This window comes from Sinorhizobium garamanticum (assembly GCF_029892065.1).
GTDB lineage: Bacteria > Pseudomonadota > Alphaproteobacteria > Rhizobiales > Rhizobiaceae > Sinorhizobium > Sinorhizobium garamanticum.
The window spans coordinates 574,236-630,486 of sequence record NZ_CP120374.1 but is presented as its reverse complement, the minus strand read 5'-3'; the positions used below and the strand labels follow the sequence as shown (position 1 = coordinate 630,486).

54 protein-coding genes and 4 pseudogenes (2 of these 58 only partly in view) are annotated in these 56,251 nt (G+C 61.0%); 38 read left to right on the top strand and 20 right to left on the bottom strand.

Annotated elements, in window-relative coordinates:
* The 7 genes and pseudogenes from PZN02_RS22955 to PZN02_RS22925 form a co-directional block, all read right to left on the bottom strand.
* Positions 1 to 228 carry the beginning of a hypothetical protein gene (locus PZN02_RS22955; RefSeq protein WP_280662959.1) on the bottom strand. 447 nt of this gene lie to the left of the window's left edge, so 228 of the gene's 675 nt are visible here — the first part of the coding sequence; the start codon lies at positions 226 to 228; the stop codon falls past the left edge of the window.
* A 244-nt stretch (positions 229 to 472) separates the two neighbouring features.
* Entirely contained in the window at positions 473 to 1,411 is a 939-nt protein-coding gene (locus PZN02_RS22950; RefSeq protein ID WP_280662958.1) for a nucleotidyl transferase AbiEii/AbiGii toxin family protein, read from the bottom strand.
* A complete protein-coding gene (locus tag PZN02_RS22945) occupies positions 1,404 to 1,997 on the bottom strand; it encodes a hypothetical protein (RefSeq protein WP_280662957.1) in 594 nt (197 codons plus the stop codon). Before PZN02_RS22945 ends, PZN02_RS22950 begins: the two co-directional genes overlap by 8 nt.
* 83 nt (positions 1,998 to 2,080) lie before the next feature.
* Positions 2,081 to 2,632 (bottom strand): annotated as a pseudogene (locus tag PZN02_RS22940) (hypothetical protein); the annotation flags it as partial.
* Positions 2,562 to 2,786 (bottom strand): hypothetical protein, encoded by a 225-nt coding sequence (locus tag PZN02_RS22935; protein WP_280663335.1) that lies wholly within the window; start codon positions 2,784 to 2,786, stop codon positions 2,562 to 2,564. The pseudogene PZN02_RS22940 and the gene PZN02_RS22935, both read right to left, overlap by 71 nt.
* A 561-nt stretch (positions 2,787 to 3,347) precedes the next feature.
* Positions 3,348 to 6,362: an AsmA family protein gene (locus PZN02_RS22930; protein WP_280663239.1), complete on the bottom strand. Its 3,015-nt coding sequence runs from the start codon at positions 6,360 to 6,362 to the stop codon at positions 3,348 to 3,350.
* 323 nt (positions 6,363 to 6,685) lie between these two features.
* Complete coding sequence (locus PZN02_RS22925) at positions 6,686 to 6,949, bottom strand: hypothetical protein (RefSeq protein WP_280663238.1); 264 nt, start codon at positions 6,947 to 6,949, stop codon at positions 6,686 to 6,688.
* Positions 6,950 to 7,638: 689 nt separating this feature from the next.
* Between PZN02_RS22925 and PZN02_RS22920 the strand changes: the two genes are divergently transcribed.
* From PZN02_RS22920 to PZN02_RS22900, 5 genes and pseudogenes are all read left to right on the top strand, one after another.
* Positions 7,639 to 8,727, top strand: a complete 1,089-nt coding sequence (locus PZN02_RS22920) for a LacI family DNA-binding transcriptional regulator (RefSeq protein ID WP_425336343.1) — start codon at positions 7,639 to 7,641, stop codon at positions 8,725 to 8,727.
* A gap of 14 nt (positions 8,728 to 8,741) precedes the next feature.
* The gene (locus tag PZN02_RS22915; protein WP_280663237.1) at positions 8,742 to 10,343 is read left to right on the top strand and encodes an FAD-dependent oxidoreductase; all 1,602 of its coding nucleotides are present in this window, start codon (positions 8,742 to 8,744) and stop codon (positions 10,341 to 10,343) included.
* 28 nt (positions 10,344 to 10,371) lie between these two features.
* Positions 10,372 to 11,655 carry an ABC transporter substrate-binding protein gene (locus PZN02_RS22910; RefSeq protein ID WP_280662955.1) on the top strand — a complete coding sequence of 428 codons (1,284 nt, stop codon included), beginning with the start codon at positions 10,372 to 10,374 and terminating at the stop codon, positions 11,653 to 11,655.
* Between the two features lie 12 nt (positions 11,656 to 11,667).
* On the top strand, positions 11,668 to 12,600 hold the full coding sequence (locus PZN02_RS22905; protein WP_280662954.1) for a carbohydrate ABC transporter permease: 933 nt from the start codon (positions 11,668 to 11,670) through the stop codon (positions 12,598 to 12,600).
* A pseudogene (locus PZN02_RS22900) lies at positions 12,590 to 13,255 on the top strand (carbohydrate ABC transporter permease); the annotation flags it as partial. The gene PZN02_RS22905 and the pseudogene PZN02_RS22900, both read left to right, overlap by 11 nt.
* 39 nt (positions 13,256 to 13,294) lie before the next feature.
* Here the strand turns inward: PZN02_RS22900 and PZN02_RS22895 are convergent.
* On the bottom strand, positions 13,295 to 14,296 hold the full coding sequence (locus tag PZN02_RS22895; protein WP_013851102.1) for an IS30 family transposase: 1,002 nt from the start codon (positions 14,294 to 14,296) through the stop codon (positions 13,295 to 13,297).
* Positions 14,297 to 14,360: 64 nt separating this feature from the next.
* Between PZN02_RS22895 and PZN02_RS22890 the strand changes: the two are divergent.
* From PZN02_RS22890 to PZN02_RS22875, 3 genes and pseudogenes are all read left to right on the top strand, one after another.
* Positions 14,361 to 14,549, top strand: a pseudogene (locus PZN02_RS22890) (carbohydrate ABC transporter permease); the annotation flags it as partial.
* 19 nt (positions 14,550 to 14,568) lie between these two features.
* Positions 14,569 to 15,612, top strand: coding sequence for an ABC transporter ATP-binding protein (locus PZN02_RS22885; RefSeq protein WP_280662951.1), 1,044 nt, complete (start codon positions 14,569 to 14,571; stop codon positions 15,610 to 15,612).
* A gap of 653 nt (positions 15,613 to 16,265) precedes the next feature.
* Positions 16,266 to 17,384, top strand: coding sequence for a nucleotidyltransferase family protein (locus PZN02_RS22875; RefSeq protein WP_280662950.1), 1,119 nt, complete (start codon positions 16,266 to 16,268; stop codon positions 17,382 to 17,384).
* A gap of 186 nt (positions 17,385 to 17,570) precedes the next feature.
* Here the strand turns inward: PZN02_RS22875 and PZN02_RS22870 are convergent, their stop codons facing one another.
* Positions 17,571 to 18,503 carry a LysR family transcriptional regulator gene (locus PZN02_RS22870; RefSeq protein ID WP_280662949.1) on the bottom strand — a complete coding sequence of 311 codons (933 nt, stop codon included), beginning with the start codon at positions 18,501 to 18,503 and terminating at the stop codon, positions 17,571 to 17,573.
* Positions 18,504 to 18,598: 95 nt separating this feature from the next.
* Here PZN02_RS22870 and PZN02_RS22865 point away from each other — a divergent pair, with 95 nt between their 5' ends.
* The 11 genes from PZN02_RS22865 to PZN02_RS22815 all read left to right on the top strand — a co-directional run bounded on the left by PZN02_RS22865 (position 18,599) and on the right by PZN02_RS22815 (position 28,187).
* Positions 18,599 to 19,750 carry a muconate/chloromuconate family cycloisomerase gene (locus PZN02_RS22865; RefSeq protein ID WP_280662948.1) on the top strand — a complete coding sequence of 384 codons (1,152 nt, stop codon included), beginning with the start codon at positions 18,599 to 18,601 and terminating at the stop codon, positions 19,748 to 19,750.
* A gap of 4 nt (positions 19,751 to 19,754) precedes the next feature.
* On the top strand, positions 19,755 to 20,045 hold the full coding sequence (gene catC, locus PZN02_RS22860; RefSeq protein WP_280662947.1) for a muconolactone Delta-isomerase: 291 nt from the start codon (positions 19,755 to 19,757) through the stop codon (positions 20,043 to 20,045).
* 76 nt (positions 20,046 to 20,121) lie between these two features.
* Complete coding sequence (gene catA / locus PZN02_RS22855; RefSeq protein ID WP_280662946.1) at positions 20,122 to 21,060, top strand: catechol 1,2-dioxygenase; 939 nt, start codon at positions 20,122 to 20,124, stop codon at positions 21,058 to 21,060.
* A 109-nt stretch (positions 21,061 to 21,169) separates the two neighbouring features.
* Positions 21,170 to 22,528, top strand: coding sequence for a Rieske 2Fe-2S domain-containing protein (locus tag PZN02_RS22850; RefSeq protein WP_280662945.1), 1,359 nt, complete (start codon positions 21,170 to 21,172; stop codon positions 22,526 to 22,528).
* The gene (benB, locus tag PZN02_RS22845; protein ID WP_280662944.1) at positions 22,525 to 23,013 is read left to right on the top strand and encodes a benzoate 1,2-dioxygenase small subunit; all 489 of its coding nucleotides are present in this window, start codon (positions 22,525 to 22,527) and stop codon (positions 23,011 to 23,013) included. The genes PZN02_RS22850 and benB overlap by 4 nt, the downstream gene beginning before the upstream one ends.
* Before the next feature lie 42 nt (positions 23,014 to 23,055).
* The gene (gene benC / locus PZN02_RS22840; RefSeq protein ID WP_280662943.1) at positions 23,056 to 24,078 is read left to right on the top strand and encodes a benzoate 1,2-dioxygenase electron transfer component BenC; all 1,023 of its coding nucleotides are present in this window, start codon (positions 23,056 to 23,058) and stop codon (positions 24,076 to 24,078) included.
* Positions 24,075 to 24,860: a benzoate diol dehydrogenase BenD gene (gene benD / locus PZN02_RS22835; RefSeq protein WP_280662942.1), complete on the top strand. Its 786-nt coding sequence runs from the start codon at positions 24,075 to 24,077 to the stop codon at positions 24,858 to 24,860. Before benC ends, benD begins: the two co-directional genes overlap by 4 nt.
* Before the next feature lie 43 nt (positions 24,861 to 24,903).
* Positions 24,904 to 26,235, top strand: coding sequence for an MFS transporter (locus PZN02_RS22830; RefSeq protein ID WP_280662941.1), 1,332 nt, complete (start codon positions 24,904 to 24,906; stop codon positions 26,233 to 26,235).
* A gap of 19 nt (positions 26,236 to 26,254) precedes the next feature.
* Positions 26,255 to 26,398: a hypothetical protein gene (locus PZN02_RS22825; protein WP_280662940.1), complete on the top strand. Its 144-nt coding sequence runs from the start codon at positions 26,255 to 26,257 to the stop codon at positions 26,396 to 26,398.
* 62 nt (positions 26,399 to 26,460) lie between these two features.
* Positions 26,461 to 27,282: a 3-oxoadipate enol-lactonase gene (gene pcaD, locus PZN02_RS22820; RefSeq protein WP_280662939.1), complete on the top strand. Its 822-nt coding sequence runs from the start codon at positions 26,461 to 26,463 to the stop codon at positions 27,280 to 27,282.
* A 608-nt stretch (positions 27,283 to 27,890) separates the two neighbouring features.
* Complete coding sequence (locus tag PZN02_RS22815; RefSeq protein WP_280662938.1) at positions 27,891 to 28,187, top strand: hypothetical protein; 297 nt, start codon at positions 27,891 to 27,893, stop codon at positions 28,185 to 28,187.
* A 105-nt stretch (positions 28,188 to 28,292) separates the two neighbouring features.
* On the opposite strand, the gene PZN02_RS22810 is transcribed toward PZN02_RS22815, so the two are convergent.
* Positions 28,293 to 29,288 (bottom strand): DUF3179 domain-containing protein, encoded by a 996-nt coding sequence (locus tag PZN02_RS22810; RefSeq protein ID WP_280662937.1) that lies wholly within the window; start codon positions 29,286 to 29,288, stop codon positions 28,293 to 28,295.
* 338 nt (positions 29,289 to 29,626) lie between these two features.
* On the opposite strand from PZN02_RS22810, the gene PZN02_RS22805 reads away from it, so the two are divergent.
* Entirely contained in the window at positions 29,627 to 30,217 is a 591-nt protein-coding gene (locus PZN02_RS22805) for a sigma-70 family RNA polymerase sigma factor (protein ID WP_280662936.1), read from the top strand.
* Positions 30,214 to 30,879, top strand: coding sequence for an NrsF family protein (locus PZN02_RS22800; RefSeq protein ID WP_280662935.1), 666 nt, complete (start codon positions 30,214 to 30,216; stop codon positions 30,877 to 30,879). The genes PZN02_RS22805 and PZN02_RS22800 overlap by 4 nt, the downstream gene beginning before the upstream one ends.
* A 172-nt stretch (positions 30,880 to 31,051) precedes the next feature.
* On the opposite strand, the gene PZN02_RS22795 is transcribed toward PZN02_RS22800, so the two are convergent.
* From PZN02_RS22795 to PZN02_RS22780, 4 genes are all read right to left on the bottom strand, one after another.
* On the bottom strand, positions 31,052 to 31,504 hold the full coding sequence (locus PZN02_RS22795; RefSeq protein ID WP_280662934.1) for a pseudoazurin: 453 nt from the start codon (positions 31,502 to 31,504) through the stop codon (positions 31,052 to 31,054).
* A 78-nt stretch (positions 31,505 to 31,582) separates the two neighbouring features.
* A complete protein-coding gene (locus tag PZN02_RS22790) occupies positions 31,583 to 32,056 on the bottom strand; it encodes a hypothetical protein (protein ID WP_280662933.1) in 474 nt (157 codons plus the stop codon).
* Positions 32,057 to 32,189: 133 nt separating this feature from the next.
* Positions 32,190 to 32,876, bottom strand: a complete 687-nt coding sequence (locus PZN02_RS22785) for a response regulator transcription factor (RefSeq protein WP_280662932.1) — start codon at positions 32,874 to 32,876, stop codon at positions 32,190 to 32,192.
* Positions 32,877 to 32,979: 103 nt separating this feature from the next.
* A complete protein-coding gene (locus PZN02_RS22780; protein ID WP_280662931.1) occupies positions 32,980 to 34,389 on the bottom strand; it encodes an adenylate/guanylate cyclase domain-containing protein in 1,410 nt (469 codons plus the stop codon).
* A gap of 475 nt (positions 34,390 to 34,864) precedes the next feature.
* Between PZN02_RS22780 and PZN02_RS22775 the strand changes: the two are divergent.
* Positions 34,865 to 35,122, top strand: a pseudogene (locus PZN02_RS22775) (NAD(+)--rifampin ADP-ribosyltransferase); the annotation flags it as partial.
* A gap of 153 nt (positions 35,123 to 35,275) precedes the next feature.
* Here the strand turns inward: PZN02_RS22775 and PZN02_RS22770 are convergent.
* A complete protein-coding gene (locus PZN02_RS22770; RefSeq protein WP_280662930.1) occupies positions 35,276 to 36,484 on the bottom strand; it encodes an MFS transporter in 1,209 nt (402 codons plus the stop codon).
* 59 nt (positions 36,485 to 36,543) lie between these two features.
* Positions 36,544 to 37,533, bottom strand: coding sequence for an AraC family transcriptional regulator (locus PZN02_RS22765; protein ID WP_280662929.1), 990 nt, complete (start codon positions 37,531 to 37,533; stop codon positions 36,544 to 36,546).
* 374 nt (positions 37,534 to 37,907) lie between these two features.
* Here PZN02_RS22765 and PZN02_RS22760 point away from each other — a divergent pair, with 374 nt between their 5' ends.
* A complete protein-coding gene (locus PZN02_RS22760) occupies positions 37,908 to 38,450 on the top strand; it encodes a chloramphenicol phosphotransferase CPT family protein (protein WP_280662928.1) in 543 nt (180 codons plus the stop codon).
* Positions 38,451 to 38,720: 270 nt separating this feature from the next.
* Positions 38,721 to 39,026, top strand: coding sequence for a VOC family protein (locus PZN02_RS22755; RefSeq protein WP_280662927.1), 306 nt, complete (start codon positions 38,721 to 38,723; stop codon positions 39,024 to 39,026).
* A 72-nt stretch (positions 39,027 to 39,098) separates the two neighbouring features.
* Here the strand turns inward: PZN02_RS22755 and PZN02_RS22750 are convergent, their stop codons facing one another.
* Complete coding sequence (locus PZN02_RS22750; RefSeq protein WP_280662926.1) at positions 39,099 to 39,965, bottom strand: alpha/beta fold hydrolase; 867 nt, start codon at positions 39,963 to 39,965, stop codon at positions 39,099 to 39,101.
* 143 nt (positions 39,966 to 40,108) lie between these two features.
* Between PZN02_RS22750 and PZN02_RS22745 the strand changes: the two genes are divergently transcribed.
* Entirely contained in the window at positions 40,109 to 40,888 is a 780-nt protein-coding gene (locus tag PZN02_RS22745; protein WP_280662925.1) for a class I SAM-dependent methyltransferase, read from the top strand.
* A gap of 347 nt (positions 40,889 to 41,235) precedes the next feature.
* On the opposite strand, the gene PZN02_RS22740 is transcribed toward PZN02_RS22745, so the two are convergent.
* Positions 41,236 to 41,955, bottom strand: coding sequence for a GntR family transcriptional regulator (locus PZN02_RS22740; RefSeq protein ID WP_280662924.1), 720 nt, complete (start codon positions 41,953 to 41,955; stop codon positions 41,236 to 41,238).
* A 204-nt stretch (positions 41,956 to 42,159) separates the two neighbouring features.
* On the opposite strand from PZN02_RS22740, the gene PZN02_RS22735 reads away from it, so the two are divergent.
* The 10 genes from PZN02_RS22735 to PZN02_RS22690 all read left to right on the top strand — a co-directional run bounded on the left by PZN02_RS22735 (position 42,160) and on the right by PZN02_RS22690 (position 51,508).
* Positions 42,160 to 42,993, top strand: coding sequence for a substrate-binding periplasmic protein (locus tag PZN02_RS22735; protein WP_280662923.1), 834 nt, complete (start codon positions 42,160 to 42,162; stop codon positions 42,991 to 42,993).
* A 73-nt stretch (positions 42,994 to 43,066) separates the two neighbouring features.
* The gene (locus tag PZN02_RS22730; RefSeq protein ID WP_280662922.1) at positions 43,067 to 43,846 is read left to right on the top strand and encodes an amino acid ABC transporter ATP-binding protein; all 780 of its coding nucleotides are present in this window, start codon (positions 43,067 to 43,069) and stop codon (positions 43,844 to 43,846) included.
* Between the two features lie 9 nt (positions 43,847 to 43,855).
* Positions 43,856 to 44,518, top strand: a complete 663-nt coding sequence (locus tag PZN02_RS22725; protein ID WP_280662921.1) for an amino acid ABC transporter permease — start codon at positions 43,856 to 43,858, stop codon at positions 44,516 to 44,518.
* A gap of 11 nt (positions 44,519 to 44,529) precedes the next feature.
* A complete protein-coding gene (locus PZN02_RS22720; RefSeq protein WP_280662920.1) occupies positions 44,530 to 45,195 on the top strand; it encodes an amino acid ABC transporter permease in 666 nt (221 codons plus the stop codon).
* Between the two features lie 28 nt (positions 45,196 to 45,223).
* The gene (locus PZN02_RS22715; RefSeq protein ID WP_280662919.1) at positions 45,224 to 46,102 is read left to right on the top strand and encodes a dihydrodipicolinate synthase family protein; all 879 of its coding nucleotides are present in this window, start codon (positions 45,224 to 45,226) and stop codon (positions 46,100 to 46,102) included.
* Between the two features lie 62 nt (positions 46,103 to 46,164).
* Positions 46,165 to 47,400 (top strand): NAD(P)/FAD-dependent oxidoreductase, encoded by a 1,236-nt coding sequence (locus tag PZN02_RS22710; RefSeq protein ID WP_280662918.1) that lies wholly within the window; start codon positions 46,165 to 46,167, stop codon positions 47,398 to 47,400.
* Between the two features lie 38 nt (positions 47,401 to 47,438).
* Entirely contained in the window at positions 47,439 to 48,929 is a 1,491-nt protein-coding gene (locus tag PZN02_RS22705; RefSeq protein ID WP_280662917.1) for an aldehyde dehydrogenase family protein, read from the top strand.
* Positions 48,929 to 49,963: a proline racemase family protein gene (locus PZN02_RS22700; protein WP_280663236.1), complete on the top strand. Its 1,035-nt coding sequence runs from the start codon at positions 48,929 to 48,931 to the stop codon at positions 49,961 to 49,963. The genes PZN02_RS22705 and PZN02_RS22700 overlap by 1 nt, the downstream gene beginning before the upstream one ends.
* Positions 49,964 to 49,975: 12 nt before the next feature.
* Positions 49,976 to 50,737: an SDR family NAD(P)-dependent oxidoreductase gene (locus PZN02_RS22695; RefSeq protein ID WP_280662916.1), complete on the top strand. Its 762-nt coding sequence runs from the start codon at positions 49,976 to 49,978 to the stop codon at positions 50,735 to 50,737.
* Between the two features lie 15 nt (positions 50,738 to 50,752).
* On the top strand, positions 50,753 to 51,508 hold the full coding sequence (locus PZN02_RS22690; RefSeq protein WP_280662915.1) for an SDR family NAD(P)-dependent oxidoreductase: 756 nt from the start codon (positions 50,753 to 50,755) through the stop codon (positions 51,506 to 51,508).
* A 181-nt stretch (positions 51,509 to 51,689) separates the two neighbouring features.
* Here PZN02_RS22690 and PZN02_RS22685 read toward each other — a convergent pair whose 3' ends face one another.
* Complete coding sequence (locus tag PZN02_RS22685) at positions 51,690 to 51,983, bottom strand: hypothetical protein (protein ID WP_280663235.1); 294 nt, start codon at positions 51,981 to 51,983, stop codon at positions 51,690 to 51,692.
* A gap of 401 nt (positions 51,984 to 52,384) precedes the next feature.
* Positions 52,385 to 52,837, bottom strand: coding sequence for an SgcJ/EcaC family oxidoreductase (locus PZN02_RS22680; RefSeq protein WP_280662914.1), 453 nt, complete (start codon positions 52,835 to 52,837; stop codon positions 52,385 to 52,387).
* A 142-nt stretch (positions 52,838 to 52,979) separates the two neighbouring features.
* Between PZN02_RS22680 and PZN02_RS22675 the strand changes: the two genes are divergently transcribed.
* The 3 genes in view from PZN02_RS22675 to PZN02_RS22665 are tightly spaced (each overlapping or abutting the next) and all read left to right on the top strand, a layout consistent with a single transcriptional unit that may run on beyond the window.
* Positions 52,980 to 54,116 (top strand): sensor histidine kinase, encoded by a 1,137-nt coding sequence (locus tag PZN02_RS22675; protein ID WP_280662913.1) that lies wholly within the window; start codon positions 52,980 to 52,982, stop codon positions 54,114 to 54,116.
* Positions 54,113 to 54,766, top strand: coding sequence for a response regulator (locus PZN02_RS22670; RefSeq protein ID WP_280662912.1), 654 nt, complete (start codon positions 54,113 to 54,115; stop codon positions 54,764 to 54,766). The genes PZN02_RS22675 and PZN02_RS22670 overlap by 4 nt, the downstream gene beginning before the upstream one ends.
* Positions 54,763 to 56,251: the 5' portion of a sensor histidine kinase gene (locus PZN02_RS22665; protein WP_280662911.1), read on the top strand. 110 nt of this gene lie beyond the right edge of the window; the window shows 1,489 of its 1,599 coding nt (coding positions 1–1,489); it begins with the start codon at positions 54,763 to 54,765; its stop codon lies beyond the right edge, outside the window. The genes PZN02_RS22670 and PZN02_RS22665 overlap by 4 nt, the downstream gene beginning before the upstream one ends.

Sequence of the window (56,251 nt, the reverse complement as noted above, 5' to 3'; positions counted from 1 at the left end):
CGCGAGATCTTCTTCATGGAAAGCTATATCATCGAACTTTTCAATCGAGATATGGCAATTCGGCTTGACCTTCATTTCGCGGATCGCAAGAAGTAAAGCCAATCTGCATTGATAGAGATAGCCGGCTAGCGAGCCGGATGCATTATACTGATTGGCTACTTGCAAGCGCTGCTCTCCAAGAAGTTGCCCCAGCAACGTAGTGTGATTTCGAAAAGAATTTCCAGGCAAAAAATTGAATTTCCACGATGTTCAACTAAACGTTGGGCGGGCGGTAGCATGTTTTATGTCCTTACCGACAAATCTTCAGAGCGTTACCTACCGCTTTGAACTGAGTTTTTCGTGTCTGTCATGCCAACGCCCCTTGGCTTAGAGGGCGCTACCGTCCACATCGCATGCATACCTATCAATGGTTTGAGAAAATCAGCCAGGGGTCGGGGGCGAGCCGGTTCAAGGCGATTGTGCCCCAATTCCATCAAAGCTGCGGCGCGAATTCTCTTATACGCTCAATGATCTGTTCGAAGGTGGGACGCTCTCGATAATATAGGGACCTCGTGCTGCGATAGGCTGCCTGATATTCAGCGAAGACGGCGTCGTTAGTGATGTTGAAGGCTAGATTGACCGTCAGGTCCCGCTCCTCAGACCGGAACCGCTTTTCCTTGTGCGCGAAGTAGCGGTCGCTGCCGAGAAATTCGAGAACCTCGGTATTTCCGAGAAGCGCGTAGACATCATAATAGTGGCGCAGGAAGTTCGCGGGGAATTCCTCGGTTTCGCGCTGCTTGCGGAATTTCGTGGAAATGGTCTGAAGCTTTTCCACTAGTGTGTAGCCGGGATGGTAGCAGGCGATACCGAGCGCGCGATTGTCAGCAATGTCCACCTTGTCGGCTGCAAAATCGTATGCCCATGAGCTGATGTCGACCGGCCGGTTTGGTGTAACATCGTCGAATCCGATTTCCAGGAGAACGCCTTCCTTCAGGTCCGTTTCATCGGAGGTTGCGGCGGGATAATGCACGCGGATGCCGCCGCTTCGAAACTTCTCGTCATCGAAGATATGATCCCGCTCAATGCTGGTTATTCCGTCGATCGAGATTTCTTCTGCCAGCCTGTCATAGAAATTCCGCCGGCTTTCGATCTGTTTCGGTTTGTCCTGATTGCGGCCGACGGCGACAGTCATTCCTTCAGGCGGATTTATCCTGAGATCGATGTCTTCGGAGAAGCGGTCGATAATTCCGAAGCCTTTGGAAAGCGATGTGCCGCCTTTCAATTCGAAGGAGTAACCTGCCTGCTTCAGGCCGAAGAGGCAATGCATGATCCAATAGTCTTTCTCGACGAGGGCAGGGAGAATGCCGATTTCCTCGCCGACAATGCGAAGCAGGTCTGCAAATTCCGGGTGCCGATGCAGATAATCAGCCATCAGCAGCTTCCAATTCGGCGAAGACGTCTTTGAAGAACTTCTTGGCCCGCACGCCGCCATAGTCTTCAGCGGCCTGTCGCAAGGCATTCTGATCGAGTTCTCTCGCCACCACCCTCGCGCGTTCCAGTACCTGGGTTTCGTCCTCGGCAAGCCGCTTAAGACTGTTGACCAGATCGACCAGTAGGAATTCTTTGGTTGCGACCGCTGGAAACTCAGGCTTCATCCGGAAATCATAGACCCGGTTGCCAAGCTTGAAGCGGCCATGGCGCTTCCTGTTATACACAACGGTTTCGTTATAAAGCTGTGTAGCGCCGACGCCGAGCGCATTATAGGCATTCGGCGTCAGCAGCAGAAACCGCTTGTCCTTGAGAAACGCTTCCACGAGATCGTGGTCACTGGCCGGAGCGCGCCCGAAGCTGGTGGGTTTCGGGCGCACGTAGACGCCGCCGGAGAGCTTTGTCAGCTCGCCGGCATCCAGCAACTTCCTGATGTCCCGATCCACAGAGGCGGTCCATCGCGTCAGGTCTGCCCTGCGATAGACCTTGCCCGGGATCAGATGTTGTTTCAGTTCGTCCAATCTGGCCATGTTTGTCACCTGACCTTCAAGATAGGGCAGAGGAAGGATTGTGCAAGTATTTTCATTTAAAATTCATGCACGCCGGAAACGCACCGGATGGCGTATCGCTGTCTGGTTGCTGCCGCCTGAAAGCGCCGATAATCGGTGGAGCCGGAGATAATCACCCGGCGAACCCATTCCAGAATTTCTTCGCGCTTGCTGAAGGGCAAGTTATTGAAATCGTCCGGCAGATGCCAGGCGAGCCGGCGCCGTTCGGCGGCACTGATATCGCTTCCGACGTCATGCCCCGAAGCCGACCGAGATTGATGGGGCAGTTTCCCCTTGAAATAGCCATCTGGCAGGCGATAGCGGCGCTCGATCCTGGAAAGGATATCAAACTGTCCAGCGACCGTGGCACCTTGGTGCCTTTCGTCCAGCTCAACAGTGTTCGTGCGATCGAAGGTTCCGTTCTCACCGGTCACGGCGCGATGGAGGTGCCAATACGTGTCTCCATGTCGGCGCATATGATAAATCAGAGCAAGCTGGAATTCCGCCGGATCATCCGTCCAATCGAAGAGCGGTTTCGGAAATTCTTCAACCGGCTTTGGTGCCACGCCAGTCTTCGCCTTCGTGGCCTGCGCGGCGTTTGATACAGAGGGGCTGATTTATTCGGTCGTGTGGTTGACACCCGTGATCAGGCGTGAAAATGCTCGGCTCGCCCATGCCGAGGGTCATCGACCGCAGGAAGGAGCCCTCGAAGTTCGGCACCAGCATCGTCGAAAGCACGATGGCCGAGATGGGAAAGCCGAACTTGCGCATAGCCGAGGACGCCGAAGAAGGCCCAGTATTCGGCCCTTTTGGCTCTGGAAATGGCAGTCGGCGCGAGTTGTAATCCGCAAATTTAGTACAACTCTCACACCGCTTTTCCAAGAGCAATCTTCGCAAACGCCTGCATTTGCGGGATTTTTAGGGGAGGCGAGGGTGGGCTGGGGATTTCCCGAGCGGAGCAGCTTGCCGGGGGCAGTCGGTCCCGGTTTCCGCCCTTCGGGCGGCGCTATGCGAAACCTCCTGCGGCTGCCCTGTTAACCAGTCAAGCTGCGCGCGAACTGGCTACGGCGCTGAAGCGCCTGCGCCTGGTACGCTCTTTGTCATGTTGGCGGCATGAATCCGTTGAGGATTCATGCCGTAGCCCTGTGCGTCTAAAGATGCGCACGGCGCTAGGGGTAGGCTGACTGTGGGCGTGTAGAGAGCCGACAACTTTTGGACGACAGTACCACCTTGCGGCTTCGCAGCCGGTGCCGCTTGTCCGCAGGCAAAATGGTCGAGAAAGCTGTATCTCGACGTAGCGTTAGGCTTCTGCGTCTCAAGGCGAGGTTCTCTCTATCTAAGTAACTGATTGAATAGGTTGTTCAGCGTGCCGCCCGATTCGTGGTCGGGCTGTTCTGCACCTTGCTGCGGTTGCTCATTTGCCGCCTCGGGCGGGGCAGGCTCCTGGCCGGCCTGCGCTGTCGGAAGTGCCTGGTCGCCCTCTGCCGCCTCGCCGGCAATAATTTCTTCGATGGAAAGCTCGTTATCTTCTCCTTTCAGCATCTTTTCTGCGGTGCCGCGGACGAGGTCTTTGACCGATGCGCCGGTTGCACCTTTGGAGAGAAGGTCGTCAATCCGCAGCTTGTCGGTTGGCAGTCCGAATTTCTTCAATGTCGCCAAGGCGGCGCCTGGGTCCTTCAACAATCCGGAGAGATCAGGATAGATCCGCGGATTGGCAAAGCTCCCCTCGACGACGACTGGAACCCCGACGCCATCTGTCGATACCTCGGCTCCCTGTCCTTTGAGCGAAGCGACGACCCGGGGATCGAGACGAAATTTCAGGGAGCTCTCCGCCAGGTTAGCCGCGCCTTTTCCGGTCATACGGACCAGCGGGCCGACAAGCTTGATATCTTCGGTTCGCGCAACACCACTCTCAACGGTAAAGGACGCGCCAAGTTCGGTGAACGTGGTTGCGTTCTTCTCGTCCTGTTTGAAACCTGATGACATGAGGCCGACGAGATTGTTGTAGACCTCGGCAATATCGAGGCCGCGAATGGCGCCGTCCGAAAAGCGGACAATCGCGGTCCCGTGAAGTGTGTTTGCGAGCGCCTTGGTCGTCCCGCCCGCGCCCGCAATGTCGAAGTCCGCCTGCAACGCACCCTCAAGATGCCGGAAGCCTGCCATGTCGGTCAGAAGCGGCGCTGCCGAGGCTCCCGAAATGGACGCCTGCAAGGCGATCGAAGGTTCCGACTGGGAGCCATCGGCCTTCAGGCTTGCGGTAACTTGGCCGCCGTAAAACGGGCTTTCTGGAAGGGCAAGGCTTGCGACACCATCGGAGACGATGAGGCTTGTTGCAACCGGTCCGGCGAAGACGCGACCGTATCCGAGTTTTTTTGCGTCCACTTTGATCGTTGCGTCGATCGACTGGAGCGCAGAGAGATCCAGCGGAACGTCGGGGCTTGTCTTGTCTCCTTTCGCTTTTTTCGCTTTCGCTTCAGGAGCAGACGACTGCGCGCCGGCAAGGCGCGCAAAATTCAGTTCCTCAAAGCTGAGGGCGCTGAATATCTTCAGTGGCGTCGTGAACTGGACAGACCCGTTCCCGCTCGCTTGCACGCCGTTGAGCGACAGAATGGCGCGCTCAAACGAAACGCCTGTTGGGCTGGTGCTGACCTCGCCTTTGAATGCAATCGGGCCGACGCTCTCTGCCCCGCCCCGTCCGAGCCAGGCGAGGAACGCATCAAGATCAGCCGTGGAAAAATCGAGCTTTCCAACATACTGACTCGGAAGGACAGCCTTGCCATCGATGGCTAAGGATGCGTCCGGCATGCGCATCTGAAGCTTGAGAGGGATGTCAGTTGTGCCAGGATTTTTCTTCAGAAGCAGATCCCGGACGGGGATTTGCAGTTCGACGGCAAGGGGCTTGTCCCGCCATGCGAGCGTGCCCGACAGGTGCACCGGCTTTGTGAGATCCTCGATCCTGATTGCAAGCTTCTTTGCCTTCACCTCGCGCATGCTTTCATCAGCTATATTCGGCGCGACAAACGTCGCGTCGTGCATGCCAATATTGCCAGTGAGATTGATTGTTTCTCGGAGGGCATCTTCGCTAAGGCCGCGAAAGGCAAAGGCGGTATCTATCGTCAGGGCACCGGACAGTGGGACCGATTGCTCCATCAACGATGCCAGTCTGCCGATGTCGAGGCCGTTGCTGGATATATGACCCTGGAAGGTCGGCTCGCCATCGTGAACATCGGTTTTGATATTGGCGGCGATGCTGCCCGCATCAATACCCAAGTGCTCGAGCCGTGCAGAAAGCTCTCCGTCTTTGAGCTTCGCCACGAGCGAGACGTCGGAGGCCGAGACGTCGCCAAGGGTCAAGGTGCCGACGTGAACGCTGATGTCGCTGTCGAAATCAGCCAGAAATCGCAGGCTTGCGGGGGAGGCGGGGTCTGACGACCCTGCTTTTGATTGCGAAGAACCCGACGTCGCCTCGACAAATGGACTCAAATCCAACCGATCAGCATCGAGGTCAGCGAGAATCCGGGGACGCTTGCCTGGTATGAAGAGCGCGTCCAGGCCAAACGCCTGTTCGCCGGCACGCAGTTTGCCGCCGCGGATCTGATAGCTACCATTGGCATTGAGGGCCACTTGCCCGACTGCCTCGAACTCCGCGAAGCCGGATGCTGGCACCGGATCCGCTTGGAACGAGGCGGTCATGTCGGTTGGCCGGCGTTCAAGCAGTGACCGCAAGGAGGAAATGGTGAGGGTGGTCTCGTAGCGTCGCTCCTCCATTCGGGCGCTCGCCGAAAGAGATAGCTCACCATCTATGCTGGGCGCCGAAAGCGAAAGGTCGACATCGGTCACGGTCTGCTCGGGGCTTGCTGCGTCTTTCCGTATCAACGTGCCGCCGGCGATCGAGATTGAATCGATCGCGCTTCGTTCGAAGAAGGTGGCAAGGGCCGCAAGTGGGTCGCCCTCTTCGGTCCGATCGTTGCCTCCAGGCTGTGTCGTCGATGCACGACCTGAGCCTTCCCCGAGTACGATCATGGGTCGATCCACCTTGATCTCTTTTATGTGCAGGCGATCGGACCAAAGGGAGGACAGCGTCACAGAACCTGCAACCTCCCCGAATTCGGCTGTGACGCCATGCGTTTCCGCGGAGAGGGTGACATCTTCAGCTAGAACCGCGAGATGGGGGAAGGCAGAAAGCCTGACAGGACCATTGAGCGAAATTGAACTGCCCGTCGCAGCAGAAAGCTGCCTGCTGAGTTCGCCGCGAATCCAGTCGCCTGAAACGAGGCTTGGCAAGACGACGATGGAAGTGACAGCGAGCGCACTGAGCGCCAGAAGACATAGAAAGAAGCGCTTCATGTGCCCTCCATCTTTCAAATGCGGCTGATTCGCTATGGTTTTCCAGAAGGTACACTTTTGCAAATGGTGCGCCGAGCTCGAGCTACTCCCGGCTGGGCGCATCCAGTTGCCTTCGTCGGATGCGGGGAAAAGATGTAGATCCGATCGAGCTACGGCACAAAGCTATCGGCCCGAGCTGACGACAGGGAAGGTCTGATTCCGCGCCTCCGGTACGCTCCTGCAAATAAACCCGACAGATGCGGCGGATACGCGTGCTTGCGAGTTTATCCGGCAGACCTTCCTTGCGTGGTGAATGCCAACAACGGCAATGCCGTGGTGAAGCGTCAATGCACCGTGTGAATGGATAGGTCGAGAAAGCTGCGGATTCCGTCCCGCTGGATGGTTGCCAAGAATTCTTCAAACGCTTCGCGGTCAGTAGAGAAGAGATCGTCCCAAACGGTCGAGTATCCTTCTTGGTCGACCACCTCGAGCGTCCAATCCCCATTCGTGCCCGCTGGGCGGTATATGCCGATAGTGACCATGACGTCGTCGTCGACAAATTCGCCGGAGAATTCAGAAAACTCGTACTGCTGTTCGCTTTCAGGCATTGCCATTAATAACATGTTCCGTTGGTGAACACGATTGCTGGCTTGCGAGCGCATCCGACCGCCTTCGCCTCGACGCATGGTTGTTTTTCTGCTTTACTCCACCTGTGACGGGGGAAGCGGTGGGGACCGTCGTAAAATTCCGACGACAGAAACAGCGACCGGCAAGGCGCGCCAGGAGGCCCTTGTCGCCATGGTTGTTCGTCGCGCCCTTGGCCGCGATTGCGGCTGGTGCTGCCTATGGCTGGGCAACTGTTCCGCCGCAAGACACAATCAGCGCCGCTTTCTCAATGTGTGGTGTCACGGCCAGGGAGACCTGTGTCGTTGATGGCGACACCTTTTGGCTCGATGGCGTGGTCATGTTCGTCCTCCATCACTACTGGCGGCCTCATCAGCTTTACCACAACCTGTTTGTGGGATCTTGGTCGACTTCCCGGACCGCGTGCCGTTGCTCTCGTCCAACGATGACCATGACCAGGCCGCCAAGGAACGCGTTGCCGCACGCGATCAGGCCGAGTCCGGGGCCCACAGGTTTCGGCGAAAGTCACAATCCGCCAACTCATTCATGAGTCACCAGTAGCAGGCGGCTTCGAGGATCGGGCTGAAGATGAACAACAAGGCTCCGAGCCTGTTGCGTGGCTTTTCTGCTTGACAGCAGCCGATCTCATCTTGTTAATACGCATTAGCTGCTAATGCGTATTAGCAGCCAGGAGGAGCAGGGAGGAGCTTCCGTGGCAGGCCCTAGGCGCTTGACTCAGAACGATATTGCGAAACTGGCCGGCGTCAGCCAGGCTACCGTTTCGCTTGTTCTGAACGGGGCTCAGACAGCCCTCGCGCGCATTCCGCAGGAAACCCGCGAGCGGGTCCAGCAGGTCATCCGCACGACCGGCTACGTGCCCGACCCGATCGCGCGGCGTATGGCCAAGGGCCTCAACCGTATCCTCGGCGTCTTCACCTACGAACCGGCCTTTCCGAGTGAACAGGCGGACTTTTTCTTGCCCTTCCTGCTCGGTATTGAGGAGGAGGCGCAGGCTCAGAACTACGACCTTCTGCTTTTGACGGGCGCGGGCGTCGGCAAGGACCGCAAGATTTTCGCTGACGGCAACCGGTTGAGGATAGCGGACGGCTGCCTGGTGCTCGGCCGGGAATTCGACCGGGCCGAACTGAAGAAGCTCGTTGCCGGAGACTATCCATTCGTGGCGATCGGCCGACGCGAGGACGCTGGCGGACCCGTTCCCTACGTCGGTGGCGATTACACAACCGCTACCCGCGCGCTGGTGGAGAAGGCGCGGGGGCTCGGGCATTCCAAGCTCGCCTATATCGGTCCTTCAGGCCCGGCCGAGTCCATCGTCGATCGCTGGAATGGATTTTCCGCGGCGGTAGGGGATGGCGCCGACCTGGTTCTCCATATCGATGCCGTCGGCCGGCCGGCCGACGAAATCCTTGCTGCGGTCTTTGCCAAAGGCGCGACGGCGGCCTTTTTCGTCGAACTTGCCGACGCGGTGCGCGTGGAAGTCGCTGCCCGCGAGCGCGGCTTGTCTCTTCCGGGTGACTTTTCGGCCGTCGTGCTCGGCAGCCATGTTCGCGCCGAACGCAGCCATGTGCAGTTCGCCTCCTTCAACATTCCCCGCGAGGAAATGGGCCGGCAGGCGACCGCCATGCTGGTGCGCCGCATCGAGGGCGCCGCACCCATCCAACAAATTCTCCTGACCTGTGAACCGGTCGAGGGCGAGACCCTTGGTCCTGCACACGCCTTTTGGCCCGCAAAGAAACGGACGTGATGAACGTGACAGAGATGCATACAGCTATTCTGGTAGTGGGCGGCGGTCTCGGCGGCGTGGCGGCCGCGCTCGGAGCCTGCCGGGCGGGGCGCAACGTCATCATGACCGAGGAATTTGACTGGATTGGCGGCCAGTCGACCAGCCAGGCTGTGCCTTCCGACGAGCATACCTGGGTCGAGCAGTTCGGCATCACCCGCTCCTATCGGAAACTGCGCAACGGCATCCGCCAGTATTACCGCGACAACTATCCGCTGACCGAGGGTGCCCGCGCTTGGGGTGATCTCAATCCCGGCGCCGGCTGGGTGAGCCGCATCTGCGCTGAGCCGCGCGTCAGCCTCGCGGTCATGGAAGCCATGCTGATGCCGTACCGCGGCGCGGGCAAGCTGAAGGTGCTGCAGCCGTATCGTCCGGTTGCCGCAGACGTGGATGGGGATACGGTGCGCTCCGTCACCGTGCGTCATCGCGATACCGGCCGGGAGATCACCATTTCCGCCGTCTACATACTCGATGCGACCGAACTCGGCGACCTGCTGCCAATAACCGGCACGGAATATGCAAAGGGCTTCGAGGCGCAGTCGGACACGGGCGAGCCGAGCGCGCCGCCGCGAGCGCAGCCGGAGAATGTCCAGGCCATTTCGATCTGCTTCGCGGTTGATCACGTGGATGGCGATCAGACGATCGACAAGCCCGAGAACTACGACTACTGGCGCAAGTACCAACCGCATTTCTGGGGCGGACCGCTGCTTGGCTTCACCGCGCCACATCCGCGCACACTGGAACTCACGACCCGCTCGTTCACGCCGAACCCGGACGACGATCCGCTGCTCGTCGATGCCGACCAGCGCAAGGGTGGCGGAGACGAAAACCTTTGGCTCTTCCGCCGCATCGCGGCCCGCCGCAATTTCCAGCCCGGCTTCTACGAATCCGACATCTGCCTCGTGAACTGGCCGATGATCGACTATATGGACGGCACGATCATCGACGTTTCCGAGGAGGAGAAGGCGAAGCACCTGAAGTCCGCCGCCGATCTTTCCTATTCGGTCTTCTACTGGCTGCAGACGGAAGCGCCGCGCATCGACGGCGGACAGGGCTATCGCGGGCTTCGCCTGCGCGGCGACACCACCGGCACCGAACATGGCCTCGCCATGGCGCCCTATATCCGCGAAAGCCGCCGCATCAAGCCGGTCACGCGCATCGTCGAGCAGGATCTTTCCTATGCGGTACGCGGAGAAAAAGGTGCCGTGAGCTATCGCGACAGTGTCGGCATCGGCATGTATCGCATCGACCTGCATCCCTCGACCGGCGGCGACAACTATATCGACGTGCCGTCCTGCCCGTTCGAGATCCCGCTTGGCGCGCTCCTGCCTGAGCGGATGAAGAACCTCATTCCGGCCGGCAAGAACATCGGCACCACCCACATCACCAACGGCTGCTACCGCCTGCATCCGGTCGAATGGAATATCGGCGAAGTGGCCGGCATGCTCGCGGCCTATTGCCTTGAGAAGGAGCTGCAACCTCACCAGGTCCAGGAAAACGACGAGCGTCTGCGCGACTTCCAGCGAGAGCTCACCCGGGAAGGCATCGAAATCCGCTGGCCGGATATCGCGGCCTACTGATCACCCAATCTTTGGAGGAGGAACGGGAATGAACTATCACAAGTCGTTGAAATCGGCGGTCGCGGCATGGGCGATCGCCGCGCCGCTAGCCTGGAGCGGTTTTGCCAATGCGCAGGACGCGGTCAACCTGCGCATGACGATCTGGAGCGCCAACGAGGCGCATCTGAAGCTCTTCAACGAGATTGCCGCGGGCTTCAAGAAGGACCATCCGGATGTCACGGTGACCTACGAATCGCTACCGTTCGATACCTATACGACGGCCCTGACGACCCAGATCGCCGGCGGCAATGCCCCGGACATGGCCTGGATTTTCGAGACGGCAGCCTATGACTTCGTCAATTCCGGCGCGCTCTATCCGCTGACCGACACGCTGAAGGCCGCGAAGGATTATAATCTGGACGAGCTGAGTGCGACGGCCGCCGAGCGCTGGTCGAAGGACGGCAAGCTCTATGCCTATCCGTTCTCCACCTCGCCATTTGCGATGTTCGTCAACAACGACGTGATCAAGGCAGCCGGCGCCAAGACCCCGGCCGAACTCATCGCCGCTGGCCATTGGACGTGGGACAACGCGATCGCCACAGCTTCCGCCGTCGGCCGCGGGGACAAGGTGGCGGGGAAGGGCGGCCTGATCGTCCGCGATTTCAATTATCAGATGTGGCAGAATCTCGCCTCCATCTGGAATGGCTGGGGCGCCTCTCCCTGGAGCGCGGACGGCAAGACCTGCTCGATGACCGAAAAGCCAATGGTCGACGCGCTGACTTTCATTCACGACGCGATCTTCAAGAAAAAGGCGATCCCGGGCCCCGGCGAAAACGTCGATTTCTTCGCCGGCAATGCGGCGATGACGATCACACAGATCAGCCGCGCCTCACTGCTGCCGAAGGACAAGCCTTTCGCCTGGGATCTCGTGCCGCTGCCGAAGGGTCCGGCCGGTGACTATGCGCTGATCGGCCAGGCTGGTATCGGCGTCATGCAGGCGGGTAAGAACGCCAAAACGGCTGCCGAATTCGTCGCCTACATGACGAACCCGCAAAACTCGATCAAGCTCAGCCAGTTCTTCCCGTCGGCTCGCAAGTCGCTGCTGAATGCCGAAGTGCTGAAGAAGACCAACCCGCTTCTGAGTCAGGAGCAGCTCGACAAAGTCGTCATCTCCGGAATTACGACGGGCAAGGTCATCCCCGGACACACCGGCTTTGCGCAGATCCAGCAGGCCGTCCGTTCCGGCCTCGATGCCGTCTGGCGTCCGGATGCGGATATCCCGGGCACGCTCCAGAAGATCTGCGGCCAGATCGGCCCGCTGTTGAAGCGCTAAGGGAGCATAAAGATGGCTGTCGCGCAGGAGCACGCAATTCCGGAGGGCCGCTCCTCATCGCCGTTCTGGACGGTTGCGCGGCGCGACAGCCTCGCTGGTTTCCTCTTCATCGCCCCGCAGCTGATCGGCGTCGTCGTTTTCGTGCTGATCCCGCTCGGGCTCGTCTTCTGGTATTCGCTGCACGAGTGGGACGTGCTTGCCAATACCTTCACCTATACGGGTGCGCAGAACTACCGGATGCTGATTGAGGATACGAACCTCCTCGAAGTCCTGGGCGCGACGGCGATCTTTTCCGCCGGGCTCGTCGTCTTCAACCTCTCCCTGGCGCTTCTGCTTGCGGTTCTTCTCAACCAGAAGCTCGCGGGCATCGCCATCTTCCGCACGCTGTTCTTCTCGCCGGTCGTCGTCTCGCTGGTCGCCTGGACGATCGTCTGGGGTTTCCTGCTTCAGAAGAATGGCGGCATCAACGGCGTGCTACAGGTCTTCGGCATCGAGGGGCCGAACTGGCTTCGCGAGGAAACGACCGCGATGATCTCCGTCATCGTCGTGCAGGTCTTCAAGAATGTCGGCCTCAATATGATCCTGTTCCTAGCGGCCCTGCAGGGCGTGCCGAACGAGCTCTACGAGGCTGCGCGGATCGACGGCGCGCCGCGCTTTAAGCAGTTCCGCCGCATCACCCTGCCGCTGATCAGCCCGACCATCCTCTTGACCTCGATCATCACCATCGTCGGGTCGCTTCAGGTCTTCGCGCAGATCGCGGTGCTGACCCAGGGCGGGCCAGGGCTTTCGACGACGGTTCTGGTCTATTACCTCTACCAGCAGGCCTTCCAGTTCCATTTCTTCGGCTACGGTTCAACGCTGTCGATCCTGCTCTTCCTGATCGTCGCCGTGCTCACCTTTGCCCAGTGGCAGATGCGCAAGAGGATTGTCTTCTATGAAAACTGAGGTTTCTCCGCGCATGAAGGTGGCTCTCTACGGGCTGATGTGCGTGCTGCTCATCCCTTTCGTCTTCCCGACCTGGTGGATGGTGACGTCCTCGGTAAAGCCGATCAGCGATATCTTCGCCTTTCCGCCGCAACTGGTGCCGCAGAATTACGACTGGACGACTTATCAAAAGGTCTTCGAGCTGCAGCCCTTCGTGCAGCAATACTGGAACTCGGCCTATATCGCCGCGGTGGTGACGATCGGTACGATGGTCGTCTCCTCTATGGCCGGATATGCCTTTGCCCGCATTCGTTTTCCTTTCGCCAACACAATTTTCATGATCGTGCTGCTCGGCCTCTTGATCCCCTCGGAAGTGACAATCGTGCCGCTCTTCCAGATGTTCCTGAAGGCTGGCATGGTGAATACTCATTGGCCGCTGATCCTGGTGCCGATCTTCGGTGCACCGAGTGTCTTCGCCACCTTCGTGATGCGGCAATTCTTCGTAACGTTACCCACGGAGCTGGAAGAGGCGGCACGTGTCGACGGCCTCGGGCGTTTGAAGATCTTTCGCAAGATCGCTTTGCCGCTCGCCAAGCCGGCGCTGGCATCGGTTGCGATCTTCACCTTCCTGCATTCCTGGAACCTGTTCCTCGAACCGATCGTGTTCCTGGAGAATCTAATCCAAGTGCAACAATGACGAGTGGAGGGTAGGGGATTACCCGCAATCGCGCAAATGGGCCATGAAGACCTCGGCGGGCGTGCGGTAACCAAGGCACTTCCTGGGCAGTGAATTGAGATGGTGGGCGAGGGCGACCAGTTGCGGCTGGCTGACGGCGGACAGGTCCGTATCGCTCGGCACAAAGCGACGGATGCGCTTGTTGGTGTTCTCGACCGCGCCTTTCTGCCACGGTGAATTCGGATCGCAAAACCAGCTCCTGGCGCCGAGTCCATCTTCCAAAGCCTTGAAACCGCGAAACTCGGTACCACGGTCGAAGGTGAAGCTCTGCCGGGCAAAGGCGGGTAGCGGTGAGAAGGCATCGATGATCTTGTCGATGAGCGGACGAGAGTGACGGCTGCCATTCTTGATCATCACCGTGTAGCGGCTCTTGCGCTCGACCAGCGAGGTGACATTGGCTTCACCAAGGTCGCGCCGGAAGATCAGGAGATCACCCTCCCAGTGGCCGAACTGAGAGCGATCGGCAATGAAATCAGGGCGTTGGCTGATCCTGCAGTCCAACGGGATCGAGCCGTCACGGGGTTTGCGGGAGCGGCGTGGGCGGCGCTTACGACGGCCTTCCGGCAGATGCTGATAGAGCTCCAGCGCATAATCTTCCTTGCTATAGATGAAGCGATAGATCGTCTCGGTGCAGACGCGGACGGCGCTCACACCATCGGCAAGCAGACGGCCGGCGATCTGCTCCGGCGACCAAAGTGCCTTCAGCTGCTCGATGACCAGTTCGCGTAATTGCGCGTGGCGGCTGAGCTTGCGCAGCCGTCGCCGACGCTCCTTCGAGATGTCGTTGGCGATACCGCTGTAATAGCCGCTGTATTCCGGAAACTCGGCATCATGAAAGGTATTGCGCTTCAGTTCACGATAGATCGTCGATCGATGCCGACCGAGTTGGCGGGCGATCTCAGCAATCGGCACCTTGCGTTCGAGAAGCTGATGCACGCGTCGGCGATCGGGAAGGGTGAGCTGCAAATAGCACTGCGACATCCAAAAATCTCCAGGGCGAAGCCTTTGTTTTTATTGGCATGTCGCACTTGGAAATAGAATGTACCTCCTGTCGAGCGCGGAAAGGTTCACGTTGCCGCAGGCGCTGACCCAATATACCGATGCCTATGGCGGTCCGATGTGGAACATCCAGCTCGCCGCCGCGACCCTGACGGCGCTTCCCGTTCTCATCGTCTTCGTCATCGCGCAGAAGCAATTCGTCGAGGGGCTCGCGCACACCGGCCTCAAGGGCTGAAGAACCGGAAAGCTGATTGATGGCTGAAGTTACCCTTTCCCGTGTCCGCAAGAGTTATGGTGCCGTCGACATCATCCACGGTGTCGACCTCGGCATAAGCGACGGCGAGTTCGTCGTACTGGTCGGTCCGTCCGGCTGCGGCAAATCCACGCTTTTGCGCATGATCGCAGGGCTTGAGACGATCACCGGCGGCGAGATCCGCATCGGCGGGCGCGTGGTCAACGACCTCGACCCCAAGGACCGTGACATTGCCATGGTCTTCCAGAACTATGCGCTCTATCCGCATATGACGGTCGCGATCAACATGGCCTTTTCGCTGGAGCACCGTGGCACCAGCAAGGCGGAGATCGCCGAGCGGGTCAAATGGGCGGCGGCTATCCTCGGCCTGTCCGATCTGCTCGACCGCTATCCGCGCCAGCTTTCCGGCGGCCAGCGGCAGCGCGTCGCCATGGGCCGCGCGATCGTTCGCAATCCTCAGGTTTTCCTGTTCGATGAGCCGCTCTCCAACCTCGATGCTAAGCTGCGCGTCGTCATGCGCGGCGAGATCAAGAGCCTGCACCAGAAGCTGAAGACCACGACCATCTATGTCACCCATGATCAGGTGGAGGCTATGACCATGGCGGACAAGATCGTTGTGCTGAACGGTGGCCGCGTCGAACAGATCGGTGCGCCGCTCGATCTCTATGACCGGCCCGCCAACCAGTTCGTGGCAGGATTCATCGGCTCGCCTGCGATGAATTTCCTGACTGGCACGATCACCTCGGATGGTTTTGCTGCGCCAGGCATCCTGCTGCCGCTGCCGGCGCATGAGCTGAAAGGTCGTAAAGCAGTTTACGGCATCCGGCCGGAACATTTCACCCTTGATGACAATGGGGTACCCGCCGAGATCGTCCTCGTGGAGCCGATGGGCTCTGAAACCCAAGTGACAATGAAGCTCGGTGAAAGCCAGGTCACCGGCGTGTTCCGCGAGCGCGTGTCGCTTCCGCCGGAGGCTACAATCCGTGTTCGCCCTGACCTTGCCAATATTCACCTCTTCGCGGCCGATGGCGGTCAGCGTCTGTGACACCGTACTGCTGCACCGGCCGACAAGTCTCCTGCGGATAGGCACCGATCGACCGGCGCCAATCGCGATCGTCGTACTTCGGCATTGACCGTTGTTCCACGGCAGCAGTTCGATGGCGTTGCAGACGGCACCAACGTCGCCGCGCAGAACGCGTGAAAACCGCTCGACGGCGACGAGACCCGAATCGACAGCATCTTCAGCCCAAATGTCGAGTTTGCTTGGATCACGGTTCCAAAAGATTCCGCGGAAGCGCATGCCAAGACTGCACACCAAACGAACTCAGGCGAGCCCTGCTTCAGGGCATCGACTTTTCTCGCCTGACTGGCATGCGGCTGTTTCAGTTAGATTTGGCATTTAAGGATGAGAATTCGAGAATCCGGGCGCCGCCGCGAAAATGTCGGCGCATGATTGCGCATAGGCCACGGTCGCTCGCCAGATGTTCACGTTCTGTGATCCTATGGTCGCATAACGTATCAACGGAAACCACGGACGGCGACGCGGCTCAGGTTCGGGTCTGCTGCCTGCAGACGGTTACAAGTACGCTCGCGAGGTCTGTGTTATTACCGTCGGCGCAATTATGGTAACAACTTCTTCGGGTGACATTCGTTCGAAGGCGTGTTGTTACCGTTATCGCAAATATGGTAATAACAAACATGCAGCAGATCCCACATACCTACCAGACGCTTTACAGCGAGCTCGCCCAAAGGTCGCTCGATGGCTCATTTGCAAGCGAGTTTAACGTCGACGGCCGCTTTATCGCCGCTGAGGTAAAGGGGCGCAGATATTGGTACTTCGATCTCCCGGACGGGCAGGGTGGCAAGAAACGAACCTATGTCGGCCCTGTCGACGATCCCGAGATCACAAAACGTGTCGAGACCTTCAAGGATCTGAAGGCCGACATCCGCGAACGCCGGAAATTGGTCTCGACGCTCGTGCGCGAGGCGTATCTGCCGCGCCCGGAAAGACAGACCGGCGACATCGTGCAGGCGCTCGCCGAGGCAGGCTTCTTCCGGCTGCGCGGCGTCCTGATCGGCACCGTCGCCTACCAGTGCTATCCAGCCGTATTGGGGGTTCGCCTGCCGGGGACCGCGATGATCACGGCTGATGCGGATTTTGCCCAGTTCCATTCGATCTCCGTTGCTGTCGACGACCAGATACCGTCCGTGCTTGAGACCCTGAGGAAGGTCGATCCCACATTCAGGGAGATTCCGCATCAGGCTGATGGTCGCTTCACAACGCAGTATGCGTCCCGCTCCGGCTATAAGGTCGAATTCCTCACTCCGAACCGTGGTTCCGAGGACTATGGTGGGCGTCCGACGCCCATGCCCGCACTCGGCGGAGCTGCGGCGCAACCGCTTCGATTTCTCGACTTCCTGATTTATCAACCGATTCGTGCCGTTCTGCTGCACGGTCCCGGCGTGCTCGTGAATGTTCCCGCTCCGGAACGATACGCCATTCACAAACTCATCGTCGCCAGCCGTCGTCGAATGGACGACGACGGCACAGCGAAAAGCCGAAAGGACCGGGCGCAGGCTGCCACTGTGATGGAAGCCATGATCGAACAGCGACAGACGGAAGACCTGGCCGATGCCTTTATGGAAGCCTACGACCGCGGCCCGGCCTGGAAAGAAGCGATCCGCAAGAGCATGGACCAGATCGAGGAGGGACTTCGTCAGCGGATCCGATCGGCGCTTAGCGAGGGCATCCGCAAGTTGGAGCGGAACCCTGGCAAGTACGATGTCGAGGAGAGGCCTGCAGTTCCGCCGAGGTGATGGGGCCATTCGGTTCGTGTGAAAATCCGCAGGCAATCCCAGCTACAGGACCGCAGTTCGATTCCGTTCACGGCGGCCATCGAAAAATCATGGCCGGAAGCGGACCCCCGGGGAAGGGTCATGTTTCGCGCGAACAAGGTAAAGTGCCATCTCGAATGGCCGCTCCAGGGCGAATGCGAGGCAATCTCAGGCCCGATCGAGTTGCACGTTGGATAGCTGCAGCCACGGCGGGTTGTCGGCGTACATCTCGCGAATGAGCTGCTTGATCTCATCGACCCTTCCCTTCGCATCGTCGCGTCTGAAACTCATGATGATCGGCGACGTGGCGCTCTCGTCTTTTATGATGCGGTAACACACGTCGTCGGGTCTTTGCCGCTGCGACGCCGCGGGAACGACGCACAAGCTCATCCCGGCCGCCACGATACCCAATGCCGTCTGAATTTCGCGAACCTCCTCCACGCTGCCAGGAGAAATGCCTTGCTCGGTCAACATGTTGAGGACCTCGTCGGCAAAGCTCGGCCGCGGCGCCGACGGATAGACGATCAACGGTTCTCCCTCCAGTTCGGCAAGGGCGATCGGTTCGATGCAGAGCGATTTCGGATGCCCCTTTGGAAAGGCGACCACCAGTCGTTCCTCCCGAAGCGTCAGCCTCTCGACCTCCCTGTCGTTGAAGCGGACCCTGCCGAAGCCGACATCGATCCGCCTCTCCTTGAGAGCGGTGACCTGCTCGGTCGACATCATTTCCCGGATCTCGATGTCGAGATCCGGCCAGCGCTCGCGCATTCGGCGGACGAGGTCCGGGATGCCGCCATAAAGCGTCGAGCCGACGCAGCCGATGACGTAACGCTCCCGTTTCGACAAGCCGATCTTGCGCGCCTGCTCGCGCATGTGCTCGGTGCGGGCAATGATCTGTCCGGCCTGCTCGTAGAAGAAGCGGCCAGCCTCCGTCAAATCGAGAGGACGGTTCGACCGGTCGATAAGCAGAACGCCGAGCTCATCCTCCAATTGCTGGATCTGCCGGCTGAGGGGCGGCTGGGCGATGTGCAGGATTTCCGCAGCACGCGAGAAGTTCCGCTCGCGCGCGACGGCGAGAAAATAGCGCAGCTGCCTCAGCTCCATGATTATACCTTTCAGGTATCAAATCCAACTTTTATAGTTTTGGACTGAATTTAAAGTGGACGCTAATTTCCCCGTAATCAAGGGAGGAAAGCCTGGTGTCTACGGGAATCCGCATCAGCGCGATCGAAACAATTATACTCGATCTGCCCACCATCCGACCACATCGGCTGTCGATGGTGACCATGAACCGGCAAAGCATGACCATCGTCCGCGTCCGTTGCTCCGACGGCTTCGAGGGGCTCGGAGAGGGGACGACGATCGGCGGTCTCGCCTACGGGGCGGAAAGTCCGGAAGGCATGAAACTGACGATCGACGCGTATATCGCGCCGCTGCTGATCGGCCGTGACGCGACGCGCATCCAGGCGGCCATGGACCTCGTCGTCAAAGCGGTCAAGGGAAATCACTTTGCCAAATGCGCAGTCGAGGCGGCCCTGCTCGATTGTCATGCGCGCCGCCTCGGTCTGCCCATGTCGGAACTGCTCGGTGGCCGGCGCCGCGACAGCCTGCCGATCGCTTGGACGCTTGCCTCCGGAGACACGGCCAAGGACATCGACGAGGCGCAAGCCATGCTCGACCGGCGGCGCCACAAGGACTTCAAGCTGAAGATCGGCGTGAAATCGATCGAGGAGGATATCCGCCATGTGGGCGCGATCCGCAATGCGCTGCCGGACATGGTCTCCATCCGGGTCGACGTGAACATGGCGTGGCGGGAGCGGGAGGCGCGCAATGCCATCCAGGCTCTGGCTGACGTTGGCTGCGTGCTGGTCGAACAACCGGTGCAAGGGATCACATCGCTTGCCCGTCTTCGGCGGGCTTCCCCGATCGCCATCATGGCCGACGAGGTTCTGGTTGGACCTGAAAGCGCGCTCGAGGCGGCGACGGCGCGGGCTGCCGACGTGTTCTCGATCAAGATCGAGCAGGCCGGGGGGGTGTTTGCCGCCGGCCGGGTGATCGCGATCGCGGAGGCCGCTGGGGTCAGCATTTATGGCGGCACCATGCTGGAAGGGCCGATCGGTACGATCGCCGCCTCTCAGTTGATGGCGACGGTCAAGGAACTGGAATGGGGCACCGAGTTCTTCGGACCGCTGCTTCTGACGGAGGAGCTTTTGGAGGAGCCGCTGCGCTTCGAGAACTTTGAGCTGCGATTGCCAACGGGTCCAGGGCTCGGCGTGGTCCTCTCCGAGGAAGCCGTCAATCGCTTCCGAAGGGATGGCAAGCTAGCTTCGACCTTGCGCGTAGTGGGGTGAGACCATGCTCTTTCATGTGCGGATGAACGTGAACCTTCCCCATGACCTGCCCGCTGCCGAAGCGGCCGATGTCATCGCCCGGGAGAAGGCCTATTCGCAGGAACTGCAGCGTACCGGTAAGTGGCGGCATATCTGGCGGATTGCCGGTCAGTACGCGAACTACAGCGTGTTTGACGTCAGGGACAATGCGGAACTGCACGAGGTTCTCTCCGGACTTCCGCTGTTCAAATTCATGGACATCGAGGTGACGCCGCTTCTGCGGCATCCCTCCGCGATCCGCGAAGACGATAGCTGATATCGTCGTCACCGGTGCTTCCGGGAGGACGGGAGCCGCCGCAGTTTCAAAAAGCAATCCAAGTGGAGGAATCAACATGAACGTGAAGATTTTCGACAGACCGGATATTCAGGAATTTCTCAAGGTCCTGAGTGGTTTGAACCAGGAGGGTGGCAATCCGCGCGTCAAAGAGATCGTCCATCGAATTGTGTCCGACCTGTTCAAGGCGATCGATGACCTCAACATTACCCCCGACGAATACTGGGCCGGCATCGCCTGGCTCAATGAAATCGGTGCTGCCGGCCAGGCTGGGCTGATCTCGCCTGGTCTCGGCCTTGATCATTTCCTCGATGAGCGTCTCGACGCGATCGATGAGGCCCTCGGCATCGACAACCCGACCCCGCGCACCATCGAAGGCCCGCTTTACGTAGCCGGTGCGCCGGTTTCGCACGGCTTCGCCCGTCTTGACGACGGCGCCGACGAGAACGGCCACACCCTCATCATGCACGGCACCGTCTACGGAGCCGATGGCAAGCCGCTGCCCGGCGCCGCGGTGGAAGTGTGGCACTGTGACACCCGCGGGTTCTATTCGCATTTCGACCCGACCGGGAAGCAAGCGCCGTTCAATATGCGTCGCACGATCATCGCCGACGAAAAGGGCTGTTACAAGTTCCAGAGCATCGTGCCGCACGGTTACGGCGTGCCGCCCGGCAGCCCGACCGAGCAACTGCTTTCCGCGCTTGGTCGTCATGGCCAGCGCCCGGCGCATATCCACTTCTTCATCAGCGCCGACGGCCATCGCAAGCTGACGACCCAGATCAACATCGAGGGCGATCCGCTGGTCAACGACGACTTCGCCTATGCGACGCGCGACGGTCTGGTTCCGGCCCTCGTCGAGCGGACTGACGAGGCCAGCATCAACGCCAATGGCCTGAGCGGACCGTTTGCGGAGATCAGGTTCGATATCCATCTGACGGCCATGGTGAATGGCGTCGACAACCAGGTCAACGAACTGCGCAAGCGCGCGGCCGCCTGACAGGCAAGGCCGGCGGCCCGATCGGGTCGCCAGCCCTGATAACCATCGTCATCAACGACTTAGTTGCAAAGGTTGCGCCTGATAGCGCGCACTTTGCCGGAGATAGGTCATGTCTGCGATCATCGACAAAGCCCGGAACCTCGATCATCTGCTCGCCACCGCCGTGCAGGATGACATGGAAACCGGCAAATTCCGCTGCCGCCGCGACATCTTCACCAACGAAGACCTGTTCGAACTGGAGATGAAGCACATCTTCGAAAGCAACTGGGTGTATCTGGCCCATGAGAGCCAAATCCCGGAGACCAATGACTATTACACGACCTATATAGGCCGCCAGCCGGTGGTCGTGACCCGGCACAAGAGTGGCGAACTGCACGCGGTCATCAATGCCTGCGCCCACCGCGGCGCAATGCTGTGCCGGCGCAAGCACGGAAACAAGGGCAGCTTCACCTGTCCCTTCCACGGCTGGACTTTTTCCAACACCGGCAGGCTGCTCAAGGTCAAGGACGAGAAATCCACCCAGTATCCGCCCCAGTTCGCGCAGAACGGCTCGCATGACCTGAAGCGCGTGCCGCGTTTTGAAAGCTATCGCGGCTTCCTGTTCGGCAGCCTCAAGGAGGACGTGGCGTCGCTCGAGGACTTCCTCGGTGAGACGAAAGTCATCATCGACCAGATCGTCGATCAGGCGCCGAACGGGCTGGAAGTGCTGCGGGGCAATTCGTCCTACATCTACGACGGAAATTGGAAGCTGCAGATGGAGAACGGTTGCGACGGCTATCACGTCAGCTCCGTGCACTGGAACTACGCCGCGACGATGGGCCGGCGCAAGGAGGAGGGTACGAAGGCGGTCGATGCCAACAGTTGGAGCCGCTCCGTCGCAGGCGTCTACGGTTTCGAGAACGGCCATATCCTGCTGTGGACGAACACGATGAACCCGGAGGTCCGTCCGATTTACAACCGCCGGGACGAGATCAAGGCACGCGTCGGCGAAGACAAAGCGGACTTCATCGTCAACCAGACCCGCAATCTCTGCATCTATCCGAACGTGTTCCTGATGGACCAATTCAGCACGCAGATCCGCGTGACGCGCCCGATCAGCGTCGACAAGACGGAAATCAGCATCTTCTGCTTCGCGCCGAAGGGCGAAAGTGCCGCGGATCGCGCGCTGCGCATCCGCCAATACGAGGATTTCTTCAACGTGTCCGGCATGGGCACGGCCGACGACCTGGAAGAATTCCGTGCCTGCCAGGCTGGCTATGCCGGCACCGCCGCACTCTGGAACGACCTGTCGCGCGGAGCACCGCTCTGGATCGACGGTCCTGACGAAAACGCAAAGCGTATGGGCATCGAGCCTCTCTTGTCTGGCGAGCGTAGCGAAGACGAGGGCCTGTTCGTCCGTCAGCACGAATACTGGGCCAAGGTGATGCGGCAAGCGCTGACCGCCGAAAAGAAGGGAGTCGTCGCATGAGCATTTCCTACGAAGCCATCTGCGCCTTTCTTTATCGGGAAGCGCGTCTTCTCGACGACCGCGAGTGGGACGAATGGCTGACCTGCTACGCCCCGGACGTGACGTACTGGATGCCAGCCTGGGACGACGACGATCAGATCACCGAAGATCCGCAGTCGCAGATCTCGTTGATCTACTACCCGAACCGCGACGGCCTGGAGGATCGGGTGTTTCGTATCAAGACCGAGCGTTCCGGCGCCTCCACCCCTGAGCCCCGCACCAGCCACAATGTCACCAATGTCGAAGTGGTTGCGGTCCGGAGCGATGAAGTCGATGTGCGCTACAACTTCCACACGCTGAACCACCGCTACAAGGTCACCGACCAGTTCTTCGGCACCATGTTCATCACGCTCCGCAAGAGCGACGACGGGCTGCTGATCTCGAACAAGAAGATCGTGCTGAAGAACGACTACATCCGCCAGGTCATCGACGTCTATCACATCTGACGGGCGATTTCGGCCGATCCAAGGACTGACGAGGAGGTTTCCATGGCCTGCTACAGGATCGCATTGAACTTCGAGGACGGGGTGACCCGCTTCATCGAATGCAAGGACGGCGAGAACGTTCTCGATGCCGCCTTCCGCAACAAGATCAACCTGCCAATGGACTGTTCCGACGGCGTGTGCGGCACCTGCAAGTGCCGCGCGGAAAGCGGCAGCTACGACCTCGGCGGCGACTTTATCGACGATGCGCTGACAGCGGATGAGGCGGAGAGCGGCCTAGTGCTGACCTGCCAGATGAAGCCGACCTCCGACGGCGTCATCGCCGTGCCTACGACATCGTTGGCCTGCAAGACCGGGCAGCAGAAATTCGCCGCCACGGTGGCCAAGGTGGTGCCCCACAACGACGCGGCGATCGTGCTGGAGCTGGATGTCGAAGCCGCACCCGCCTTCCTGCCCGGCCAGTACGTCAACGTCGACGTGCCGGGCAGCGGCCAGTGCCGTTCCTATTCGTTCAGCTCGGCGCCCGGCGAAGGGCGCATCGGCTTCCTTATCAAGAAGATACCGGGCGGGCTGATGAGCGGCTGGCTGGAGTGTGCCGAGATCGGCACGAAACTCGAGCTGACGGGGCCGCAGGGGAGCTTCTATCTTCGCGACGTTCAGAGGCCGCTTCTGTTTCTCGCCGGCGGCACCGGTCTCGCGCCGTTCCTGTCAATGCTGGAAGTTCTCGCCCGCGCCAATTCGCAGCAGAAGGTTCACCTCATCTACGGCGCCACCCGCGACCTGGACCTGGTCCTCGTCGATGAGCTCGAGGCCTACGCAAAGCGGCTGGCCAATTTCAGCTACAGTACCGTGGTTGCCGAGGAGTCATCGAGCCACCCGCGGAAGGGTTGGGTCACCCAGCACATGCCGGCCGAGGTGCTCAATGACGGCAATGTCGACGTTTATCTGTGCGGTCCGCCGCCGATGGTCGACGCCGTGCGCACCTATTTCAACGACAACGGGGTGAAGCCCCACAGCTTCCACTACGAGAAGTTCACGCCCAATGCGTCGGCGAAGGTGGCTGCATGAGCACGGCGCGTTTCGAAGGCCGCTTCGCGGGCAAGGTGCTGGTCGTCACGGGTGCTGCACAGGGTATCGGCCGGGCCGTGGCGGTCCGCGCGGCGGAGGAGGGCGGTCAAGTGTTGTTCGTCGACCGCGCCGACTTCGTCGCCGAGGTGGTGACTGCGGCCGGCGAGAATGCTGCGGCTTTCAACGCCGATCTCGAAACCCATGAGGGGGCGGCGGCGGCGATGCGGTTTGCGGCCGAACGGTTCGGCGGCATCGACATCCTGATCAACAATGTCGGCGGCGCGATCCGCATGCGTCCCTACGCTGAGTTCGAACCGCAGCAGATTGACGCCGAAATCCGCCGCTCGCTGATGCCGACGCTTTACTGTTGCCACGCCGTGCTGCCGCATCTCTTCGCCCGCGGCGGCGGCGCGATCGTCAATGTGTCCTCGAACGCCACGCGCGGCATCCATCGCGTGCCCTATTCGGCGGCGAAGGGTGGCGTGAACGCGATCACCCAATCGCTGGCGATGGAACTGGCGGAACGCAACATCCGCGTCGTCGCCACGGCGCCCGGCGGCACCGAGGCTCCGCCGCGTCGCGTCCCGCGCAACGCGGCGGGTGATAGCGGGGCCGAAAAGGGCTGGATGGCCGAAGTCGTGAGCCAGGTGAAGCAATCCAGCTTCATGAAGCGGTACGCAACCATCGAGGAACAGGCCGCACCAATCCTGTTCCTGGCCTCGGAAGAGGCGTCATACATCACCGGCAGTGTGCTGCCGGTCGCCGGAGGTGATCTCGGCTGAAAGCTCATTATTACCATGCGTAACAACTCGGGGAGGAGCGACGATGCGCACCATCGATGTCAATGAAACAATAGACAATACCCCTTTCGGGGCCTTCCAGTGGACGGTGGTCGCTCTCTGCGGGCTGCTGCTGATCGTTGACGGCTATGACGTGTTCGTCGCCGGCACAGTGCTGCCGACGCTGATTGCAGAGTGGGGGCTGAGCAAGCCGCAGGCCGGCGCGCTGCAGGCCTGGGCGCTGTTCGGCATGATGTTCGGCGCGCTCATTTTCGGCCCGCTGGCGGACAAGATCGGACGGAAGAAGGGCATCGCGATCAGTTTCATGCTGTTCACCGTTTCCACCCTTCTCACCGGTCTCGCCAGCTCGCCGGATCAGTTCAAAGTCTTCCGTTTCCTCGCCGGTCTCGGCTGCGGCGGGCTGATGCCGAACGCGGTGGCGCTGATGAACGAGTATGCGCCGAAGCGCCTTCGCGGCACCATGGTCGCCCTGATGTTCTCCGGATATTCGGTCGGCGGCATGGTCGCGGCGAGCCTCGGTATCGGTCTCATCCCGCAATACGGCTGGAAGCCGATGTTCTTCATCGCCGCGGTTCCGCTGCTGATGCTGCCGCTGGTCCTGTGGAAGTTGCCGGAATCCTTGGGCTTTCTCATCCGCCAGGGCAAGCAGGAAGAGGCGAAGCGGATTTATGGGAAGATCGCTCCCTCCTCGCGCCTCAGCGACACGGACACGCTGGTTTTTTCGGAAGCGAGGGGTGCTTCGGCGTCGATCATCGAGCTGTTCCGTCATGAGCGGACGCTGCGTACGCTCATGCTTTGGGTTGCTTTCTTCTGCTGCCTGCTGCTCGTCTATCTGTTGTCGTCCTGGCTACCGAAAGTGCTGCAGGAAGCAGGCTATGCCGAAAAGGCCAGCCTCTTGAGCCTGTTCTCGCTGAATTTCGGCGGCATGGTCGGAGCGATCGCCGGCGGCCGGTTGGGCGACCGGTTCGGCCTGCCGAAGGTGGTTGTCGGCTTCTTCATCGCCGCTGCCTTCTCGATTGCGCTGATCGGCTTCAACCTGCCGGCAGGGCTGCTGTTCCTGATGGTCTTCATCGCCGGCGCCACTACCATCGGCACGCAGATCCTGCTCTATGCCAGCGTCGCACAGCTCTACAATCTCTCGGTGCGTTCGACCGGGCTGGGCTGGGCCTCGGGCGTGGGCCGTATCGGCGCCATTGTTGGCCCCACCCTGGGCGGCGTTCTGCTGGCGATGGAATTTCCGCTCCAGCAGAACTTCCTGATCTTCGCCATCCCGGCGGCAGTCTCGGCTCTGGCGATGCTGGTGTTCGCGATAAGCAACGCGCGCCGCTCCGGCGCCGTGCAGCTCGCCACGGCATGAGGGAGGAACGACGACCGGCGTGAAAGGCTATCCTTACGCGGATACCTCTCTCCCGGCTGTTCTCGCCGGCATCGTTTCCACGGTGAGCGCATCTGCCGGACCGCTGGTCGTCGTGTTCCAGGCAGCACAGGGCATGAGCCCGGCACTGCTCAAATCGGGGTGATCGCATGGCCGGCGCCACCGATCACCCTTTCTGCCGACGTTCCCATCGTGAGTACTTGACCTGTGCCCTATCTCGATCTTCCCAGCCATCGCCTCCACTACCGTATCGACGGCGATACGGACGGTAGCCAAAGCAAGCCCTGGCTTATGTGCTGCAATTCGCTCGGTACCGACCTGCACATGTGGGACGCGCAGGTGGCTGGACTGTCGCGGGATTTCCGCCTGCTGCGGTATGATTGTCGCGGTCACGGCCTATCGTCGGCTCCACCGCCGCCATACGGTCTGTCCGACCTCGGCAACGACGTGCTCGCGCTGCTCGACGCTCTGGAGATAGAGCGGGCGCATTTCTGCGGTCTTTCTATCGGCGGCCTCACGGGGCAATGGTTGGGTATCCATGCCGGAGAGCGCGTCGGCAAGATCGTTCTCTGCGCAACATCCGCGAAGATCGGTACCGCGGAAAGCTGGACCGCGCGAATGAACACCGTTCGGGAGAATGGTCTCGCGGCACTGACCGCCGCCACCGTCGAGCGCTGGTTCACCCCGGGGTTCAACGACGTTGAACCCGGCACTGTCGGCAAGGTGCTCGACAGTTTTGTCGCGACCTCGATCGATGGGTATATCGGCTGCTGCGCGGCTTTGGCCGGAGCCGACCTGTGGGAGGATATCGAACGCATCGCCAACCCTCTGCTGGCCCTTTCCGGCGCTGACGACCCGGTGTGCCCGCCAGCCGACCTAGAAGACATTACAAGGCGCGTGCAGCGGGGCCGGCATCTGTCGTTGCCGGGCCGGCATATCGTCAACATCGAGTCGAGGCGGGCATTCAATGTTGCACTTCTGGAATTCTTTGACAGCAAGGCGGCCGATATTAATGAAGCAAACCTTTGATGCGCGAAGGAGCATTTGTCAGACTTGGCGAGCGGTGGACACCGGAACCTTGCTCTGGATTATCGCAAGGAATCGCCTCATCCATTTGGAGCAGGATTTCGTCCTCCGTCACCACCTTCGCAGCGCCCCAGGGCCGATATTCAAACGCTGTGCGGTAGCTGGATCGCAGTATCCAGGAAGCCTCGATATCGGCTTGAGTGTCCGGGCCAAGATCACGCCGGAATTTCGCAAATCCTGATTTTCCGACGAACTTGCCCGTCCCCCGCTCTGCTGCTGTTCGCGGGGCGAACGGGAGGAAGGCTCGTGGTGGCAGGTACCAGGCTGTCGATGCACGCGAGCGAATTTCCTACTTTCGTCGACGCGGTGATCACGGGGTGGCGGCTTCGGAGAAAGACGAGGACGACATCGCGCACTGCCGCGATCGCTTGAAGACGGCTTGCTCCCAAGCCGACGAGCTTGCGGGCACTCACGGCAAATCCACCGCCCTGTCCAGTGTCATCAAGTCTGCGTGAGAGCGCCTTTTGCAAGCAACCAGCGAGCCAGAGACGTCGAATACCGAAGTGAAAGCATTCGCAGGCCGAATGCTGAAGACCATAGGAGTTAATGCCATGACCGTCTCTCGGAAACCGTCACTCGCTGTATTGGTGCTCGCGTCCGCGCTCGCTGGCGTCGCTACCCCGGCCATGGCGGGCAACCCTTATTATCCGGGCCTCGAGCGGCATAATCGTCCGGACACGCGGAGCCAAACGCAACTGGTACCGCGACTGACACCTGCGCCGACTATCGACATCGCGCCGACGGGCAGTATCGAAGGCCAACGCATCTATTCCCCCGGTGTCCTGAGGGAAAGATACAAGGGTGGCGATCACGATTATTATCGCGGCATCATTGCGCCGAAACCTTGAGGTGAACCCTCTGGTTGCTTGGTCGGAAGGGGGAGGGTGAGCATTCCCATTGCCCTTGCGAATGTCCTTGGAGGACGATGATGCCTCGGGCTCGGCGCCGCTCTTCTACTGCGTCACGGGCCCTTTTTCCGTGTGCAATGTGCCGTTTGGCTCGAAAGCGAAAAAGGCGAAGGCGAACGTCACGGTGTGGGGCACGTCCTTGCCGTCGCGCTGCACCACCACATTGCCGACATCGGCCCCACGGCTAATGTTCGCGGTATCGAGTGCGGAGGCCTGTCCCGGCCGCCAACTGATGCGCAGGTCACCGGCCGTGATGACGCCTTTGATGCGCAGCAGCGGCAGGGTCCAGGCCTGTCTGCCGACAGTCACGACCCGCATCATCGGCGGCACCTTGTCCGGAAGGTTGCCGGTGAACAGGAACGGCCGCGCCGCTTGGTCGTAGCCGACGTAAGGGTTGCTCCCATAGGCGCGGAAGCGAGCATTGTTCGGTACCAGCACGCGTCCGGCAGGAGCCCGCGCGCGAAAGCTTTCGAAGGACTCGAGGCGCGAGGGGAGGATCTTCAGCGACCGGCCCGCCAATTGGCCGACGATGGCCTCGCCGCCAAATTGCTGCCACCAACTCTCCGTCTGGCGGTCGTACATGACCAGATCCGAGTGGCGAAGCTTTCCGGTCGTGCCGAAGTCGAGCGTTCTGCTGTCAAGGCGACGATCGAAGACGATGCCGGTGTTGCACAAGGGGCAATAGGTCACCGTCACCGGCACGCCCGCAACCACGTCGTTGACGATCTCGTGCCAGATCATCACGCGCAACGGATAGGCACGCGCATCCTTGCCGAGGATCAGCGACAGGACGGGCTCGTTCGGGGCGAGGCCGTTGACCTTGCGCACGCTCGCGAACCGCGGCTTGTCGATCGAGGGGATACCGTCCTTTGGCGGCCCGCCGGAGACGATTTCCGCAAGATCCACCGTGGCGCGGGCGAAGTCGGTGCGCGGCCATTCGCGCTGCCATTGCCGCGGTGCGTCGGCCTTCGCAGGCGAAACCGACATCACCGAAAAGAGCAATGCCGCGCAGATGGCAAAGAGGCTTCTTGAGATGTTCATCGCCGTATCCTCCTGCAGCGCCGAGCGTCGTTATCAGACGCCCGGCGGTCGCTGTGGCACTTTGAATCGTTGCACTTGCGCGCGGCGCTCGCCTTCCGGACGTCTTCCTCGTCAAGAACGAATTCGCTGCAGCGCGCCGGATAGTTACGCTAAGGCGCGCCTGGAAGGGAGAGCTCCGTGTGCTACGCTTGGGGCCCGGACGGCGGTATCGCCAACCCGCCGTCGCCAAGACTCACCGAACATTGATTTCCGTTGATTTCGTTGCAGGTGGCAGGAAGGTTACCCTAAAGGAGGCACCCAACGGCAACTCGCCAGTGATTGGCGCGGCGAGGACGGCTATGGCGGAGCACATCTCAGTCGGCAAGAGCGCAGCAGAAGGCGACCGTCGCCTTGCCTCTCTCATGCGAGCGGCGCAGGACGGTGACAAGGCGGCCTATGCACGATTGCTGAACGAGATCGCGTGCATGCTGCGCCACGTCGTGCAGCGGCGATCGCCGTTTCTCCAGCCGTCCGATGTGGAGGATATCGTCCAGGAGGTTCTGATTGCCCTGCATGTCGGGCGTGCGACCTATGATCCCGCGCGCCCATTCCTTCCCTGGTTGCTGGGCATCACTCGCAATCGCATGGCCGATGCGGCAAGGCGTCATGCACGGCGATCGGCCCGTGAAGTGGCTGACGAACAGGCGCTCGAAACCTTTCTGGATCGTGATACGAATATTCCCGTGAATGCCTATGGAGACCCGGAGGCGCTGCGGCGCGCAATCCGTGATTTGCCGGAGGGACAGCGACACGCCGTGGAATTGTTGAAACTGCGCGAGATGTCGCTGAAAGAGGCCGCCGCGGTTACCGGCATGACGATTGGTGCCCTCAAGGCGGCAATGCACAGGGCCTTGAGAACGCTGCGCACCGTCTTGAGCAATGAGGCGTGACCTTGGAAACGAATGACCTGATCCGACGACTGGCCATGAGCGCAGATCCGATCCGGCGGCTGCCGCCGCCTTGGCTGCGGACGGTCCAGTGGTTGTCGATCGCAGCTCCCGCGATTGCAGTCACAGTTTTGCTGATGTCGCCGCGAAGCGATCTCGCGGAAAAGTTGGTCGAGGTGCGCTTCCTGGTCGAACAGGCCGCTGCGCTTGCCACGGCCGTCGCCGCGGCGATCGCTGCTTTTTGCCTGGTGATCCCCGGTAACAGCCGAAAACTCGCCCTCCTTCCCGTCCCGCCGCTTGCGGTGTGGTTGGGGAGCCTAGGGCAGGGTTGTCTGGAGACCTGGCAGCGCCTTGGCGAAGATACCTGGCAATTCTATCCAGACTGGATCTGCTTTCCCTCGATCGTGATGGTCGGCGCCGTTCCGGCTGTGACGATGGCCGTCATGCTGCGCCGCGGAACGCCGATGGCGCCGCAGCTGACGGTGGCACTTGGGGCATTGGCCGCCGCAGCGATCGCGAACTTCGGCCTCAGGCTGTTTCATTACCAGGATGCCAGCCTCATGGTCCTGATCTGGCAATTCGGCAGCGTCGCGCTCCTGACGTTCCTGGCCGGCTGGAACGGCAAGTACATTCTCCGCTGGCCGCATGTGCGGACGGCTGGCTGACGGAAGGCACTCACTATTGGCCGACATCGATCCTGGCTGCAGAAAGCACCTCTGGATCGCCCGGATCGAAGGGGGCCGGCAAGACAAGGCCGACTATCCCGGCATCACTACAGGAAAGGGTATTGAACCGCGCGGCAATTCCGGCGCGGTTCAATCCCTGCAAGGGGCATTCTTACGGCTGAGCGGCCTGCGCGAGGAGCTTCTCGAATGCCGCCTTTGGTTTGCCGGTCAATTCGACCGACCTCGCCTCGTCAAGATTCTGTGGCTTTCCGACGACGACCACGGCGACCATTCCCATGAAGTAGTGAGGCAGGCAACGCAGGCCGTAGAGGCCGTCCTGCTCAAGCGCGACCACCATCTCCTGGCCGATCTTGCCCTTGATCGGATTTGCGCCCTCAGGCCACATTCCCGGCATCGTCTCCACGCTGTGTCCTTGATCCGTCGGGATGACACGGACGGTATCGCCCGGCTGTGCGACGACGAACTCGGGGTCGAACACCATGAGACGCCCGTCGCTCCCTTTGTTGAACATCTTGATCACGTGCTCGGCCGCTTGGGCTTGGCCTGTATTGGTGACGAGATGCGCGACGGCAAGACAAAGCATCGTCCAGGTGGCATGTTTCATTGGTCAGACTCCAGCCTTCCAGCGCCTCCACGTTCGGAGGCGCCGGCCAAATGGGTTTGGGTTAAAGAGGTCCGATGCTCAGCAGTCGGGCGCTTCCGTCGGCATGAAGTTCTGATCGACGCCGGGTTTGACGTTGCCCCACGGTGCCTCGAACTCACGGACGGCTGTGTGCACGAACCAGACGCCTTCCTCGCCCTTCTCGCCGCCGTGCGTGTCGTTCTTCATGCTATGGAAATGCGTGAAGCCCTTGCCGTATTCCGACTCGAGCCGGGCCTGGTCGGCCTTGCAGAACTTGCCGGGGAACCCGACCGCGATCCAGTTCAGGTTCTGGGCCTTGGAAAGGTCCATGTCGTCGAAGTGCAAGGCGAGGACCAGACCGCCGGGCAGCATGTAAGCCCGATGGTCGGTCATGCTCGGCATTTCCACAGGCTTTAACAGCCCGGTCAACTGTTGCCAGTATTTCGCATCGTTGTGTGCTGAGGCGCCAGAGGCAACTATTCCCGTTGCGCCAAGCACGACTGCTGTCACGCCTCCTTTAGACCAGAGTGACATTTTCTTCTCCCTAAGTTGGCGATCTCGGGAATCGAGATACATTTCAAGATTCGGTCCGGCACGGAAAAAGGTTACGCCGATGCGCGATGCGGAATCCGAGAGGAGATTGCCGCCCGTTCACCGAGGGCAACCGTCAGAATAACAGCCTGTAGCCGCCATCCTCCGTCACAAGCACCGCGGCGCTGGAAGGGTCGTGCGCGATCTTCTGGCGCAAGCGATAGATATGAGTCTCCAACGTGTGGCTCGCGACGGGCGAGTCGTAGCCCCAGACCGCCTGGAGCAGTGCCCCACGCCTTACAACCCGCCCGTCGGCGCCGTAGAGAGATCGGATGATGGCCGTCTCCGTCGCCGTGAGCCATATCTTGCGACCGCGCTCGTCGAGCAGTAGCTTTTTCCCCGGCTTGAACGTGAAAGGACCCATGCGCAACGTTGCGTCCTCCGCCTGCGCATATTGGCGTAGCTGCGCACGGATACGGGCAAGCAGCACCGGGAAGTGGAACGGCTTGGTGACACAGTCATCCGCGCCGGCTTCGAAGGCCAGTATCGTGTCGGCGTCCGATCCGGAGGCCGTCAGCATGACGATCGGTGCCTTGTACCCGTTTCTGCGCAGGATCTTCACGGCTTCGCGACCGTCCATGTCGGGCAGCTCTATATTCATGACGAGGAGGTCGATGGCATTTGTGCGCATAGCCTGAATGCCCGCCCTGCCGGTTCCTTCGTGCAGCACTCGGAATTCGTCGCTGCAGCACGATAGCTGGTCGACGAGTTCGGAACTCAGTTCGTTGTCGTCGTCGACGATCAGGATGGAACGCTTCATCATGCTTCACCGCGCGAGTCACAAGTTCGTGCAATTGCTACCATCTATTCGTCGAAGCACCGCGGAACGTTACTTCTTTCCGTCGCAGCGAGCACAATCGGTGGCGCTAACCTTGGGATGGCTCCGCAGATGCCCAAGGGGCTGGATTGGGCCCTCGCTCCGTGAGAGCGACCAGGTCGATCGGGTCAGACACGCCCTCGATCGAGCGGGCCGGCAGTGCCTCGACCGCCGCTTGAGGGCGATAGCCCTGGGCGAGCGCGAGCGCGTAGGTCGAACGCGTCAGAAGCACCGGAACGCCTTCGCACTTGGTGTGCTTCTCGAGCTTTGCCGCGAGGTTTACGACTTCGCCGATGACGGTGTATTCGAGCCTCGTCTCATGGCCGATCGTTCCGAAGACGACTTCGCCGGAAGCGCCAGCCATGCCGATTGCGGGAGCGGGAAGCCCGTATTTTTGCCGTTCCGTTTCCCAAGCTCCCGCGGCCGCCGTCAGCTCCTCGACGGCCCGACAGAGATCCGCGGCATAGGTCGCGCTTGGCGCGACAGCGCCGAAGCTCGCCAGTATCCCGTCACCGATATATTTGTCGATGCTGCCATGGTGGCGCTCGATAACCGGCACCAGCCGCGCGTGGTACTCGCTAAGGAGCGCGATGAGTTCCGTTGGCGTCAGATCGTGCGAAATCCGGGTGAAGCCGTGCAGATCGATCGACAGGATTGCCGCGTCACACCGCACGCCCTGGCCGGCAAGCGGGCCGATCTGTGCGTCGCGAAGTTGCCTGGCGACTTCCGGCGCAAAGAAGCGCGCCAAGTCGGCCGCCACCACTTCCTCCGCGACGCAATTGACGAGGAGTTTGCGGGCGCGCACGAGTGTCAGCGTCAGGATGGCCGTCACCATGAGGATCGACAGGATTTTATCGATCTCGGCGCCCCGCAGGATCTTGTAGGAGGTGACGTACTCGACGTAGCTGCGTGTGAAGACCGGTGCCTCGACATCCGAGACCAGGGCGGCGTAGAGGAAGAGCGCGAGCCAGCCCGCGGCGCTGCAGCTGCCTGCAATCAGCACGTAGATCGGCTCGAAGCGCAATGTTCTCAGCGCAATCAGAATGAAGACATACATCAGGGTCGGCGCCTTGAGGTAAAGGGCGGGCGGCGCCTGATACTGCAGATGAAAGCTCCAGATCGTCAGCATCAGAACGGTGATGTCGACGACGGTCGAGATGGCGACGAAGCGGCGGCTGAGGCGCCCGCGGTAGGCGAGAACGATGCGCAGGACCGTGAACACGGTGTAGATCCCGAGGGTCCAGGGGACGGGCTCGAAGCGGGTCCCGGGCGGGAAGGCCTTGGGCGAGATCGCGTAGACCACGGCGAAGAAGACGATGGCCGAGGCCTGGATCCAGCCGACGATGATTTCGCTCGTCGCCTGCTGCTGCTCTATCCGCCGGTAGACGCGCTCCGAAAGCGCCGCATTCGTCTGGCCGCCGAAGACGAGATCGGCGATCTTCGCCGTGACGCGTTTCAAGCGCGCACGTGAGGGGACGGCCGGCCATAGCCGGCTCTCCTCGGGGTGTGAATATGGCGTTCCTTTTGCATCGCCATGCCGTGCGGCGCGCCGCCCCGTTTGCGTGTTCGTGGTCTCACGAAAACATCGACCAGCCTCGACTCGCGATTCGCCGTCCGGGCTCGGAAAGTTACGCCCGGAGTTTAGTCACGTATCCTTTTGTCCGGCTGATGGGCGACGCGCTTGCCTAAAAAGCGTCCGCGTGGCCGTGGCGAGGTCGATGTGACATTCGAGCCGCTCGGAGCGAAATATGCACGAGACTACAACGGTCTCGCATCGGATCGCGTCTGCCGGCAGGGCGCAGTGCACGAACTCAGAATGGATATTGCCAGAATAGGACGCCGACCGGCAAAGCTCTTCGGCGCCGCACGTCTTGCGACGCTTATCCTCGCGTTGGCGACGATCATGGAGGGTTTATGTCGGCCAGGAGGATGTGCTCGCGCATATTTTCACCCGAACTCTCGATGCCGCGACCTGGGGCGCGGAACCAGCTTCTGGCGATGGACGGGGGCGAATCTGCTTTGTGGAGCCAACCGGTCCCTTCGAGGATGACCCCAACCTGACTAACAAGAAGTTTCCCTGCAATCCCACGCAGTCGTACCGCTCTCGCGAACGGCTTCGCGTCGTGGGCGAAGTCGCGGACTGGCAACCCCACTCGGCTGAACAGCTGCAGCAGGACGTTATCATAGACTGACGCATTCGAGGCCGCCGGCGATTGCCGGCGGCCTCATATCCAGAGCGCTACTCGGCCCGGCATGCGCCGCCAAGCTAGTGCCTTACAGATGCACAGAGTTCTCACAGCATTGTCAGTCCGATTGCGCCTGATTGCTCAACCCGGAAGGGAAGATCAGCTGCGAGGCTGCAGCAGCGCCAAGGCGAACGTCGATGCGGCTAGGACGGCGGTAAGGTTCAAGGGCCCAACAGCGCCGTAGTGATCGACGACATAGCCGCCGAAAACCGCGCCGATACTGATGGCAACCTGAAACGAGACGACCATCAGGCTCCCTGCTGCCTCCAAAGCGTCGGGTGCTCCGCGGGAAAGATTGGTAGGCAGCACCACCGGCGCCATGCCAAAGGCGAAGCCCCAAAGCGTCACGAAGCCGAAGGCAGCGCCGACGTGGACGCCCCAAAGCACCAAAGCAAGCGCCGCAAACGCCATTAATGCGGCGGTGATGGCCAGTGCCATGCGGATATTGGCGTCTGCCATCCGGCCACCCGCAACATTGCCGATCACAGCGGCGATGCCAAACCCGAGCAGCACCAGGGCAATCGGCCCGGTTTCAAGCAGTGTCACTTGCTCGAGGAACGGACGCACATAGACCGAACCAGCAAAATGTCCCGTCATCAGCAAAAGGATGGCAAGCATTCCCAGTTGAACACCACGCCGTCCTGTCAGCCGGAGCACGTCGGAGAGGCTGTTACTTGTGCTTGCAGGCAGCGTCGGCAAGCTGAGTACTTGCAGCAGCATGGCCAGCGCGGCCAGCCCCGCTGTCATCGCCATGGCGCTGCGCCAGCCCAGCCAGTCGCTGATCAAAGCACCCATTGATGGTGCAGCTATGGTGGCGAGCGAAACGCCGAGGGTGACGATAGCCATGCCCCGACCTGTCGCATCGGCGCCAACCAGCCTTGCCACGACGGCAACTGAAAGCGCCCAGAAACCGCTAAGCGCGATGCCCAACCCAGCCCGGCCCAACAACAATAGCAAAAAATCGGTCGCTAACGCTGCAAGAATATTGGAGCCGATCGCCAACGCACTGAGACCGACCAGCACCGCCTTGCGGTTCAGTCTGCCGATGAGAACATTGCTCAATAAGGCGGTCACGGCGCCGACGGAAGCGGTGGCGGTGACGACCTGCCCGGCTGTTCCCTCGCTAACGCCGAGATCGCGCGCCATTGGCGTCAATAGGCCCGCCGGCAGAAACTCAGCCGATACCAGCGCAAAGCTGGTGGCTGCCATCGAAAGAACGGCAAACCAAGTCGCCGGGGTCCACGCGGCTGGCTCAGCGGTGTCAAAGTCTATCGCCGCGTCGCCAAGTTGTGATGTCGTGTCCGTCATTGAAGCATCTCCTACGTTCCGGAGATTTCATAGACGAACTCTTTGGGATGATATGTATCCTAAAATCCGAAATCCATGTCGATTCGTCCGGAATTTGTGCGGCGCACAATGCCCGGTGAGACGCTAGTAATGCGCTTGAAGGCGCGAGCAAAGGATGCTTCAGACTGATACCCCAACCGAGAAGCTACCTCGGCGACCGACATGCCGCCTTGACCCAACAGTTCGCGTGCAAGCTGCATACGCAGACGGGTGAGATAGCGCGCCGCGCCTTCTCCCAAGATAGCGCTGAAGCGTTCAGCGAAGATCGAGCGCGATTGGCCTGCCACGCCAGCGAGGCTTTCGAGAGTCCAGTTATGACCGGGGGCTCGGTGCATGGCCACCAGAGCGCGGCCGATGTGAGGGTCGCGAATGGCGGCGAGCCAACCGGTGGTCGAGGATCCGCTGCAATTGACCCAGCAGCGGATGAGCCGGGCGGCAAGCAAGTCCGCCATTCGTGATAAAACTGTAGCGCTGCCCATCTGGGGCTGTGTGGCCTCCGCGGTCATAGCAGCTAGCAGGGGACCAACGATCGGGTCATTGCCGGCTACATCGCAGCCTTTGATGATTGGCGGCATCAACGCGATCAAGGGGTTCAGCGCATACGCTCCCAAAGCCATGGAGCCGCAGAAGAGCGTGCTGGTCGCACCCGTTCCTTCCCGCACCACTTCGCAGACGTTGCTCCCCAACCTTGTCACTTGGCAACCCTCGAGCGAGTCGCCTACAACATCGCGCGCGCTGGACAGTCGATGCGCGATGCCTTGCGGCAGCAGTACCAGATCGCCATCGTTCAACTCCTGCCATCCTTGGGCTTCGGTATGGATCCAGCATGGGCCCTGGCTGACAAAGTGAAAACGAAGCAGCTGTTGTTGCGGAAAGGCGATGCTCCATGGATGTCGGAGTTCGCAGCGCCCATAGTTGACTCCGCTCAAGCGAAAGTCTCGGAGGACTTCGCTTAGCGCATCCATTGGGATATTTGACGGCGACAACTGTCGAGACGAATGGTCAAGCATTTAGCGAATTTAGGTCTCGAGCGTCTGGTATGCAAGCACGATGGTGGCGCGAGGCGATTGTCTTCCGGCAGCGCCATTGTTTTGTGAATTCGAGCGTGAGCGCTGCCAGCAGCGGCCTCTTTCCTGCTCGTCAGCCGATAAATTGAAGTCAAGTCCGAAAGGCGTGGCGCGCCGGTTCGATTCCCATCAAGGCGAGGGATAAAGAGCCGAAGCCACGGACAGGCGCTCACCTGCCTCCCGAGCGTCTAAGTTGGGTGCTGAACGGAAGTTCGTCGCTGGCGCAGAGCGGCAGCAATGCGAACAAAGCCGCCTTTCGGCTTGCCACTTGCTGCCTTATGTTGCAATCAACTTTGGTAGCGGGCGGATCACACCGAATGGCGGCGCAGATCATCTTCCTTCATGGTGCATCTAGCAGCGGCAAATCGACTATTGCCCGTACGCTGCAAGCGCGGATCGAGAAACCGTTCTGGCATATCTCGATTGACCATCTTCGTGACTCTGGGGTCCTGCCCATTGACCGCTTTCGCAAAGGCGACTTCGATTGGGCCAACGCAAGAGCGGCGTTCTTTAACGGCTTCCATGCGTCGCTCGCGGCCTATGCGAATGCCGGAAATAACCTCATCCTGGAGCATATTTTCGATACCGAAGGATGGATGGAATCGCTCCGCCGCATGCTTGCGCCGCACGATGTCTTTTTCGTCGCCGTGCATTGCCCGCTTCCGCTTCTGATAAGCCGGGAAGCCGAGCGCGGAAATCGAGCGCCAGGCAGTGCGAAGCGAGACTTCGAGACCATCCATGTCGGCAGACACTACGATCTTGAGCTGAATTCCGAAGACGGCCCGGAAGCCAATGTCGACATTCTGCTCAGTGCATGGAGGAGCGGTCGACGCTCGTCTGATTTCAGCCGTTTCAAATGATTCGGATGTCGCAACGGGCTTAGTCGAGCCGTCGCATCAGGGGCCAATGACCTGAGCGCGTCGAATCTTCGTATTCACCACGCCGCAGAAGGCTGGTTGCGGAAGTGTTGTGCGACGCGCAGACGGCAGTTTCGCGGGAGTGAACCTCCCCAGCCGGGGGATATTGCCTAACATCGTTACACCACATTTGTGAGGAGCGCATTGTGTCAGCGATACTCGCCAGGATCATCATCTATACGAAGAAGGTAGAGGAGATGGTTGCCCTCTATCGTGGATCATTTCGACTATGAAGTTGTTAAGGACGAGGCTGACCGCATCACAGAACTGACTCCCAAACTGCACGGTGCCCATCTTTTGCTTCACCCTGCGGCAAGAGGTCAGACGCAAGGCCAGTCGCAGGTCAAGCTTGTCTTCGACGTGCCGGACGTTCATGGGGCGCGGGAGCGTTTTGTGCAGCAAGGTGTTGCTATCGGTCCGATCCATCACGCTGACGGATACGACTTCTGCAATCTCAAAGATCCTTCCGGGAACTCGGTATCGCTGTCCAGGCGTGCTTTCAGACCCCACATCGTATGACTGCTATGGGTGGGAGATTGCCGTTCGGCGTGGTGCTGCCGAACGGCATGAAAAAGCGGACTTTCCGGACCTTCAGGACACAGCACGGTCGGCGATGACGCGCACGATCTCATCAATGTCCCGATCGTGAATTTCGTGCCCTCCGCCAGCAATCCGGTGCAGTTGCGCGTTCGGCACGACATGGGTGCAGGCCTCCCCGTGCTCGATTGGGAATAGCGGGTCGGAGGTGCCATGGATTGCGAGAACCGGCACTTCGAGTCGGGACGCATGCAGCGTGGCGCCTTTGTCATCGCTCAACAGCATGAAATGGTTCGTCGCACTGACAAAGGACGGTGCCCGCTCCATGTCGCGCGCGATCAGCACATTGACCGCCTCGGCGTCGTGCGGATGTCTGGTGCCGGCAAGCATGGCTGAATCGCGACGCAGGAAATCGGCGATGGCTTCAAGGTCCGACCAGTCGATGCTCTCGGCAGCCGCGGCGTGTTCTTCGTAAGCTTCGGTCGAGGAGGGCAGGCCGTCGACTCCGAGCGGTGACGAGCTGATCAGGGTGAGCGTCCGCACACGCCGGGGATGGCGCAATGCGGCCTCTTGCGCGATGAAGCCGCCCATCGACATGCCCACGAGGTGCGCGACTTCAATCCCGTGGCCATCGAGAACGGCGATGGCATCATCGCACAGATCGCTGAACGAATAGCCCGGCTCACCTGGCGGATAATTCGTGGAAAGGCCGGTATCACGCTGGTCGTAGCGGATGACGTAGCGCTCTTGGGCGGCGAGCTCCTCACAGAACCTTTCCGGCCACCAGAGCATCGAGGACATCACCCCCATGATCAGCAGCACGGCTGGGTTGGCCGGGTCGCCGAACGCCTGGGTCCGGAGTTGCGCATCTTTGAGTTCGACAGTCTTTTCGGTGACGAGAGAGGGTCCTGCCGGTTTCATGACACAATCCTTCTGATTGCAGTTTGCAAGTGGTTTCCATCTTGCATAACTGATCCTAATATGCAATCAGTTTTCCGGCGGACCGTGGAAACGATGGAGAAGCAAACTCCCGCCACGCGCCAAAACAAAGCGGAGTCGGTGTTATGCCGTTGAATTGTGCCGACTTTTACGACGCAGAATTGGCGCGGCACAATCGGCACCTCCGGGTTGCTGCCAGCGTTGGCGCGGATGATCGGGTGCTCGATATCGGCTGCGGTGCGGGGCAAACGACGCGGGAGGCCGCCCGCGCCGCGACGCAAGGAGAAGCAGTCGGTGTGGATGTTTCCGCGGAGATGCTCGAGGACGCAAGGCGACGGAGCGCCGCCGAGGGTTTACGGAATGTGGTGTTCGAGCAGGGCGACGCGCAATTCCACCCATTCCCGCCTGCCAGTTTCGACCTCTGCATCAGCCGGTTTGGCGTGATGTTTTTTGCCGATCCCGCGGCGGCATTTGCCAATATCGGCCGAGCGATGCGTCCGGGCGCGCGCCTTGTGTGGATGGTGTGGCAAAGCCGGGAGCGTAACGAGTGGTCTGGCGCGATCCGGCAAGCCCTGGCGCCCGGAGTTGCGGTTTCTGCAGGTGCTGCCAACCCGTTTTCACTCGGCGATCCTCCCATTGCTACGCAGCTTCTGAGCGCGGCAGGCTTTACTTCGATCGACTTTGCCGACGTGCGAGAGCCGGTATTTTATGGATCGGATGTCGATGCGGCGGTTGATGCGCTCACCGGCCTCTATCTTGTGAAGGACGCGCTCGCGCGCACCAATGAACCGCCTGACAAACCACTGCAGCGGCTGCGAGATTTACTGGAGGTGCATATGACCGCGGAGGGCGTATTTTTCGACTCTCGTGCGTGGATCATCACTGCTCGCCGGGTAGGCGGATAGCTGGAGGCTGACTGCGCCGCAAAAGTTCGCTGATCATCAGCACGGTGAAAGTCAAGAATGGGCCGTCACCGGAAATTCCGGCTCGTAACCGCGAGCCTCCGCAATGGGTCGAAAGCAGCGCTAGCTCCGTGAGCCTCCCGGCTCACAGCGTGGGATTGCGCCGTCCGTGTGCTTGTCCACGACATGATTGTCGTGGCGTAACATCAGTGACTTGGAAGACAACGTCGGCCGCGTCGCTGATCCTCGGAAGGACGACCCGTGTCACCTCTACCGGTTGGGGGCGGCCTAGGCCGGACGAGTTCGAATGCCGGTTCGCGGATGACGCCATATGAGGGGAGCCGAGGCGACTACTCGGCAGGCTTCCGCCGCCCGAGCGAGACGTCGGTCGTGTAGTTTTCGCGCATGAAATCCATGAAGTTCTGCTGGAACTGGCGCGTATGGGCATGGGCCAACTCGTCGGCAAGGTCGACATTCTTCGCACGGATCGCCTCAAGCATCTGATTGTGCTCGTCGGTCAAGAGATAGCCTTCATGCGTTCGCTCCAGATACTCGAAGTGAAGATGAAGCATGCGCTGGCCCTGGTTCAGCAGCCGCTCGTAGAAGGAGGCCAGATAAGGGTTCTTGCCGGCGCGGGCGATCGCCATGTGGAACTGCTTGTTCGCCTCCGACATCTGCAGGTGATTGCCGGTCTTCACGGCGGCTTCGAATTCCTTCTGACGCTTGGTGATCGCCTTCAGGTCCGTCTCCGTGCGCAGTTCCGCGGCAAGCCGGGTATTCATCCGCTGCGCGATGTCTAGCGCTTCGACATATTTCGGAAAGGTCGCGACCTCGATCGGCGCGACGATCGTGCTGCGGTTCGAGAGTGTTACAACGAGGTCCTCGCCGGCGAGCCGGATCAGCGCCTCGCGCACCGGTGAGCGGGACATATCGAAGCGCTCCGCGAGCGAGTTCTCGTCGAGGAGCTGACCGGGGGCGAGCGTCAGTGCCAGGATCTCGTTCCTGAGCGTTTCATAGACACTTTTCCAGCCCGTACCCTTGGCCCGCTTGGTTTCTGTTTCGTCAGACACTTACGTCCCTTTCCCATCTTCCAGCTCATAACGCCAGAATGCACCCGCCAAGACAATCGTAAATTTTCCACTTGACAATGTCGACACTGAGACGACATTAATTTCTCGTGTCGACACTGAGACGACACTTGAAACAGCGAAGATCGGCTCCAAGCCGACGAGAGGAACCGCGCTTCACGCGCCCGTGAAACAGAGGAAATGACGATGCTTTCGAAGATGCTTTCGCCCCTACTCCGGGCGCTGCCCGCGCTTGCCCTGATTACCGGCCTTTCCACCACCGCCGCTTCCGCCCAAACCGCCGAAGGCTACTGGCAGGGCGTGCAGAAGGCAGGCGTGCTTCGCTGCGGCGCCGCCGTTGCCCCGCCCTATGTGATGCGCGATCCGGCGAGCGGTGAATATTCCGGCTTCTTCGCCGATCTTTGCCGCGAGTTCGCCGACGTCCTGAAGGTCAAGCCGGAATTCGTCGATACGACCTGGGACAATATCGTCGCCGGTCTGCAGGCGGGGAAATGGGATGTCTCGCTCGCGCTCAATAGGACGCCGGCGCGCGCCATGGCCGTGCAGTTTTCCATCCCCGCAATGGAGTACCAGATCTCGCTTGCCTACAATAAGGAGAACCCGAAGGTTCCGAACGGCGCAACGTCGGTCGCCGACATCGACAAGAAGGACGTGACGCTCGCCGTCATGTCTGGGACGGCCCAGGACAAGGCGATCACCGCTGCGGTGAAGAATGCAACGATCCTGCGCCTGCCGGGCAATGACGAGACGCGTCTGGCGGTGGTCTCCAGACGAGCCGACATCCTCGTCGATGCCTCCGACACCAATCAGCTTTTCACCCAGTCGAACCCCGAGTGGGCCGTGGCGCTCAATCCGACGCCGGCGCTCGCAAAGCAGGGCGTCGCCTTCGGCCTGCCGCATCGGCTCTCGGCTGCCGACGTTGAAGTGGTGAACATCTTCCTCGAGGAAAGGGTTGCGACCGGTCGCGTGGACGAACTGATCCGCAAGGCTGTCGATGAGGTGCTGAAGAGCACTCAGTAATAGGCCTTGGCCGGGCGCGGCCACGCGTCAGCCCGGCCACTCTCATCCCTTCTTTTGACCAGTGAGGTCGGCAATGACCATGTCCTTCAGTGCTCCCCTTGTCGAAATCCAGTCTCTCCACAAGAGCTACGGGCCCAACATCCAAGTGCTCAAGGGGCTCGACATCGAGATGAAGCCCGGCGAAAGGGTCGTGGTCATCGGCCCGAGCGGCGGCGGCAAGAGTACCCTGCTGCGTGTGATGATGGGGCTGGAGAGGATCGACAGAGGCTCGATCAGCTTCGGCGGCAAGCCCTATATCTCGTCCGACGGCGCCGACAAGAAAACCCAAATCGACACCGAAGTGCGACGCTCGATCGGCATGGTGTTCCAGCACTACACGCTATTTCCGCATCTCTCCGTCATCCAGAACCTGATTCTCGCACCCTGCAAGGTCCGGGGTGAAGCCAAGGCGAGTGCGACCAAGCGCGCCCAGGCGCTGCTCGAGCGCTTCGGCCTCGGCGCCAAGGCCAATGCTTATCCGGCGCAGCTCTCCGGCGGCCAGAAACAGCGCGTGGCAATCGCCCGCGCCCTGATGCTCGATCCGAAGCTGATGTTGTTCGACGAGGTGACCTCGGCGCTCGATCCCGAACTCGTCGCCGAGGTCGAGCAGGTGATCCTGCAACTCGCCGCCCAAGACATGCCGATGATGATTGTCACCCACGACATGTGGTTTGCGAAGAACATCGCCTCGCGCGTCATCTTCTGCGCCGGCGGCGTGGTCGTCGAGGATGGGCCGCCGGAACAGGTGCTCGGTTCGCCCAAGGAAGAGCGTACCCGCGAGTTCATCGACCGCGTCTTCCACATCCGGCATTAGGAGGGCGAGATGGGCTATTCCTTTGATTTCCAAGCCATCTCCTTCGGGCCGCTCTGGGAAGGGCTGATGGTCACGCTGCAACTGACCGTCGCCGCCAATCTGATCGGCGTCGTGCTCGGCTTTCCGCTGGCGCTGCTCATCATGAGCCGCTTTGCGCCGGTCCGGCTGCCGGCGATGCTCTTCGTCGAATTCTTCCGCTGCACGCCGGCGATCGTCCAGATCGTCTGGTTCTTCTACTGCGTGCCCATGCTGTTCAATGTCTTCCTCGGCTCGATGACGATGGGCATCCTGGCACTCGGCCTCAATCTGATGGCCTTCAACGCCGAGGCCTATCGCGCCGCGATCCAGGCGGTTCCGCGCGAGCAGCTCGATGCCGGCATCGCGCTCGGTCTCAATCCGCTGCAGCGGACACTCTACATCGTGCTGCCGACGGCGGTTCGTGCCTCGATACCCGTCCTGCTGACGAACGGCATCGGCATCTTCCAGCAGACCGCTCTGGTCGCCATCGTCGCCGTCCAGGACCTCATGTACCAGGCGAAGACGCTTGCGACCGAGACCTACAGGCCGATCGAGACCTTCACCATCGTTGCGCTCGTCTACTTCGCCGTCTCGTTCCCCGTGTCTCAGATCGTCTGCTATCTCGAACGCCGCCGCCAACTGATGATGAGCTGAGGAGAAGACCCATGGCTCTCGACTTCTCCATCGCCCTTCGTTTCCAGGAGGCGCTCGCGCTCGGTCTATGGACGACGATCAAGCTGACGCTGATCTGCGTCGTCCTCGGCTGCAGCCTCGGCTTCCTCGTCGGCCTCGCCCGGACCTCGCGAAGCACTATCCTGCGGGCGGTCTCCAGCGTCTATGTCGAATTCTTCCGCGGCACGCCGGTGCTCATCCAGCTTTTCTGGATCTTCTTCTGCCTGCCGCTGATCCTCGGCGTCGAGCTCTCCAATCTCGCCTCCGGCGTCATCGCACTGACGCTGTACATGGGCGCGATCACCAGCGAGACGTTCCGCGCATCGCTGAAGTCCATCGGTACCGAGCAGCTTGACGCCTGCGTCGCGCTCGGCCTGCCGCGCCGCGTCCAGGTGACGAGCGTCATCCTGCCTCAGGCGGTGCTGCGCGCCGTCCCGACGCTGCTGTCGAACTGCGTCAGCCTGTTCAAGGAAAGCGCACTCGTTTCGGCCGTCGGCATGGCCGATCTGATGTTCGTCGGCCAGAACATTTCCAACAACACGGCACGCCCGATCGAGGTGCTGACGGTGGTGGCTCTCATCTACTTCGTCATCGCCTTCCCGCTGACCCGTGCCGTCACACTCGCCGAGCGGCGCGTGCTCGCCAAGCTCGCGATCTGAACCGAATTCTTTCGAAAGGAGATATTCCATGAAACTCTCTGGCGTCATGCCCGCCCTCGTCACCCCCTTCGACGCGAACAACAGGGTCGACTTCAAGGCTTTTGAAAAGCTGCTGGGGCATCTGCGTGAGGCCGGTGTCACCGGCTGGGTGCCGAACGGGTCGACCGGCGAGTATTTCAGCCAGTCCACCGAAGAGCGCCGCGATGTGCTGCAATTCGTCAAGGATTTCGCCAAGCCGGGCGAGATCCTGATTGCCGGGACCAATGCGCCGGCCACGCGCGAGGTGATCGAGCAGACGGCGATCGCCAAAGAGATCGGTTATGACACCGTCCTGCTGGCGCCGCCCTTCTATACCCGGCCAACACAAGCGGAACTCATCAAGCACTATGAAACCGTACTCGCAGCGGTCGACGTCAATCTGGTGCTTTACAGCTATCCGGCCAAGGATGGATCGGACATCAGTTTCGAGCTGATGGACCATTTTGCCGACAATCCGCGCGTCATCGGGGTCAAGGAAAGTTCGGGGGTATTGCAGCGCGCGATCGACATCGCCAGCCGCTACGAAGGCCGCATTCAACTGGTTTCCGGCTCGGACGACATCGCGCTCGATTTCATGTTCTGGGGCGCAGAGAGCTGGATCTGCGGGCCGTCGAACTGCATGGCCAAGGCGTGCTGCGATCTCGACCGGACGTTCAAATCCGGCGATTTGGACAAGGCTCGTACGCAGATGAAAACGCTCTACCGGGCGATGAATATCCTCGAAAGCGGCAAGTTCGTGCAGAAGATCAAGTATGGCTGCGAACTGCAGGGCCTGCCCGTGGGTGAGTGCCGCGCGCCGCTCGGACCGCTGACCGACGATGAAAAGGCCGAGTTCCGCGCGGCGATGCAGCCGATCCTGAACTGGTAAGCGCCGCAGGAGGGCGAGAAATGCCCTCCTAATATTCCAAGCCCGCTTGTTGAGGACAGGTCGTGTCTCCTATCGCAGTCGTCGGCGCCGGCATCATCGGCGTCACCATCGCCTTCGAACTGCAGCGTCGTGGCCGGAGCGTCGTGCTGATTGACCGGGAGGGCCCCGGCAAGGGCGCCTCCTACGGCAACATGGCATCGATCGCGGTTACCGAGTTCATGCCCGCCTCGCGACCTTCGGTCTGGGCGCAGATGCCGAAATGGCTGATCGATCCGGAGGGGCCGGTGCGCATCCGGCCCTCCTATATGCCGAAGCTCGCGCCTTGGTTTCTCCGGTTTCTCGAAGCGAGCCGGCCATCGCGCGTGAAGGAACTAGAGGCAGCAGGTGCAGTGCTGTGCGGCCGGGTCTACGAAGATCTTCTGCCTCTGCTCAAAGCGGCGGATCTCGCGGACATGCTAACGGAGGAAGGTTGCCTTAGTCTCTATGGGGACGAAGCCGAGTTCAGGGCGGATCGGCAGCATATCGCGGTGCTCGAGCGCTTCGGCTTCCGCCACGAGATTCTCGGCGGCACTGCAATCCGTGATCTTGAGCCTGCCTTGACGTCGAAAATCGCAAAGGCGGTCCTCTTTCCGGATAACCGCTCGATCCGCGACCCGTATCGGTTTGTCGTGAAACTCAGCGAGAAATTCCTGTCGCTGGGCGGCAGGATCGAACAGGGCGACGTGGTCGGCTTCGATCATAGCGATCGCGTCGAAGCCATGCGTCTCAAGGATGGCCGTTCGATCGACTCCTCGGAAATCGTGCTTTGCGCCGGCGCCTATACGGGCAAGCTGTCGCGGCTGCTCGGCGAGCCGATCCCGCTCGAAACCGAGCGCGGCTACCACACCCAGATCATGGCGCCAGGGATTTCCATGCGCCACTCGATCATCTGGCCGGCGCGCGCCTTCATGGTGACCCCGACGGCCGGCGGCATCCGCGTCGGCGGCACGGTGGAAATGGCCGGACTTGACGCCGCTCCGGACTATCGTCGGGCGAAAGTCCTCATCAAGCGGGCGCAGGAGGCCCTGCCGGATCTGCGGGCGGAGAAGGCCACGGACTGGATGGGCCATCGGCCGGCGCTTCCCGACACGGTGCCGATCATCGGCCCTTCAGCAAGACACCGCGGCGTCTTCTATGCGACCGGCCACGGACATCTGGGCCTAACCTATGCGGCAACGACCGCGCGACTCATTGCCGATCTTGTCACAGGCGTCCAGCCGCCGATCGATCTCAAACCATACCGCGTCGACCGGTTCTAAAGGCGGCCGATCGGCGCCGGAAATCAATGGAGCGAAATATGCGCAGCGAACTCTACATCGATGGAAAATGGATGGCGGCCGCAAATGGCGGGAAGTTCGAAGTCATCAATCCGGCGACGGAAGAAGTGATCCACAAGATCGCCGCGGCAACGGCGGAAGACGTCGACGTTGCCGTCAAGGCAGCGCGCCGCGCCTTCGACAAGGATGGGTGGCCGAAACTGTCGGGTGCGCAAAGAGCAAAATATCTGCGCGCGATCGCCGAGGGCATCCGGGCGCGCCAGGCGGAAATCGCCAGGCTCGAAGTGCTCGACAACGGCAAGCCGTTTCCGGAAGCGGAATGGGATATCGCCGACGCCGCCGGCTGCTTCGAATTCTACGCGGGGCTTGCCGAACAGATCGACGACAATCCGGAAGAGCCGATCGCGCTACCCGACCCCCGTTTCACCTCCAAGGCGGTCAAGGAGCCGATCGGCGTTGCCGGCGCGATCATCCCCTGGAACTACCCGCTGCTGATGGCCGCCTGGAAGGTCGCGCCCGCGCTCGCCGCTGGCTGCACGGTCGTGCTGAAGCCGGCCGAAGTCACATCGCTGACAGCGCTCGAACTCGCGGCGATCGCCGACGAGGCGGGCCTGCCCCCCGGCGTCCTCAACATCGTGACCGGTTCCGGCTCGGTCGCCGGACAGGCGATCATCGACCATAAGGGCGTCGACAAGCTCGCGTTCACCGGTTCCGGCTCGGTCGGCTCGAAGATCATGGCGGCGGCGGCTCGCGACATCAAACGCGTCAGCCTCGAGCTCGGCGGCAAGTCGCCCTTCGCCGTTTTCGACGATGCGGACATAGACGAGGCCGTCGAATGGATCATGTTCGGCATCTTCTGGAATCAGGGTCAGGTCTGCTCCGCGACCTCGCGGGTCCTCGTACAGGAAGGCATCTACGATCGCCTGCTGGCGAGGCTTCTCGAAGAGACGAAGAAGATCAAGATCGGCAATGGCCTTGAGGAGGGCGTGCTGCTTGGGCCGCTCGTCTCCCAGCGCCAGCACGAGCAGGTGTTAGCGGCGATCGAGGCGGCGAAAGCTGCCGGTGCGACAATCGCCTGCGGCGGCAAGCGCCCGGAGAGTTTTGACAAGGGTTACTATCTCGAGCCGACAGTGCTGACAGATGTGCCGCTGGAAAGCGATGCCTGGCGCGAGGAAATCTTCGGACCTGTTCTTTGCATTCGGCCGTTCGCGACCGAAGAGGAAGCGATCGAGCTTGCCAACGATTCCCGCTTCGGCCTCGCGGCGGCGGTTATGTCAAAGGATGATGTGCGTGCCGAGCGGGTAGCCGCCGGTTTCCGTGCCGGCATCGTCTGGATCAACTGCTCGCAGCCGACCTTCACCGAAGCGCCTTGGGGTGGCTACAAGGAGTCCGGCATCGGCCGTGAGCTCGGGCGCTGGGGCCTCGAGAATTATCTCGAGACGAAGCAGATCACCAAATATGTGAGCGAAGACCCTTGGGGCTGGTACATCAAGCCGGCGGTGCGGGCATGATGGGCTGGGACCCTGCACTCGACCTGCTCCTCGTCCATTGCCAAGGCGAAATCGGCAAGGTGATCGTCGGGGGCGCGCCGGAAATTCCCGGCGCAACCCTGCTCGACAAGATGAACCACATCAACAATATCGACGACAGCCTCCGTCGCTTCGTGACCTTCGAACCGCGCGCCAGCGTCGCCATGTCGGTCAACCTGCTCGTCGCTCCGTCTAGACCCGATGCGGATGCCGGCTTCATCGTACTGCAGGCGGATCGTGCCCATCCGATGTCCGGCAGCAACTGCATCTGCGTCGTGACCGCTCTGCTTGAGAGCGGAAAGATGGCGATGCAGGAGCCAGAAACGATCGTCCGGCTCGACACGCCTGCCGGGTTGATCGTCGCGCGCGCCGCCTGTCGCGAAGGGCGCTGCCTGTCGGTCAGCCTCGACAACGTCCCGAGTTTCGCCGAGGCGTTGGATCGGGAGATTGAGACGCCCCGATGGGACCGCATCAAGGTCGATGTCGCTTTCGGCGGTGTCTACTATGCAATCGTTGATGTCGATCAGATCGGCAGCAAGATCGATCCCGCGAATGCGCGCTATCTCGCCGAGGCGGGGATCGAGCTGAAGTCGCTTCTGACCGAGCAGGTGACGGTGAAGCACCCGGAACTCAGCGGCGTCGACGAGATTGCTTACGTGATGTTCCGCGGCCGAGAGCCTGACGGTGCGGTCCGCACCTGCACGACGCTGAAGCCCGGCCGGGTCGATCGCTCGCCCTGTGGGACAGGAAGCTCGGCAAACCTGGCGACGCTCTATGCACGCGGCGCTGTCGCCGTCGGAGATCGGCGAACGTCGCGCTCGATCATCGGTGGCGAGTTCATCGCGGAGGCGATCGGTGCCGCCGAAATCGGTGGGCGCCCCGCCGTGCTGCCGCGGATCATCGGCCGAGCTTGGATCTACGGTCGCGAACAGCTCCGTGTATCCACGGATGACCCGTTCAAAACCGGCTTTGCGCTCTCTGACACCTGGGGACCGCAGGTCGATATGCTTGACTGAAGGAGCCGAGCGATGACGTGGAAGTCACTGTCTGACCAGACCATTCTTGTCACAGGCGGCTCCGGGGGGATTGGCGCTGCCATCGTGGAGCGCCTGGCGGAGGAGGGTGCCCGCCCGATCATCCACTACGGCCGCGACAGAGCGGGTGCCGAGGCGCTACTTTCCCGCATTTCCGGCGCGGGGTTCCTGGTTCAAGCTGATCTTTCCGCTGCCGAAGGCGCCTTTGAACTCTGGCGCCGGGCTGAAGGGGCGGCCGGCCGCATCCATGCGCTCGTCAACAATGCCGGCATCCGCACCGAGATTTCGGTCGAAGCGGACCCGAGCGCCTGGCGAGATGCCTGGCAGAAGGAATTCCAGGTGAATTTCTTCGCTGCCGCCGATCTCTGCAAGGAGGCGCTGAAGCACTTCAAGGTGCACGGCGGCGGACGCATCGTGAACATGGCGAGCCGGGCGGCCCAGCGCGGCTACGCGGCCGATGCGATGCCGTATGGCGCAACGAAGGCGGCACTCGTGAACCTCACGAAATCGATCGCGCGCAGCTTCGGCGCGGATGGCGTCGTGGCGCTCGCCGTCGCACCGGGCTGGGTAAAGACGGAAATGGCCGAGGACTTCGTCGCGAAGTTTGGCAAGCAAGCCGCCGTCGCCGACATACCGATCGACGAGATGGCTGAAGTTTCTGAGGTCGCCGAGCTCGTCGCCTTCGCGCTCAGGCCTTCGCAACGTTCGCTGAACGGCGCGACGCTCGACGTCAACGGCGGCAGCTACATCCGATAAGAGAAGGAACAGGTCATGAAGAGATTCGAAGGCAAGGTGGCGATCGTCACGGGCGCAGGTGGCGGCATCGGTTCCGCCATTTCGCGCCGGCTCGCGGAAGAGGGCGCGTTGGTCGTCGTCTCCGACGTGAACGCCGAAGCGGCGGGCGCCGTCGCGGCCGAGATCGCCGCGGGCGGCGGCTCCGCTGTCGCCATCGCCGCCGACATTTCCCACAAGGAGCCCTGCTTCAGTCTGATTGCCGAGGCCTTCGACCAAAGACAGCGCATCGACATTCTGGTCAACAACGCGGGCATCAATCGGCGCGGCAATCTCCTGTCGCTGACCGACGACGACTGGCACACGAGCTTCGCGGTCAATCTCGATTCGATGTTTCACCTTTGCCGCGCGGCCATCCCGCACATGACCGAGACTGGTGGCGGCGCGATCGTCAACACCGCCTCTCAATGGGGCCTTCATCCGGCGCCGAACCACATCGCCTACAACACGACCAAGGCTGCGGTCGCTGCCTTCACGCAGAATCTCGCCCGCGACTACGCCCCGCACAAGATCCGCGTGAACGCCGTCTGCCCCGGCGAAATCCACACACCGATGCTCGAGGCAGGCGTAAAGCGATCGGGCCGCACCATCGCCGATCTCGACAAGCTCGTTCCGCTCGGTCGGATCGGCAAACCGGAGGAGGTGGCCGCCCTTGTCACCTTTCTGGCCTCTGACGAGGCCGCCTTCATGTGCGGCTCGCTCGTCGAGATTACCGGGGCCCAGGCGGTGGCTTAAGGCGCGCGTCAACGCATCGAGGATGCGCGTCTTCAGAAGGTCCGCTTTGCGATAAATTCGCGCCAATCATCGTCCCGGACACCAATGACTGCAACGGGTCGAAACTTCGCATTCACCACGTCGGGGGACAGACGGGAACTTCCGCTCTCCCACCGGAACCAGACCCTGCGTCGAGCAGAGCTCAGCCTTGCTCCAAAAGTCCCTGCGCCAACTCTTCCCATTCCTCATCAAGCGTTAAGATTGACGGTGCGGCGCCGCAGCGGCGATACCAATATTCTGCGTTCGATTGATCGCCTTCCTTGCGATGGAGGTAGGCATGCACACGCATGTCCGCCGTATCGTCGTGCTCCTGCGCGCGCTCGTGCGCCTTTTTCCAATTGCCCTTCGCATCCCACCACAGCGCCTGCAGGGCAGAGCTTAAGCCGGCGGGCGGCTGTGGCTCCGCAATCGAATCTCTGAAGGTCTGTAAATCCAATTTTAGCCACCGTGGTGAAATCCAGGACGCCGATAATACCCGCGCCAGCGGCCGAGCGGTAGCGTGCATCGGGCGATATCCGGAATGACCGCATTGGGTCGATATTTCCGGTTTGGACAACGTCGCAGTTTTGTTGATCGCGCCTGCGCAGCCGGCCTCCCTTTGCACCCGGTTCGCCAGAATCTGCATTCTGACGTGAGACGACGCGCTTCCCACGCCTGACCGGTCGGCAAGATACAAAGAGCAGACGTTCAGCGGCGTCGAGGCGCCGGGTTAAGCTCGCGACCTTGTGCATGGCGGTACCCTGGCTTCCGGCTATCGTTCCGGCACTGCGTGTAGTATCTTCCTGATGCATAGGTCGGTCGGCGTACTGGTGGCACCAGTACGCCGACGTCGCTTCCTTATTTTTCGGGCATCATGGATGAATGGTGCCCGGTGATTAGCCATTTCCCGTCGATGAACTCGTAAGTGTAGGTGTACCGAGCCGGAACTTTCGTGCCATCGGCGAGTGCGAAGGTGTAGGTGCCGCTGTCGGCAGCCATGTTGCAGCCGATCCTGATCACACGGCTATCGATCGAGCCTACCGGCCGCTTCTCGAGGAAATGATTGAAGTAGTCGACCCGTTGCTCCTGTGTCAGGCGAGGCGTGTTCGAAAGGGTCGGCAGCAGGATCGCGTTCGCGGCATAGTTGGCCGCCACCTTCTCGGAATCCAAGGTGGCGAGCGAAGCATTCCAGCGATCGAAGAGCTCGGCGACGCCGTTTTCGGTGATCGGCGCGCATTCGGCCGTGGCCGCGGCAGCTTGCTGGAACGAGAGGGTGGACAGGACTACGGCAGTGGCGACGATAAGACGCATGATTAATCTCCGGTTCTGCTTGGGGTCGACTGAGCGACCGTACAGATGCTATTTGGAGGGCCGGGTGCGTCGATCACATTTGCCGGGCGGCATAGGCCTTGTATGCCAGGCGGCATACGACGATTGCTTTGATCAAACGGCGATGAGCCAGCTCCAAGGACATATGCGAGACTCCGCCGAATCCTCGACCGTCCATGAACTCCGCCGGCTCTACCGCGATGCAGAGAGCCAGGCAGCACGGCTACGCTTCATCGTGGACGTGCACGGCCTCCTCGATGGTTCGCCTTTCACAGTGGCGGCCCAGAGCGTGCTTTCACGTATTGCCGCCTTTGCCGGCGCGCAAAACGTCGCTTTGAGCGTCAAGGCGTCACATGTGCAGGCTCCATTGGAAGCGGTTCTTGGATTGAGTCACGGAGACGACGCCTGGGACGTTCTTATCCCGGTCGCGGACGGAGGCGTGATGGCGCGCCTGGCGCTCCGCCTGCTTCCTGGTCGGCAGATGCTCGCCGCAGAAGATCGCGAAGCGTTGGACGTGACCATCCGCCGTATTGCAACGACGATCGGCGTCGAGCGCCAGGCGACGGAAAGGGAACGCCTGCTTGATGAAGTCGCCGCGCAGCGTACGGAACTGGCTGCTCTGGTGCGCCGCCTCATCGAAGTCCAGGAACAGGAAAGACGACGAGTTGCCCACGACCTGCATGACGGCTCAGCCCAGACGGTAGCCGCCCTTGGCCATCGGCTGGAGACCGTGATTGCGGACCTCGCGGAGACGGATGTGCTCAGGCAGGAGCTGCAGGGACTGGTGGCGATGGCACGCCGGTCGGTAGCGGAGATCCGTGCCGCCATCGCCGGTCTCCGACCACCCGAGCTCGATGGCCTCGGCCTTCCCGCCGCGCTGCGGGCGCGCTTCGATGATCTCGAAGACTTCAGCGTTACCGCTGATCTGGCTCCCGCCGCGGAAGGGTGGCCGCCGGCGATCTGCCTCGTGCTTTACCGTGTCGCGCAGGAAGCTCTTGCGAATGTCGTGAAGCATGCCGGCGCGAGCCGCGTGACCGTGCGCCTCTTCGAAGAGGAGGACATTGCTCATCTCCACGTATGCGATGACGGCAAGGGCATCGCTCCAACCGGGCCCGGCGTAGCTGGCGAACGCTTGGGCATCGCCGGGATGCGGGAGAGGCTTGCACTCCTCGGAGGAGAGTTCCACATAGGGCGCACGAAACCGCGCGGGACAATTGTCCGCGCCTGCGTTCCGTTGCGTGCTCGGCCGGGTTCCTCATGACTGCCTCTGTGTTGATTGCCGACGATCACGATCTTGCTCGGGCCGGCCTTGCCGCGATGATTGGCCGCGAGAAGGACTTTCGCATCGTTTCGGAGGCGTCCGATGGGGCGGCCGCGGTCGCGGCCTGCCGGGTTCACGCGCCCGATCTTGCCATTCTGGACATCCGCATGCCGGAGCTGGACGGGCTTGCGGCGACCCGCGAAATTCGGGCCAGCTCACCGACAACCCGTATTCTGATCGTATCGATGCACGACAGCCTCGACTATCTCGAATCGGCCATCGAGGCGGGCGCCTCCGGTTACGTGCTCAAGGACGCCAGCCGTGAAGACATATTGGCGACGATGCGGCGGGTGCTGCACGGCGAGGCCTTCTTCAATGCCGATCTCGTGGCACGCCTGCTTCGCCGGGCATCTTTTCGCAGCATCCCTGAAAAAACCGGCATCGATCGGCTCACCGTCCGCGAACGCGAAGTGCTGATAAAGATTGCGGAGGGCCTCACGAACAAGGAAATTGCGCGCCGCCTTGCTATCGCGCCAGGGACGGTCAAGATCCACATCGAGCGGATCATAGCCAAGCTTGGCGTAGCCGACCGAACCCAGGCGGCCGTACTTGCAGTCCGCAGTGGGCTTCTTCCGGTGAGCTCACAATGATCCGGAGCCACCGTTCCATTCTTCGGCGCTTCGAAGACCTGCCGCTCAAGATCAAGGGCGTGATCGTCGTCGCCGGGCCGCTCATGCTGATCATGTCGGCCCTCGCGCTCGTGTTTCTGGCGGATCGGCAAAGTACGATTGCGGACAATCAGGTGCGTCTGACGCTCGCAATCCAATCGGACATTCAGGAGATCCATGCCCACATAGCGGAGGCGGCGACCGGCGTACGAGGCTACCTCCTTACGGGAAATAAGACATGGCTCGCGCCCTATGAGCGTGCGAAAGCCGCGCTATCAACCGTCATTGCCAGGATGGGGCAGCAACTTGCCGACCCCGAACAGAAGCAGCGGCTGTCAAAGGTTCGCATCATGATCGACCAGAAGCTCGCAAGCCTTGAGCGATTGCGGGCGGTCGCGTCCGCAGACGCCCTGGCTCGGCCGGAGCTGACGCGTCTCCTAACGGAGAGCAAGAAGGATCTCGACGTCCTCCGTGCGGAGATCGACGCGATGGTCAGGCGCGAGGCCGAACTTCTTGCGTTGCGCACAAACGATGCGGATCAGGTGCGCACCCTCTCGCGCGGCCTGCTTGTTGCCGCGGCGCTGCTGGGCTTGACCGGTTCGCTGGCAGCGGTCGCCCTGTTCTCGAAGGGAATTGTGCGACGCGTCCATGCGCTTGAAGGCATGGCGCACCGCCTTGCACATGGTGAAAGGGTCGGGGCGCTCGATCCCGCCAAGGACGAAATCGGACATTTGGAACAGGCACTTCAGAATGCGAGCACTCTCCTCAAAAAGCGCGAGCACGAGCTGAGGCAGAGTGAACGCAATCTCATTGCAGCACGCGAGGCGGCCTTGCGAGCGAGCCAGGCCAAGAGCGAGTTCCTGTCGCGCATGAGCCATGAACTGCGCACACCGCTCAATTCGATCCTCGGATTTGCACAGCTGCTGGAGCTCGATGCAAAGGACGATGTGGCACGCGACAATATCGAGCAAATCCTACGGGCCGGGAGGCATCTAGTGACCCTGATCGGCGACGTGCTCGATCTGGCGCGGATCGAAGCGGGCCGGATGGACCTCACCATCGAACCGCATTCGGTACCGGAAATCCTGACCGAAGCGGCGACGCTGGCAAGGCCTCTTGCTCAAGCGCGTCAAATCAGGATCGACGTCTCGAATCCGTCTGGAGCAGATTTGGTGGCCCTTGCCGATCGCCGGCGGCTACTGCAGATCTTGCTCAACCTGCTTTCCAATGCCGTCAAGTACAACCACGAAAGCGGCCATGTCGTTCTCGCTTGCCGGACCTTGGATGAAACGCGGGTTCGAATCACCGTACTCGATTCCGGGCCGGGTATCCCTGCCGAACGAGCGTTAGGGCTTTTTCTGGACTTCGACCGCCTGGGTGCGGAACGCTCCGTGGTGGAAGGCTCGGGGTTAGGTCTCGCGCTTTCACGCCAGCTCGCAGAGGCAATGGGCGGCTCGCTTGCACATG

Excerpts from the sequence above, each read along its gene's own strand:
- PZN02_RS22715 (WP_280662919.1), top strand. The coding sequence starts at position 45,224 with ATGAAACTCTCTGGCGTCATGCCCGCCCTCGTCACCCCCTTCGACGCG.
- PZN02_RS22735 (WP_280662923.1), top strand. The coding sequence starts at position 42,160 with ATGCTTTCGAAGATGCTTTCGCCCCTACTCCGGGCGCTGCCCGCGCTT.
- PZN02_RS22935 (WP_280663335.1), bottom strand. The coding sequence starts at position 2,786 with ATGCGCAAGTTCGGCTTTCCCATCTCGGCCATCGTGCTTTCGACGATG.
- PZN02_RS22950 (WP_280662958.1), bottom strand. The coding sequence starts at position 1,411 with ATGGCTGATTATCTGCATCGGCACCCGGAATTTGCAGACCTGCTTCGC.
- PZN02_RS22805 (WP_280662936.1), top strand. The coding sequence starts at position 29,627 with ATGGCGGAGCACATCTCAGTCGGCAAGAGCGCAGCAGAAGGCGACCGT.
- PZN02_RS22915 (WP_280663237.1), top strand. The coding sequence starts at position 8,742 with ATGCATACAGCTATTCTGGTAGTGGGCGGCGGTCTCGGCGGCGTGGCG.
- PZN02_RS22870 (WP_280662949.1), bottom strand. The coding sequence starts at position 18,503 with ATGGAGCTGAGGCAGCTGCGCTATTTTCTCGCCGTCGCGCGCGAGCGG.
- PZN02_RS22795 (WP_280662934.1), bottom strand. The coding sequence starts at position 31,504 with ATGAAACATGCCACCTGGACGATGCTTTGTCTTGCCGTCGCGCATCTC.
- PZN02_RS22850 (WP_280662945.1), top strand. The coding sequence starts at position 21,170 with ATGTCTGCGATCATCGACAAAGCCCGGAACCTCGATCATCTGCTCGCC.
- PZN02_RS22875 (WP_280662950.1), top strand. The coding sequence starts at position 16,266 with ATGCAGCAGATCCCACATACCTACCAGACGCTTTACAGCGAGCTCGCC.
- PZN02_RS22720 (WP_280662920.1), top strand. The coding sequence starts at position 44,530 with ATGGCTCTCGACTTCTCCATCGCCCTTCGTTTCCAGGAGGCGCTCGCG.
- PZN02_RS22790 (WP_280662933.1), bottom strand. The coding sequence starts at position 32,056 with ATGTCACTCTGGTCTAAAGGAGGCGTGACAGCAGTCGTGCTTGGCGCA.
- PZN02_RS22945 (WP_280662957.1), bottom strand. The coding sequence starts at position 1,997 with ATGGCCAGATTGGACGAACTGAAACAACATCTGATCCCGGGCAAGGTC.
- benC (WP_280662943.1), top strand. The coding sequence starts at position 23,056 with ATGGCCTGCTACAGGATCGCATTGAACTTCGAGGACGGGGTGACCCGC.
- PZN02_RS22765 (WP_280662929.1), bottom strand. The coding sequence starts at position 37,533 with ATGCTTGACCATTCGTCTCGACAGTTGTCGCCGTCAAATATCCCAATG.
- PZN02_RS22895 (WP_013851102.1), bottom strand. The coding sequence starts at position 14,296 with ATGTCGCAGTGCTATTTGCAGCTCACCCTTCCCGATCGCCGACGCGTG.
- PZN02_RS22730 (WP_280662922.1), top strand. The coding sequence starts at position 43,067 with ATGACCATGTCCTTCAGTGCTCCCCTTGTCGAAATCCAGTCTCTCCAC.
- PZN02_RS22830 (WP_280662941.1), top strand. The coding sequence starts at position 24,904 with ATGCGCACCATCGATGTCAATGAAACAATAGACAATACCCCTTTCGGG.
- PZN02_RS22910 (WP_280662955.1), top strand. The coding sequence starts at position 10,372 with ATGAACTATCACAAGTCGTTGAAATCGGCGGTCGCGGCATGGGCGATC.
- PZN02_RS22670 (WP_280662912.1), top strand. The coding sequence starts at position 54,113 with ATGACTGCCTCTGTGTTGATTGCCGACGATCACGATCTTGCTCGGGCC.
- PZN02_RS22815 (WP_280662938.1), top strand. The coding sequence starts at position 27,891 with ATGACCGTCTCTCGGAAACCGTCACTCGCTGTATTGGTGCTCGCGTCC.
- benD (WP_280662942.1), top strand. The coding sequence starts at position 24,075 with ATGAGCACGGCGCGTTTCGAAGGCCGCTTCGCGGGCAAGGTGCTGGTC.
- benB (WP_280662944.1), top strand. The coding sequence starts at position 22,525 with ATGAGCATTTCCTACGAAGCCATCTGCGCCTTTCTTTATCGGGAAGCG.
- PZN02_RS22700 (WP_280663236.1), top strand. The coding sequence starts at position 48,929 with ATGGGCTGGGACCCTGCACTCGACCTGCTCCTCGTCCATTGCCAAGGC.
- PZN02_RS22770 (WP_280662930.1), bottom strand. The coding sequence starts at position 36,484 with ATGACGGACACGACATCACAACTTGGCGACGCGGCGATAGACTTTGAC.
- PZN02_RS22885 (WP_280662951.1), top strand. The coding sequence starts at position 14,569 with ATGGCTGAAGTTACCCTTTCCCGTGTCCGCAAGAGTTATGGTGCCGTC.
- PZN02_RS22760 (WP_280662928.1), top strand. The coding sequence starts at position 37,908 with ATGGCGGCGCAGATCATCTTCCTTCATGGTGCATCTAGCAGCGGCAAA.
- PZN02_RS22675 (WP_280662913.1), top strand. The coding sequence starts at position 52,980 with ATGAGCCAGCTCCAAGGACATATGCGAGACTCCGCCGAATCCTCGACC.
- PZN02_RS22785 (WP_280662932.1), bottom strand. The coding sequence starts at position 32,876 with ATGATGAAGCGTTCCATCCTGATCGTCGACGACGACAACGAACTGAGT.
- catA (WP_280662946.1), top strand. The coding sequence starts at position 20,122 with ATGAACGTGAAGATTTTCGACAGACCGGATATTCAGGAATTTCTCAAG.
- PZN02_RS22725 (WP_280662921.1), top strand. The coding sequence starts at position 43,856 with ATGGGCTATTCCTTTGATTTCCAAGCCATCTCCTTCGGGCCGCTCTGG.
- PZN02_RS22750 (WP_280662926.1), bottom strand. The coding sequence starts at position 39,965 with ATGAAACCGGCAGGACCCTCTCTCGTCACCGAAAAGACTGTCGAACTC.
- PZN02_RS22745 (WP_280662925.1), top strand. The coding sequence starts at position 40,109 with ATGCCGTTGAATTGTGCCGACTTTTACGACGCAGAATTGGCGCGGCAC.
- PZN02_RS22930 (WP_280663239.1), bottom strand. The coding sequence starts at position 6,362 with ATGAAGCGCTTCTTTCTATGTCTTCTGGCGCTCAGTGCGCTCGCTGTC.
- PZN02_RS22810 (WP_280662937.1), bottom strand. The coding sequence starts at position 29,288 with ATGAACATCTCAAGAAGCCTCTTTGCCATCTGCGCGGCATTGCTCTTT.
- PZN02_RS22905 (WP_280662954.1), top strand. The coding sequence starts at position 11,668 with ATGGCTGTCGCGCAGGAGCACGCAATTCCGGAGGGCCGCTCCTCATCG.
- PZN02_RS22705 (WP_280662917.1), top strand. The coding sequence starts at position 47,439 with ATGCGCAGCGAACTCTACATCGATGGAAAATGGATGGCGGCCGCAAAT.
- PZN02_RS22925 (WP_280663238.1), bottom strand. The coding sequence starts at position 6,949 with ATGCCTGAAAGCGAACAGCAGTACGAGTTTTCTGAATTCTCCGGCGAA.
- PZN02_RS22920 (WP_425336343.1), top strand. The coding sequence starts at position 7,639 with ATGCGTATTAGCAGCCAGGAGGAGCAGGGAGGAGCTTCCGTGGCAGGC.
- PZN02_RS22695 (WP_280662916.1), top strand. The coding sequence starts at position 49,976 with ATGACGTGGAAGTCACTGTCTGACCAGACCATTCTTGTCACAGGCGGC.
- PZN02_RS22690 (WP_280662915.1), top strand. The coding sequence starts at position 50,753 with ATGAAGAGATTCGAAGGCAAGGTGGCGATCGTCACGGGCGCAGGTGGC.
- catC (WP_280662947.1), top strand. The coding sequence starts at position 19,755 with ATGCTCTTTCATGTGCGGATGAACGTGAACCTTCCCCATGACCTGCCC.
- PZN02_RS22680 (WP_280662914.1), bottom strand. The coding sequence starts at position 52,837 with ATGCGTCTTATCGTCGCCACTGCCGTAGTCCTGTCCACCCTCTCGTTC.